The following is a 57,671-nucleotide window of genomic DNA, read 5'->3' as shown; positions in this document are numbered from 1 at the left end:
AGCATTTTTTCCTGCTTTTCGTGCAGTTCGTTTTGAAGGCTTAACATCGTATACCCCCTTTTCAGAAATATGCTATTCTGGCATAGAAGAATTACTATTTTATTACTTATTCTGCAATTTTTTGTTAAATTTTGAAATTAATATCGGTTAACGAAAAAAAATTCTTATCACGTAACCTTTAGTGACACTATATAAGAAAATATGATTTGAAAAAAAGTGGGTTGAGTTGTAAATGGTGGAGCTGTGCGGAATCGAACCGCAGTCCGAAAACGGGCCACCAAAGGCGTCTACATGCTTAGAGACGTTGTTTGAGTCTCGGACGGCTTCACACAACGTGCAAAGCTACACCGCCCCAGCCTCTAAATTCGTCCGCGGACGAGACATCCCGCGAATATATCTATCTGAAGGTTATACTTCTCAAATCTTCGTAGATAGAATCGGAAGGAGAAGCAGTCCTAAGTTAAGTTAAAACTTACGCTACAGCGTAAGCAGGACGATAGTTTGTGTTGTTTGCGTTTAAGCAATGTGGGCCGTGTAACGGAGGTGCCCAGTCCGGCATGCAACCTAAAGCATCCCGCTCCCGTCGAAGCCATGTCAGCCCCAAGAGAAGTGAATACGCCATTATAGCATGCTTAGTCGTTAATCAGGGATTTAATATTGCGGGTAATTTCACAGCATTTGGCGATTTTTTGGGTAGCGTTCAGGGTATCGTCGAGTAGGACGCTGACGATGGCCGATCCGACGATGACGCCATCAGCCCCCTGCACTTTTTCACGGGCCGTTTTTTCGTTCACGCCGAAACCGACATAGACCGGGGTCTGGGTGTGGCGCTTGATGGAAGCAAGCACACCGCTTAGATCCTCGCTCTGGCCGCTTCCCGTTATGCCGGCATACGCGACAAGGTAGATGAATTTACGCGCATCAGCCGTGATCGTTGCGATACGCGCATCGCCGTCGGTAGGGGCGACGAAAGAGATGTTGGCAAGGTTGTGGCGTTCAAACAGCGGTGCGTAGGCCGTTGCTTCCTCATAGGGAAGGTCCGGGATAATCAATCCGTTAACCCCGATCATTTCGGCACGCTGAAGCAATTTTTCCATCCCGTACTGGTAAAAAGGGTTGAAATACCCCATCCAGAGCGTATCGATGCGGGGAGCAATCGTTTCGGAAATCGTCAAAAGATCGGCAAAACGGAATCCCTGAGCAAGGGAGCGGCCGTTTGCTTCCTCGATAACCGGACCGTCGGCAACCGGATCGGAAAAAGGGACTCCCAGTTCCAGGGTATCGACACCGTTTTCCCCCAGTGACAATGCCAAATCAACCGTAAATCCGGTATCGGGATATCCTGCGGTGATGTATGCTACGAGTTGTTTCACTCTGACTCCATATCGGGTAAAATTAAAAGGGAAAAGTGGACATGGGAGAGTTCATTGTCCATTTTCAGATCTTCTTGCCACTGCATGAACATATCCGCCACGCTGATCATCCAATTGACGGTCTCGTCATTGGCTTTTTTATCGCGGGTCCGAAGCTGTTCGAGTGCCTCTTCGACAAATGCCGCAAGGCGTGTCATCGGCTCCATCTGCAAATAGCCCGACGCTGATTTGATGTTGTGGAAAATGCGAAACAATTCGTCGATGCTGCGATGGTAGCGTGTTTCGCTTCCCAGATCGACGATCAACGGTTCCATGATCTCCACCATCATTGCGTAGTGGTCCAGAAACTCGTCGATGATTTCAAAATCGAAATTCGCTTCTAGTTCGCTGCGTATGCCCATGTCGATCTTCTCCTGTGCGGTCAAATTATAACCACGTTTTGTTTAATATCCTCACTTAAGGTTGTCATCGAATGGCGATATACCCCAAATTTTGGGTAAACTATCTACTTTAATCACACACAGTACGAGAGATCAGACAACGATGAAAAAACTTACGATCGGTTCCATACTCAAACGGAAAAACGGCGAACCGCTGGTCATGATCACCGCTTACGACGCCCTTTTTGCACGGTTACTGGCGCCGAGTGCCGATATTTTACTCGTCGGGGACAGCCTGAACATGAGTTTCGGAGGCAATCCCGATACCCTGAGCATTACGATGGAGCAGATGATCTATCATACCGCCGCAGTGTGCAAAGGGGCGCCTCATACGTTCGTCATCACCGACATGCCCTTCGGAAGCTACACCGACAATGCTACGGCCCTCGCAAACGCAATCCGGGTCTATCGCGAAACGCCGGCTGACGCGGTCAAAATCGAAGGGGGAGCCGATAAAGCCGAGCTTGTGCGTCATCTGACCGCCAACGGCATCGCCGTGTGCGGGCATATCGGTCTGCTGCCACAGGCAGTGCGTGCGGAGGGTGGATACAAAGTCAAAGGCAAATCCGAAGACGAAGCCCTTTCCCTGATTGCCGACGCCCGCGCTATCGAAGCGGCGGGAGCCTTTATCCTGGTCATCGAAGGGGTGAAAGCCGACGTCGCCGAGCGCGTAGCGCGAAGCGTATCGGTGCCTGTCATCGGAATCGGTGCGGGCAACGGCGTCGACGGCCAGGTACTGGTCTTTTCGGACATGCTCGGTTTTTACGAGCCGTTCGTCCCGAAATTCGTCAAGCAATACCTCAACGGTGCGGCGGCGGTCAAAGAGGCCGCCGGGCGCTATGCAGCGGAGGTGCGTTCACGCGCTTTCCCCGATGAAAACTACATTTACTGAAGAAAGAGACTCGTGGAACGGATTGTAGAGATCGAAAAATTTGATGCCGAGGAGTCGAGCGAAACCTCGCTCCGGCCGAGCGGATGGAACGATTATATCGGACAGGAACAGATCAAAAAAAACCTGGGAGTTTTTATCGAAGCGAGCAAAAAACGCTCCGAAGCACTTGACCATGTCCTCTTTTTCGGACCTCCGGGGCTTGGAAAAACGACGCTGGCGCTGATTATCGCCAACGAAATGGGGAGCAACATCAAAGTGACCGCCGCGCCGATGATCGAAAAAAGCGGCGATCTTGCCGCTATTTTGACCAATCTCGAAGAGGGGGACATCCTCTTTATCGACGAAATCCATCGCCTTTCTCCGGCGGTCGAGGAGATCCTCTACCCCTCGATGGAAGATTTCCGCCTCGACATCATCATCGGGAGCGGCCCGGCGGCACAGACGGTCAAAATAGATCTGCCGCGGTTCACGCTGATCGGTGCGACCACGCGCGCGGGAATGCTCTCCAATCCGCTGCGCGACCGTTTCGGGATGAATTTCCGGATGCAGTTCTACACCCCCGAGGAGTTGTGTGATATTATCGCGCAAGCTTCTCTCAAACTGGGAAAGGCCATCGACAAAAACGCGGCGATGGAGATCGCCAGACGTTCACGCGGAACCCCGAGGATCGCTTTGAGGCTGTTGAAACGGGTACGCGATTTCGCCGACGTCGCTAACGAAAATACGATTCTCCACGAGCGTTCCCGCTATGCCCTCGACCAGCTGGGTATCAACGCCCACGGATTCGACGAAATGGACATCCGCCTCCTCAAGCTCCTGATGGAGGCCAAAGGACGGGCAATGGGGCTCTCGACGATCGCGGCGGCACTGAGCGAAGACGAAGGGACGATCGAAGACGTTCTCGAACCCTACCTCCTCGCCAACGGATACCTTGAACGGACGGCCAGGGGAAGGGTCGCTACGCCGAAAACCTATGATCTTCTGAAATTCGGTTCTCCTCAGCAGGGGTTGTTTGAATGATCAAAAAAGAGCATTTCACGCTGCTCCTCCTCGCGTTTGTGAGCTACGGCATCTACCGGCTCTACGAGCCGTTTTGGATGAACATCGTCATCGCCATACTGCTCGCCATTTCAACGTATCATATTCAGGCCGGCTTCGTGACACTCCTCCGCAGCCGGTTCTGGGCGTCGATGTTTTCGACGCTTTTGCTCGCCGCGCTTTTTTTTGCGCCGCTAGGGTATTTTTTGTTCCATTTTTCGGTCCTGCTCCAAAATCTAGATCCCGCATCGGTCAATACGTTTCAGTCGACGTTCCGGGGATGGATGGAACATCTGCCCCCTTCGCTGGCCCGATTCGAGGCTAAAATCGAAGCCTCCCTCAACCGGCTCGATACCGCCGCGCTGGCCCAGCACGCGATCGACTACGCTTCCCAGATCGGGAGTTTCGCCATGTCGTTTCTCTCGGGGGCAATTTTTATCCTGATCTTTTATTTCATCGCCCATTATTACGGGAAGGAGATTTTCGAGTTTTTCAAACGTTCGACCCATTTCCCGCAGCAGGAGAGCACGCTGATCCTCTTCGAGATGCGTTCGTCGATGAGCGTCGTGTTTTACTCGATCCTCGTGACGGCGGTCTTCGAAGGGGCTCTCTTCGGTGTTGCTGTCGGGTATATGGGATACAACGGGCTGCTGTTCGGGATTATGTACGGGTTTGCGTCGCTGATCCCGGTCGTGGGCGGAGTGGTCATGTGGCTCCCTTTTGCGCTGTATGAGCTGTCGCTGGGAAATACCCAGAACGCCTTGTTTATCTCTTTGTATACCGTGATCGTCATCTCGGTGATCGCCGATACCTTTATCAAACCGTTTATTATCAAAATCATCAACCAGAAACTGATCAAACCCCAAGAGAAGATTAACGAACTGATCATCTTTTTTGCGATCATCGCCGGACTCGCGACGTTCGGCTTTTGGGGAATGATCATCGGACCCGCGATCACCGTGCTGTTTTTGACCCTGCTTCGGATCACGGAAGCGCAACGTCAGGAAGGGGAGAACCGTTAATCCTGTTAACATTGGATTGACGGAGCGTTGGATCAATTTTCCTATGATGTCGGTGTATGAACAATCAAACAAACGGAGTACAATCATGAAAAAGATTCTTGGCGCGGCACTGATCCTCGGAGCAACCGCATTGATGGCATGTCCTATGGGCATGGGACAGGGAATGATAGGCGGAGGTATGTGTAAAGGGGGCATGATGGAAAAATGCCAGTGCGATACGAAACAGCTTCCAAGAGCTCTTGAAGCGCTTGATCTGAGTGACAAACAAAAAGAACAGATCATCAAATTGCGCGAAGAAGCGCAGGCGTTCCACAATAAACAGCACGAAAAAATGCTCTCCGTCCTCACTCCCGAGCAGCGCGGTAAAATCGAGTACATGCGCAAACTCAAAGGTCAAAAATGCGGCGGTATGCAAGGCATGAACATGCCTCAAGGCAAAATGGGCGGCATGGGCTGCAAAAACTGCGACAACCAGTAAAACGGCATGATTAAAATCCTCCTGATCGAAGACGACATCGAAATCTCGGATCTTCTGACCCAGTATTTGAGCCGTTATCAGATGGAGGTGATCGCCTACGAACATCCCCGCGCCGCGCTGGCGTCTCTGGGGATCGAATCGTACGATCTCGTACTGCTCGATCTCACCCTCCCCGATATTGACGGGCTGGAGGTATGCAAATCGCTCAGGGAACGGAGCGACATCCCCATCATTATCTCATCGGCCCGGAGTGATTTGGGAGACAAAGTCATCGCCCTCGAACTGGGGGCGGACGACTATCTCCCCAAGCCCTACGAGCCCAGAGAGCTTGTCGCGCGGATTCAGAGCCTGCTTCGCCGCGTCGGCGGCAAAACGATACAGGCGAGCAGCGATACGTTCCGCGTTGACGAAAACGGTATCTACAAAGACGGGGAGCTCCTTCCCCTCACCCGCGCCGAATTCGAACTCTTGGCCCTTTTGATCAAGCATCGCCGTCAGATCGTCTCACGCGATTTCATCGCCAACAACGTCGAATCGATCGGATGGGAAAGCTCGGAGCGGAGCATCGATGTCCTTATCAGCCGCATCCGCCAAAAGATCGAGGCCAATCCCAAACATCCCACCCTTATCCGTTCCGTCCGCGGGATGGGCTATCAGTTCACCCTATGATTTCCCGCCGCCATTCGGTTTTTTTCAAACTGCATGCCTTTTTTTTCCTTGCACTGGTCGTTCTGATACTGCTGTTTCTCTCGGCTCTCGGAGAGCAGGAACGCCAGAAATTCCATCTTCTTGCCCACCGTTCGATGGAACTTTCCCGTATCGTCGATGAAACGCAGGGGCGAAGCTGTGCCGATACGAATGCGGAACTCTCCGCAGCCGGATTCAAGGTTATCGCCGGGAAAACACCCCGTTGCGAAGCGCTCAAACTTCCACTTCCCATGCAAGAAAAGCTTCGCATGCGAAACGTACGGGTCACGATTTACAAGGATGACGCCGGAGTTATCTACGAACTCGACCAGGGGCACTGCACGATGTTTTACCGCGATACGGCGGAAGGAAAAACCTACTATTTTGTCTGGTTCTTGTTCGTAGCGTTGCTGGGGGGGCTGGTGAGCATGTACCTGTTGCTGTGGAGCAACCTTAGACCGCTCAAACGCCTCTACGAACAGATCCGCCTTTACGGCGAGGGAAAAGAGACGGTCAATACCACAAGCAAAGGCAAAGACGAGATCGCCCTCATCTCCAACGCCTTTAACGATGCGCTGGAGAAGCAGACGAAACTAAAAAAATCGCGCGAATTGTTCCTGCGCAACATGATGCATGAGCTCAAAACCCCGATCACCAAAGGTAAACTCATCGTTGAGCTTGAAGAACCGAGCCCTAACCGCAATCTGCTGGGGAAACTTTTCGACCGCCTTGAACGTCTGATCAACCAGATGGCGCAAATCGAAAAAATGCATGCGTTCGCACTGCACAAAACAAACGTCTCGCTAGAATCGGTCATCAAAACCGCGGCGGAAAACCTGATGCTCGATCCTGCGAACATCCTTTTGCATGGATGCGACCGTGATCTCTTGGTTGATGAAGCCCTCTTCACAAGCGCGCTGCAGAATCTAATCGACAACGCCTACCGCCATGCGACCGACTACCCGATCGAAATCGTGTGCGACGGTTCACGCATCTGCGTCAAAAATGCGGGAGAGCCGCTGAAGCGTCCCGTAGAAGAAGCCTTACAGGCATTCGTGACCGAAAGGGGAGACGGGGGATTGGGGCTGGGGCTCTACATCGCGCAGTCGGTGTGTGAAATGCACCGGTTCAAACTCTCGTACCGGTACGAGGAGGGAATACACCGTTTCTGCATCCTTTTCGATTCCCATTTTTCAGGTGACCGCGTTTAAGAAGTCAACGGGCGTTATCCTCGACTATCGGAACGGTTATCGTAAAGCAGCTGCCGGATTTGCCGGTTTTTACCCCCAGTGTCCCTTTCATCCTCGATTCGATGATATTTTTGGCCAAATACAATCCGAGTCCCGTTCCGTATGACTCGTGTTTCGTCGTAAAATAAGGGTCGAAAATATGTTCGAGGATATTTTCCTCGATCCCGCCGCCGTTATCGCATATTTCGACCCTGCCGTAACGTTGATCGCAACGGAACGTGACCGTTATTCGTCCTTGTGCGATTTTTCTTTCCCGGATCTGCAATCCTACCGCATCGATGGCGTTGTTCAGGAGAATCATCACCACCTGTTTGAATTCATTCTCGACGCCGTAAAAGCTGGAGAGACATTCCGTCTCCACCGTGCAGGCTATTTTGCTGCTTTCGAGCTGCGCATTCAAGATGTGCAAAACGTCTTCGACACTTTTTTGCGGATGGAAAACGATCGTCTCTCTCTCCGGATGAAGAAATTTTCGGAAATCGTCAATCGTATGGGACATATAGGCGATATTGGAGCTGATGATCCGCATCTTGTCGTGAAAATCCTCGTCGCTCAAAACCCCCATACGGTAATACGTTTCAAGATTCACCGTCGCCAATCCGACGATATTAAGCGGCTGGCGCCACTGATGGGCGATCGATTCGAGCAATTCTCTCATTGCTGCCTGCCGGGATTGATGGAGCAGCAGGCGTTCTTGTTTCTGACGTTTTTCCATCTCTTCTTGCACCCGTTTTTCAAGCTCGACATTGAACGATTCAAGCTGCTTTCTTTGAGCGTTAAGGGTATTTAGACTCTCTTCGAGGTGAAGCTGAATCTCTTTTAAACGAGTAATGTCCCGGCCCGCTCCGACAGTGCCGATGATATTTCCCTCTTTGTCGTAAAAAGGGGCTTTGTAGACTTCCAAATAGAGCATTTTGCCCTTGACGTTGCCGAACTCTTCGAACTTCATCGGTTTATTATTCTCGATGACGACAAGATCGGAATTGAAACATAATTCTCCGAATGTGTGCCATTCGGGGTTTTCAGGATGCGATTCTCTTTCCCTGCGGGCAAAAAAGATATCGTTCTTTCCGATCGGTTCGTCCGTGTCTTTGGCCATGAGAAGGCCGTCGCAAATTGCCTGGTTGGCATAAAGATAATTGCCGTTCACCTCTTTGACCCAAAGCATATCGGGGAGATTCCGGGTCAGCAGATTCAGCAACTCCGAATTGTGCTCTTTGAGATCCGAGATATCAAAAGCCAAAAATGTACTCCCCTAACGCTTGAGAGCCGCAATGTTGCGTCGTACAAAGATCCAGATAAGTGCCGCGACTCCCGCCATCGCAAAGCTCAGTACCATTCCCAGTGTCAGCCATTGCCCTGCCAGGTAACCGATCTGCGGGTCGGGAGCGCGGAAAAATTCGACCAGCCCGCGGCCGACTCCGTAACTGAACCCGTACAAAAGGATTAATTCCCCCTCGAAAGCCTTGCGTTTTCGGTAGAGATAGACGACCGCGAAAACCACGATCCCTTCGACGAACGCTTCGTAGAGCTGGGAAGGGTGGCGGAGAGTATCATAGACGTAAATTCCCCACGGCACGTCGGTCGCACGGCCGATCAGTTCCTGGTTGAGGAAATTGCCGATCCGTCCGAAAACATACCCAAGAGGCACCGCTACGGCCACAACGTCCATAAGCCGTCCGAAAGGGATTCCGCTGCGACGGACGAAAAGATACGAGGCAATCAGGAACCCGATCACCGCGCCGTGGTAGCTCATCCCCCGGATGCCGACATACTGCCCGTCCATAAACGGGTTGAAAATCTGCCACGGGTGCGTCAGGTAATACCATGCATTCGGGTCGTAGAAAAAAACGTACCCCAGTCGCGCCCCGAGGATCACCCCGAAAACCTCCCACGAAAAAAAGTCGTCGAGCTGTTCTTTGGTAATGGCAATGTTGTCTTTGACGATAATCCATTTGGCGACCGCGAACGCCGTAAAGAGTGCCGCGACATACATCAGCCCGTACCAGTGGACGGGGATCGAGAAGATGTTGAATGCTACGGGGTTAAAATGCTCGTATATATGATTCCAGACTTCCATGTTACACCTTGATCCGTTTTGCGCCGACGAGGTAATCGCGACCCACACGCCCGATGTTGTGCAGATGCACGTTGTAGCGCTCGTCCACAACCCCTTCTGCATAGTAAAAATGCTCGATTTTCAAAAAAGCGATGGTCATCAGGCTCTCTTTGAGTTCGGTAACCTGATGCAACGAACACAACAATGCCGCCTGTGCATCCGCGACCATCGGAGGATAGGCTTCCAGTACCGTTTGCATGTCGATGCCGCAGTTTTCGCTTTCGCTGACACCGTAAGGAAGCGGTTCGGAACTCGCTTCAATGGGAGAGGCATGGACATCGTGCGCAAGGGATATCGTCGCCTTTTGGGTATCGAGGATGTTGCGGATTGTATCTTTAAGCCCGCCGTTTTCATGCCGTCCAAAAGAGACCATGACACACGGAGGCACTGTAGAGACGGGGATAAAGTAGCTGTAGGGGGCGAGGTTGGTACCCCCTTCCCCCGCTGTCGAAATCCATGCGATCGGACGGGGGAAGATCGTATTGCTCATCATTTTGTAGACGGTATCGGGTTTGAGTTCTGTCGGATCGATTATCACTGTTTTTCCTTCCGGTGCTGCCCGATGATTTGGGTAAGCACTTCAAGCTTTTCGTTCAGCCGGTACGCTTTGCCAAATCCCATCACGACGCTCCCGCCCGAAGGGGAAAGTCTGAAAAGGTGAAAATCTCCCATCTGCGTCAACGAGGCAACGAGTTCCGGGTCAAAATGAGCTTTGAACCGCTCGATTATTGCAGCGTACATCGGATCGGTGCGGACGGTTTCCGAAGCTTTGGCTTCTATCGTCACCCGCTTGCGGGCAAAGGGTTGGGTGCATTGCGATTCGTCTTCGGCAAACAGCAGCGAAACGTCGGGATTGGCTAGAAGATTGCGTCCGTGCTGGGCCACGGTACTGATGAGGATATAAAAATCGCTCCCCATCCGTACGTACGGTGCCGTACTTGCGTGCGGCAGGCCATCGGGGGTCAATGAAGCGATATTGAGGGTTTGAAACATTTCCAGGAACGCTTCGACCTCGACCGTCGTCATTGTCGAAGCGCTTCGGCGATCAGTTCGATCGGATTTTTGAAAATGACGTCAACGGAGGCTTCGTGAAGCGAATTGTTGATCTGCATACGGCAGGCGCTGCACTCGGCGGTGACAATCTGTGCCCCGCTTTTACCGATCATGGCCGCTTTGGGTTTTCCGGCGGCCTGCGCGTAATGAAACTTCTCGGTCTGCATCGTAACCCCACCGAAACCGCAGCAGGCATTAGGATCGCTCATTTCGGTGATCGTATAATTCTGGCCGACGAGCGCGCGGGGTTCTTTATAAACCCCCTGCATTTTTCGCGCGTGGCAGGGGTCATGGTAAGTGACCACCAGATCGCTGCGCCCCTTGGAGGCCAAAAGCGCTTTGAGCTCGGTTTTCTGTTCCAGCCACTCGGTGGCCATGAAAACCTTGTTTTTGAGTTTGTTGGCTCTCTCCCGCCACTCGGGCTGGTCGTGGAAATAGTGGTCGTAATCGATCTTGATCATCGCGCTGCACGTCGCCTCGGGGATGATGATAGCTTCGACCTCGTCGATGAACGACTCGAAATACTCGATGTTTTTCTTTGCATTGTGGTCGACAGTGGCGAAATCCCCCGTAAAATAGGCCGGTGCGCCGCAGCACAGCTGTTTTTTTGGGATAAAGGCATCGATCCCCAGCGCTTCGAGAATGTCAACAAGCCCTTTGCCGATTTCGGTGTAACTGTAGTTCCCGAGACACCCGATGAAAATAGCGACCCTACGCTTCCCGCCGTGGTCGATCTCTTCGGGATAACTGTTCAGAAACGACGTTTTCCCCATCGACGGAAGCAGACGGTCTTTTTTGATGATGGGGAGTGAAAAACGCGGGGTCATCGACTGCGTCTGTTCTTTGATCTTGAAGCCGCAGGTCTGAAATACGTATCCGAGTTTGAACATCACATCCATCAGTTTCCGGTGACGCAGGAGAAGGAAAAACGCCCGTTTGAACCATGCGATTCCGTAGCGGTCGGCAATATCGGCCCGTACCTGTTCGATCACCATATCGGTCGGCAACGCCTTGGGACAAACGTCGGTGCAGTTGGTACACAGGAAACAGCTTTCGAAAATCTCCTTGGCGTTTCGGTCGAGTTCGAGGTGACCACGTTCGTATGCGCCCAAAAGGTCGATAAACCCGCGCGGAGAAGTGACTTCGTCGGCATTGACGTTGTGGATCGTACAGACGGGGATACATTTCCCGCATTTGATGCACGCGTCCGATGTCGCCGTAAAATTGAAAAGTTCGCCCTGCTGCGTCATGGTTACACCGTTTTGCTGAACGCCTTGTCAGATGCGGCATGACGTTTCATGTACGCATCGAAAGGCATCGAGATATTACGGATTAACAGCGTCCCCGTCGGGGTGCATTCGATCGCATTCGGGGTGATCGTAAGCAGTCCGTCGGCCTCGAACGGCTTCAGCGCGTCGAGGGCATCGGCGAAATACTCCGCGAATTTCACCCCGTACGCCGCTTCAAAACGGGGAATGTCGAGTTTGAAATTGCTCATCAGCTCCATGATGACGTATTGGCGGATACGGTCGTCCGTGTTCAGGGCGACGCCGCGCTCGTGCGGCAGGCGTCCCGCATCGATCGCGGCTTCGTATGCTTCCATTTCCTTGAAATTCTGGGCGTAATAATCAGCCCCCTCCCCGATGCTGGTAAGGCCGATACCGATCAGGTCCGCCCCCCCTTTGGTCGTATACCCCTGGAAATTGCGGTGAAGCTCCCCTTTTTCAATCGCTTTGAAAAGTTCATCCTCGGGTTTGGCGAAATGATCCATCCCGATCATCTTGTAGCCGCGCTCTGCCATATGGTCGATCGTGTAACGCATGATGGCGAGTTTTTCGCTCGGATGCGGCAGCGTCGTCTCGTCAATCTTGCGCATCGTCTTTTTGAGCCACGGCACATGGGCATAGTTGAACACGGCAAAACGGTCCGGATCGAGCGAAACAGCCAGATCGAGGGTCTTTTTAAACGTCTCCAGGCTCTGATACGGCAATCCGTAGATCAGGTCGACGTTGACGCTCACCATCTTGTATTTGCGTGCCAAATCCATCGCCGCTTTGGTAATGTCGTAAGGCTGTACGCGGTGAACCGCCACCTGGACTTTCTCATCGAAGTCCTGGATCCCGAAGCTTACGCGGTTGAACCCCGCATCCGCCATCACTTTCATCTGCGCTTCGTCGATGTGGCGCGGGTCGATTTCGCAGCTGATCTCGGCGTCGGCCGTGAAGTTTTTGAAATGCCCTTTGATGGCTGCGATGATACGCTGAAGCTGATCGGCATCGAAAAAAGTGGGAGTACCCCCGCCGAAATGGAGCTGGATGACCGGACGATTGACATCGATGTGTTCGGCGAGAATCGCCATCTCACGGATCAGATAATCGATGTAGCGCTCTTTTTTGTCCTCTTTGGAGGTAAAAACGACGTTACAGCCGCAAAAATAACAGGCATTCTTGCAAAAAGGAAGGTGAAAATACAAAGAGAGGGGGCGCGAGGAGTCCTGCGCGTGAAGCTTGGAAAGATACGCGTCGTAACCGAATGCGTCGCTGAACTCGAGCGCCGTAGGGTAACTGGTGTACCGGGGGCCCGGCTTGGAATATTTCGTAAATTTGTCAAAATCAAGCATTCATATCGTCCTGTGCGTCCTACGTTGATCGCGATTATGCCCCTTTTGGGTTGAATAACGGATAAAAAAGCGACATTATTCGAAAAGCGGGGGAGAAAACTCCGTTTTTTGAACACGAAATACTTTGAGTTTCACCGGTTCTGTGCTAGAATCATAATATTTTGTAAATCGTTCCAAAGAGGATGTATGAGCCCAATCAAGGTACTGGTCGTCGAAGATGATGAAGTGACTGCGGTCAATTTGAAAATGTCGCTGGAAAAACAGGGGTACGACGTCGTATCCACCGCCGACAACGCGGTGACGGCCCGCAATAAGATCAAAATCTACAACCCCGACATTGCCCTGATCGATATCGGTCTGCAAAAAACGATGGACGGCATCGAGCTCGCACAGTTCATCCGGGACAAACATCCGCTCCCCTTTATCTACCTCACGGCCCATTCGGACAACGATATGCTCAGCAAAGCAAAAAAAACCGAGCCCTACGGTTACATCGTCAAGCCGTTCGATCCGATCAATCTTCACACGACGATCCAGATGGCGATTTACCGCTTCAAGGAAGAGAAAAAACGCAATTCCAATCTCGATGAGCTCAAATCGGACCGTGAACAACTCGAAAAACTGGTCTACGCCAAAAAACTCTCCGACAAGCCGATCGTCGAATTCGGCGACGGCTACCGCCATGATATCGGTTTGGGAGAGACCTATTACCAGGACAAAAAGATCAAACTGACCAAAAAAGAGAACGCGTTTATCCGCCTGCTTGTCGCCCAGCTTGGAAGCGTCGTCGATTTCGAGCAGGCGATCAACTATGTCTGGGATACCAAAGGGGCAACCGATAACAGCGTCCGCACCCTCGTCTGGCGCCTGCGGGCGAAACTCCCCACCGACGTCATCAAAAACGCCTCGGGCGTAGGATACTACCTCGAAGAATAGCCGGCATTTTTCGCCGGAAACCTCCGAGCAAATTCGCCGCACAACACTTCACAGGCTTCGACGAAATCGAATTCCTCTTCCCCCGCCGCCGCCGATTCCTCGATCACCCGTGCCAGACGCGAAAGTTCTTCAAAACGGAAATTGCTGCTGGAACCTTTGATCGAATGGGCCACGAACGCGATCTCCTCGTACGATTTCGCCTCGATCGCTTCGCGAAGTTCATCGAGCGAACGCTCCATTTTCACACGGTAAATTTCGAGCAACTGCTCGATCTGTTCCCGGTCCAGCATCAGCGCACTTTTGAGGTGGTCCATGTCGATGAAGGTTTCGTTCTCTTCCCTTTTGGCAGGAGCTTTGGAAACCGTGGGGCTGCTTGGGAGATAACGCTCGAAGACCTGTTCGATCTCCCGCAAGACGATCGGCTTGCCCAAAAAGGCATCGTACCCGTTTTGGATCGCCCTTTCCCGTGCCCCTTTGATCACATTGGCGGTCAGGGCGACGATCGGGGTGTGCCGGCGCTTTGATCCAGCTTCGTACGCCAACATGGCTGCCGTCGCCTCGTTACCGTCCATCACGGGCATCTGTTCGTCCATCAGTACGATGTCGTACTCTTTTTGTTCGAACTCTTTGAGCGCTTCGGCCCCGTTGGAGACGATTGTGTACCCCAGGCCGTAACGTTCCAGGACGATCCGGATCAGCTCCTGGTTGGCACTGTTGTCTTCGGCAACGAGGACGTTCCCCTCAAATCCGCAGCCACGACACGGGCTCCCGGGCAGGACGCCCTCGCGTGCCGTACCTTCGAGCGCTTCGTTGAAGGCGCTTTGGAGCTTGGTGCAGTAAATGGGGAAAGTCAGGGGGACGATGTTTCCGACCGTGTCGTAACGGTCGTCGAGAAAATCGAGAATGGCGATCGAGGGGATATTGCGTTCGATGATGGCTGTGCGCTTGGGCTCGTCGATCGCGCTTTCGAGAAAAATCAGCAGATCGGCCGATTCGTCCACCGAATCTATCTGCTCGATCTTCAAGCCGAAATGTTCCCAGTAGCGTCGAAGCGACTCGAGTTTGTACCCTTCCGATTCAGGATAACCCAGCAGCGCGATCCTGAGATTTGCCATCCGCGAGGGGTCGAACTTCGATATGAAACACTCCGTGTTGACCGTCACGGGAATTTTGAGGGTAAATACGCTTCCCTCTCCGGGCGAGGATTGGAGTTCGATCCCCCCGCCCATGTGAACGGCCAGCTGACGGCAGATGGACAGTCCCAGTCCGCTTCCGCCCTGAAGCTGCTTACCGCACTCCTGGACCTGGGAAAAGGCATCGAAAATTCTCTCCTGATCGGCCGGTCCGATCCCGATCCCCTGATCGCTAACGGAGAGATAGAGAGTTCCCTCTTCATACCGCGCTTCGACGTGGATCACCCCGGCATGATCGGTAAATTTGATGGCGTTGCTCAAAAAATTCCCCAGTATCTGCTTGATCCTCAGCGCGTCAGCCGTCATCTCATAGGGGATCGAAGGATCGATAAAACTGGTGAGGGTGATACTTTTGGAATTGGCGCTGGGGACGAAGAGTTCCATCGTGTGAGAAATCTCGTCATGAATGTTAAACGGTTGCGGATCGACGGTGAACTCTCCGCTGCGGAGTTTCGAGAAATCGAGGATGTCGTTGATGATGTGCAGCAGCGTTTCACCGCTGTTGGAGATAATGTCGAGGTATTTTTGCGATCTCGGGTTGGTCGTTTCATCCCGCAGCAGTGAAACGAACCCCAAAATGGCGTTGAGCGGCGTACGTATCTCGTGCGACATGTTCGAAAGAAAGTACTCTTTCGCTTTCGACGCGTTGAGGGCTTCCTGCTCTTTTTGGTAGATCGTATCGGTGTAAAGTTTGAGAACCCCGGCAAAATTCTGATCAAACAGGTAGCTGATCGTGCTGAAAACAGCCTGGGCATTTACTCCGAGCCGATAGGTGGCATCGATGACGGAACGTTTGAAATGGGTGCAAAGGACGAAAAGCTCGTCAGCCCGGATCTCTTTATCCTTGAGGTAGTCGATCAGATCGGCGATGACGGGACACTGCCCGATCTCCATCTCTCCCGAAACGACCCCCATGAAATAATCGAACACGTTCGATGCGTAACGGTTGACGAAAAAATCGGTATCAATTTCGTGGCGTTTGAGAATATCCGAACAGATCTCGTGCGAAACCCATTCGACGAGTATCGACTCTTTCTCCGCGATCAAAACATCTCTGGCATCCTGCAATTGCGACAAATCGGGGAGATTCATACCCTATCCTCTAGAAACGATGACGGTATAATACTATAATTTTTTATTATTTATGGCTTGATCCAGAAAAAGACGCCCGCCGCAATCAGCAGAAACTGCACACCCAAAATAGCGGTTGTACCGATGATATTTCCGGTCTGGCAGCTGGTACACTGTTTGTATTTCCGCGATTCGTAAAAAGCATACAGAACGTACCCGATAATCAGCAGCGGCACCGTTGCCAATGCGGCGGCATCGATCCGGAACACCGTTTCGGCGTATTGTTCAGAGAGAACGAACGGCAGGATGAAGCTTGCCGCGATGACAAACATCATCCACTTCGCCCCTTTTTTGAAATAATCGCGTACGAATACCGTCGGACAGCTTCCGCCCCGGGCATCGGCCACCAGGCCGAATTCAAGATGATCGTCGATACGCCGCTTCATTTCACGATCCACCCGATCGACGAAAGTGCTCCCGAAAGCGTAATCGAGATACTGCTGAAATCGACGGGCTTCTTCGCCGACGAGGTCCCGGTGACGCGGATTCCCCTCCGTATCCTCATAAATGACCGTGACGCGGGTGAAACGGTCGACGTCGACGCTGATACCCGGGTAATAGAGGCTGCGTTCGGTGAATACCGCTTTTTCCGATTGTTTGATCAATCGGGCGTTCACATACGGGACATACGAGTCCCCTTCTTTCATAACGATAACGTTGTACTGGATGCCGATCAAAATCGCGGTGAGGGCTTCGAGGTCGTTCGCCTTCATCGTATCGATCATGTCGCTGATCGCTGTACGCAGTTCGCTATCAAAAAAACGGACATTGGCGGAGATCAGGCGGATGCGGGGATCGGGATAACGGATAATCTCTCGGATCATGATATGGGCACTTTTTTCGGAAGTTTGGGTTTCGGCCGAAAGGCCGAAACAGGAGAGTTAGTGGCTTTTGCTGACAACAACCAGCATTTTGAGGTTGATGATGATGAAACGGATAAACTGCCACAGTTTGCAGGTCCGCATAAAGCGGGCCCATTTCCCCGGGATCATCGCGGTATTGAACTTGTCGTTTTTGGCGAAGTTGAATTCTTCTGGTTTTGACATGATTGTGCTCCTCTTTCTTTATTCGGGAATAAACGTCCAGCCCGGTTTGAGCTTCGCTTTGTAGATGAACAGGTAATGGAGAATGTGTTTGATCCAGTGACCTGCAAGACCGATTTCACCGAACGTGTAATCGGTGTCGCGCCCCGTTCCGGGGTATTTGTCATAATCGGGAACGACCGGGTAAACGGTCATCGCCGCCGCCTGGCCGTCCAGCCATCCTTTACCGGCGGACGCGACGCACGCTGCACCCATCTCGGCCATGGAGGCTTCGTGAAGATGGGCATCAGACCCTTTTTTGATCAGATCGCAGATGCTGTGGGCCACCGCTTTCCCGATGATACCGCTGGGCATACCCGTCCGCGGAGGGGTCGGATTGATGACGGTACCGTTAGGCGATTTCGCCGGTTTGGAGATGATATGCGGAGGTGCGAACGCGATCCCTGCGGCAAACATGTTTTTGTACGTCGGGTTCTGGTACGTACGAGGCCAGTCGGAAGCTTTCCACTCTTCATAGGCTTTTGGCGTATAGTCGGCGTCGACTTTCATAAACCCGTTGGGAGCGAATACCGTATCGGTAATATCTTCCCCCGCTTTGTTGTACGCTTTGAGCCCGACACCGGCAAACGGCGGGATCAGCATCGAGAAGTCAAACTCCTCTTCTCCCGTCGATCCGTCGAGAAGCTCGTAGGAAACTTTCCCTTTTTCGACTTTGTTGACATGTGCGCCGGTGATGTAATCGACACCGCGCTCAGCAAACAGCGACTCGGTGAAAATACGGCTGCTGACAACGTATCCGCCCACTTTCATATGCAGACCGCCCATACCGAAGTCACCCATGAACGTTTCGTTCGAGATCCATTTGATATCGGCCATGTCGCGCAATCCCGCTTTGCGGAGTTCGTGTTCGACGTTGAAAATATACTCGAACGCCGCCCCCTGGCACGTACACATACCGTGTCCCGTACCGATGAGAATTTTCTGACGCTGGCCTTTGCGCATTTTTTCCATGACTTTTTCAAGTTCGTGCGCCGCGTGTTCGGCATGGTCTGCGGTACACACCGATACGGTGTATTCCCCGAGGTTGGAACCCTCTCCCAGGCCCGGCGTAGCGCCGAAGTTGAGCTTGGGACCCGTGGCGTTGATCAGGTAGTCGTAAGTGACTTCTTCGCTCACACCCGCTTTGCCCTGACCGGTGTACTCGATTGTTACAAACGGCTTGTCGCTGCCTGCGCTTCCCTCAGGGTTGATGCTGACGGCTTTGGCCTGTTTGTAGGTGATCCCCGCTTTTTCGTAAACAGGAGCGAGATCGAACGTGACGTCCTCTTTGGTCATTTCGCCGACACCGACCCAAATGTTCGAAGGAATCCAGTTCCATTTCGAGTTCGGGGTGACGACCACCACCTCATGTTCTTTACCGAGCCAATCCGCCGCGAATGTCGCCGCGGTGTGTCCGGCGACACCGCCGCCGAGGACCACTAATCTCGCCATTGTTTCTCCTTCTAATAAAATCCATTAACGGTGATTATATTACCATTCCATCACAATGTTATCACAACCTTACAAGATGATTCATATTTTATATTAGAAATTCGACAAAAGATTATAATGTTACCTTTTTTCTCAATTTTTACGGCGCGCCCAAAATCTTCGATACGATCTCGTACACGTTGTCCGAAAGGCCCGGATGATTTTTGATCCGCTCCAGTTCCCCCCCCATCATCGGCTTGTGCTCGGCGCACAGGCGGGCATAGTTTTTGAACGCGCCGGCGAGACCCGACGCCACCTGCGGATTGAGGGGATCAATCTGGAGAATTTTATCGGCGATGAAGCGGTACCCCTCGCCGCTTCGGTCGTAAAATGCGACGGGGTTTCGGGCGAAACTGCCGATAAGCGCACGGACGAGGTTGGGGACTTTGATGTCGAATGCCGGATCCTCCTGCAACGCCTTGACCCTCTCCAGCGTCCCTTTGCGCTGCGACGACGCGCGGACGGCAAAATACTTGTTCATCACCAGGGTCTGATCGCGGTAGCGTCCGTAAAAATCTTCCAGTGCCTCTTCCCCGTACGCAGGGGCATAGTTTTCGAGCAATTCGAGCGCCGCGAGCCGTTCGGTCATTGTCAGCGCATCCGTATAGTGGGCACGGCACAGCTGCGCGTCCTCTTCGTTCTCCAGACTCATCAACACTCCGAGCAACCGGTTTTTAAGCGAACGTCTCCCCATGCTCTGCCCGCTGATCGACGTATCGGCGGGATCGTAGAGATCTGCGATCTGATCGCGAAGGTGTGTGCGGTAACGTTCCGCGAGGATTCGTTTGAGATTCTCCCTGGCCGATCTGATCGATTCGACGTCAATCACGCTTTGGCGCTGCATCAGCGATGCAATGGAGGGGAGTTCAAGCAGTTGCGCTTTGAACATCGGTTCAATCGAACCGTCCAGCAAAATCGCTCCGTAACTCTCCACAAAACGCTCATCGGCCGTTTCGCCTTTCATCATCGCTTCCAAGGTTTCGATGCCGAAACGCTGCGCCGCTTCGTAGCGGACGAAACCGTCGTTGTCTCGGGCCATCAGAAACGGATAATCAAGCCGGTCGCACTCCACGATGACCGGGGCACTGAACTCCCGGTTCAAAGACAATGAGGCCGGAGAGTCTATCCCCTCGAAGATGATCTCGTGTCTCTCCTTCTCGATCCAGAGAACGTCGCCGTGCAGCACCGTGATATCTGCGGTTTTGAGCGGATAGCTTTCGCCGTTTTCTTTGAGCAGGGCGATTCTGAACGGCATCGCATAAGGGAGCTGTTCGAGATTTTTGGTGTTTTTAGGCACTTGTTGAACGACGTTCAGACGCATTTGACGTTTTTGGGGATCATGCTGAGCCGAAACGACAAGCGTAGGAGTCCTTTCCTGGGAATACCACCGCTTGAAACGCTCCAGATCGACCGGGCTTTCGCTCTGCATCGCCCACAAAAATTCCTCCGTCCCCACGGCACGCCCGTCAAACGTTTCAAAATAGCGATCCATTGCGGCGCGGAAACGTTCGGGACCGAGGATCGTATGCATCATCCGGATCACCTCGGCCCCTTTTTCGTAAACGGTCGCGGTGTAAAAGTTGTTGATCTCGATATAACTTTCGGGTTTGATCGGGTGAGCCGTCGGTCCGGCATCCTCCACAAACTGCCGTTCTCGAAGGGCACGGACGTCGTCGATACGCTGGATGTGCCGGGAATTCATGTCGGCGCTGAAACACTGGTCACGAAAAACGGTCAAGCCCTCTTTGAGCGTGAGTTCAAACCAGTTTCGGCAGGTAATGCGGTTGCCCGTCCAGTTGTGAAAATACTCGTGGGCGATCACGCTCTCGATCCCCATGAAATCGCCATCAGTTGCGGTATCCTCATCCGCCAGCACGTAGTGGGAGTTGAAAATATTGAGCCCTTTGTTCTCCATCGCCCCCATGTTGAAACTGTCGACCGCAACGATGTTATAGACCTCCAGATCGTATTCGCGTCCGTAGGTGACCTCGTCCCACTCCATCGATTTTTTCAGGGAACGCATCGCATGATGACATTTTGATTCGTTCCCTTTGTCGCAATAAATCGCCAAATCGACTTTTTTCCCGCTCATTGTGGTGTAGGTATCGTGGATAGAACCCAAATCGCCGGCGACCAACGCAAACAGATAGCAGGGTTTGGGGATCGGGTCTTCCCAAAGGGCGAGATGTTTGCCGTTATCGAGAGTCGCGGTGCCGCGCAAGTTTCCGTTGCTAAGCAATACGGGGCATGTTTCTTTGGAAGCGATAATCTTGGTGGTAAAGCGGGTCATCACATCGGGACGATCGATAAAATAGGTGATCCGGCGGAACCCTTCGGGTTCGTTTTGGGTACACCAGATTCCTCCGGAGCGGTACAGTCCCTCGAGCGCGGTATTTTCATCGGGATAGATGCGGGTGATGACACGGACGGTCGCTTCGTCGGCATCGAGGGGAATATTCAGCCCTTTTTCGTCGGCGCGGTACATCGCCTCCGTATACAACACCTCATCGACCCACAACAGCTCGAGGTCCAGCATCTCTCCATCGAGCCGCAGCTGTGTTGCGGCGCGATCGAGGCGGACGATTTTCATCACGTTGTCGACCCGCGTGGAACCCTCCTCGATGATAAATTCCAAACGGCATTCGGAGACGGTATAGGCCGGGGGAAGGTAATCTTTGTAATAAATCGTTCTGTGTTCCTGCGTCATCGGTTCCGCCTCTTCGTATCTATAAATTTCTCTTTTTGAAATAATACTCAAATTACGGTACACTTCAGCAACACGAACAGTGAGAAACAATGTTAAACAGTACGCTACAACTGGCACGCCAACCGATTTTGAATCTCTCCGAAGAGATCATCGGTTACGAATTTTTTTACCGTAACGCTTACGGCGAATGCGTCATCGACGACCCTCGCCACGCTACGGCATCGGTCCTTGTCAATCTCCTCAACCAGATCGGTTCGGAAGGAGCGTTCGGGGATGTTCTTGCGTTTGTCAACACCGACGGTCCCCTTTTGCTGACCGATATCCTCCGCACCCTTCCCAAAGAAAAATTCGTTTTCGAACTCTCCGCCTCCACCAAGATCAACGCCCGCGTTCATGAAGCTATCCGTTATTATTTCTCCCTCGGGTATCGGTTCGCACTCGATAACGCGTCGTTCCATTCCCATTACCTCGAAACCTTCTCCCCCATTTTCCCGTTCGTCGAATTCGCCAAATTCGACGTCACCCAAACCGACATCGAACAGTTCCGCTTTGCCCCCAACCCGTACGGGAAAATGAAATGGATCGCGCAGAAAGTCGAATTTTACGAGATCGTCGAAGCGTACAAAGCATTCGGTTTTCAGTATTTTCAGGGATTTTATTTCGCCAAAGCCCACCTGATCACCCAAAAACGGATCGATCCGCAATACTCGGAGGTGATGTCGCTGTTTTCGCTGCTCCAAAAAGATGCTTCGCTCGATGAAATCCACCATTTTTTCAAACAGGAGGGGAGCCTCTCGCTTCAGCTGATACAGTTTTTGCGTTCGGTCCATCCCCACTATCTCGAGGGGACGGCGTCGCTGCGCGAAATGCTTGAAAAGCTCGGGAAAATGGATCTGATGCAGTGGCTGATGCTCATCATCTATTCCAAATCGGGGACGAAATCGGTCGACGAACGCAATCCCTACACCGTTTTTGCCCAGAAGCGGATCGATACGATGGTGTCACTGCTCCACAAACTCTCCTCCGACCCGGAAGAAAAAATGATTGAGAGAACCCGCCTTATCGCGATGTTCTCGTTGCTCGAGGGGCTGATGAACGTGCCGATCCAAAGGATCGTCGAAGAACTCAAACCCGATCAGGAGATTGAAGACGCTCTCATCACCCATACGGGGATGCTCGGGCGTATTTACGCGGCGGCGCTGAAACTCGAGAAAGGGGATGTCAACGGAGCGTCGATCCTGCTGCACCCCTACAGCGTATAGCGCTTCAACTCATCGCGTCCATCGCTTCGAGCAACTCTTCCATTTTACGGTCGACGTTGCCCACATATTGTGTCAAATCCATCATTTCGCCCATGTTTTTGTTCAGCACTTCGCTGTTGTCGCTGATCGACTGAATCAGGATGTTGATCGTCGCCGCGCTTTCGGCGAGGCTCTTCTGGGTCCGCTCGGCCAGTTTACGCACTTCGTCGGCGACAACCGCGAATCCGCGTCCGTGCTCTCCCGCACGGGCTGCTTCGATGGCGGCGTTGAGCGCAAGCAGGTTGGTCTGATCGGCGATGTCTCCGATCGTGACGAGAATCTCTTTCGTTTCACGGACATTCCCGGTAAGGGCCTGAAGATTGTCGGCGAGCTCATGCTCTTTCCCCGCGACGTTTTGGATCCGCTCGACGGTGGTGTTGATCATCCCGTTGAGTTCGAGGAATTTCGTCGAACGGAGCTCCTCGATCGTCCGGCGGAGGTGGAGCGTGTTGTTGTTCAGCACCTCTTTGGCTTCGTTGTTTTGGTCTTCCATCCGCTGCAAAGCGCTTCCAAGCTCATTGATTTTGGCGAGCATCTGCCCCATTTTACCCTCTACGCCGATCTCGGCACGGGTATCGAATTTCCCTTCGCCGAGGGCTTCCAGGACACGGATCGCCTTGTCGATGTTTTTTTCGGTCTGGTCGAGCATGTTGTTCATCGTCATCCGAAGCAGGTGGACGTGCGGGGTTTTCGTATCGCTGTCAACCCGGCAGCGGTAATGCCCCTGGCTTACCTTGTCGGCCAGCAACACCATCTCTCCGGCCACCTGCGTGTCGGCCAGCAACATCTCTTCATGCGCTTTTGCCAGGGCACTCAGTTTGGCTTCGATCGATCCGGCAGCGCCATCGATCGGTTTGATCCGGTTACGTTTGTAGTACATGAGGTCCATGAACTGATCGAGGTATCCGTCGATTTTACCGTTCTTCGAAGAGGGTTGCAAAAGCATACCTGCCGCTATCAAAACGGTCAGGACAGAACTCCCCGCCATCATTCCCATGCTCCCGCTCATCATCCCGATCGCGGTTCCGCCGATACCTACTACTGCCAAAAGGGCAATTTTTGCCGTGCTGTTCATTTAAGCCTCCTGCCGCATCGTCTGATACAAACTTTCGGCCTCGGCAATCTCTTCGCGCGAAGGTTTGCGGCGGCACGACATGAAACCGCATTTTCCCTCTTCGCAGGCAATATTGGGAAATACGGTCGCATAGACCCAGTAATACCCCCCGTCTTTGGTGCGGTTTTTAACATACCCAGTCCAGATTTTCCCTTTCTGGACCGTATCCCACAGGTCTTTGAACGCGGCTTTGGGCATATCGGGATGGCGTATGATATTGTGGGGTTGACCGATCAGCTCGTCTAGCGTGTACCCGGCTATTTTGCAGAAATCTTCGTTGGCGAACAGGATCCGCCCTTTTTCATCCGTTTGCGACACCAGAAAATCGGTGTCGCTCAACACGTACTCTTTGCTCATTCCATACCTTTTACGTATTTTTTACACTCTTCAGGTATGGTAATGCAACTGACGCACCAACTGACTAAAACAGCGTCAATTACTCTGCCTTATAATTCAGCTTTCCTTTCAGTTGTGTATATCCGTAACACGTTTTTATCACATCAGGCCGTTAAGCATCAGATAACGGTACATCGGCTGTAGCATGTAAAGGTCGAAAACCCACCAGATCCAGCGCGGCTTGGCAGGGTCTAACGGAAATGAAGGGGCAAGTCCGTCATAATTGAATTCCGCCATGATGATCTCGCCGTAGGAGACTTTGAGCGGACACACAGTATAGCCGTCGAATTTATCGGCGGGCTCTTTCCCTTCCATCACGCCAACCAAGTTTTTAACAACGATTGGGGCCTGATGGCGTGCGGTCCCCCCCGTTTTCCCGATCGGGATACCGCATACGTCCCCGATCCCGAAAACGTTTTTGTAGCGGCGGTGCTGAAGTGTCTCACGGTCCACCTCGAGCCACCCCTGGGCATTCCCCTTCTGCCATCCGAGCATCGAATCGGCGACCGCGTCGACCGCCGCCGTGGGAGGAGAGATGTGGATAAAATCGTATTCGATCGCCACTTCCTCTTCTTTGTCGATCATTTCGTACTCTTCATACTCTTTGTCGTATTCCCCCTGTACCTGGTATTTGTGCAGGAAGGTCGCCACTTTTTTCTCCGGGTCGATGCGGATCAGTTCGTGAGAGAATTTGTTCGTGATGTTACCGTAGCGTTTCTGGACGCTGGCAAGCGATGCTTCGATCTCTTCGATACTGAACAGTTTTTCTCCCGCGCTGGCAAAAATAAACTCAGCATCGAGCTTATCCCTCTTCAGGTAATCATCACACAGATACAGCATTTTCTGGGGAGCTCCGCCGCATTTGATGGGAGTAGAGGGCTGGGTGAAAATGACCCGGGGTTTGGAGGTTTTCGCCGCTTCGCGCACCGCATTGAACCAGTCGCGGGTAATCGTTCCCCCCTCGGCGGTCCCTTTGGCGAGGTCGCTGAGATAGACGCTTGAAATCCCGTGCTGACCGATGAGGCCGGTGTTAAGCCCTTCAATCTTTTCGTAAAGGTACTGCATCCCCGTCGCGACGACGAGATAGTCGTATTCCACCTCTTTGCCACCCTTGGTGAGGAGCTTGTTCGCATCGGGGTCGAAAGTTGCGACTTCATCGCGGATCCACGTCACATCCTCGCCGATGTAGCCGGTGTTGTCAAAAATGATATCCTCGGGTTCGTACTCCCCTGCCGCAACGAATACCTGTCCGGGCTGGTAGACGTGTTTGTCATTCGGAGCGATAACGGTAATATCGGGATTGGCCAGAGCGCGGCGCAGGCGGGAAAGAACCATCAAAGCCCCCGATCCGCCCCCGACGATCACAATACGCCCTTTTGCCGCGGAAGCCGAAGCATGCGCTTCAGTGGAAGCCGATGAAGCCAACACTCCCGCCGCTACAGGCGAAAGCGCCATCAATTTCAATACGTCCCGTCGCGAGAGTTCCTGATTTTCTTTGATTTTTTTCCACAAGTCTTCGTGCTGCATCGGCGTTGTCCTTTGATAGTGTTATGTTTAAACATTATGGAACCAAAGAGATTAAAAGTTCTTAAAAGTGAATGAACTTTCAGTGAAGATGTTCCCCTTTTTATTCCATCTCCAAACTCATCAAAAACATCTCTTCACCGTCGATCACCCGGACCTCCAGACTCTCGCATACGGGACATTTGTAATAGATCTCCTCGAGCGTCGTCTGCGTTCCGCACCCGCTGCATTCGATCACCAGAGGCTGGACGTTCATCACGAACTCGGCCCCGTCACATACCGTCTTTTCCTTGAACGTATTGAACGCGATTTCGAGCAGATGGGGTTCGACACCGCTCATCCTGCCGATCTTGACGACGATCTTCGTCACCGACTCGGCTTCGTTCTCACGGGCAATATCCTCACACTGGGTCAACAGCGCCTGCACTATCGAATATTCATGCATTAACAGATCCTCGGCAACAGCTCACCGCTGGGGGTTTCCAGAAACCGTGAGGTCCCCCACGGGCTTTTGAGGATAACGCGCTGAGGATACTTTTGACTCACTTCGCCTACCTGTGACGCCATCGCACAGACGACAAAACCCTTCAGAATGTCGATGGCCCGCTGCGCATCGCCGCGTTTCACCGCCAGCACAAACGTCCCCTCGTTCGCCAGCGACGTCGCTTCGAATCCGAGCATCTCGCAGATCCCTTGTACCTCATCGCTTACGGGGATATTGGCTTCTTCCACTTCGATGCAGACGTTAGATTGTCTGGCCCACTCATTCAGCACCGCCGCAACCCCTCCGCGCGTTGCGTCGCGCATCGCGGTGATCCGTATCCCCGCATCGATGAGGGCTTTCACCTGCGGGTAGAGGGAGTTGCAGTCGCTTTTGAGCGTAGAGCTCATCTCGATCCCCTCGCGTGCGGCAAAAATCGTCGCTCCGTGGCATCCGATGTCGCGGTTGATAAGGATCACGTCCTCTTCGGTGATGGCGTTCGAGCTGATCCCCTCCTGGACGATCTCACCCAGCCCCGTGGTGTTGATGAAGATCTTGTCCACACTCCCTTTCGGGACGACTTTCGTATCGCCGCTGACGACCACCGCCCCGTTGATTTCGAGTTCGCGCCGCATGCTCTCGACGATCCGCTCCAGACTCGCTACGTCAAAACCTTCCTCGATGATAACCGCGCAGGTGAGGTATCTGGGCGCGGCACCCATCATGGCCAGATCGTTGCAGGTTCCGCAGATCGCAAGCTTGCCGATGTCCGCCCCCGCAAAAAACAGCGGGCTCACCGTGAAACTGTCAGTCGTCATCGCCAGATTCCCGATCACCGCCGCGTCTTCGCTCCGCTCCAGTATCTCGTTTTTAAACGCTTTGTAAAACACCTTTTTGATCAGGTCGTTATTCTCTTCGCCGCCGTTGCCTTGGGCTAACGTAATCGTTTTTGTCATACCGGATTCCCATATTTGTAATACGCCGCGCACGCCCCTTCGGAGCTGACCATACAGCTCCCGACCGGGCTACTCGGTTTGCACGCGGTACCGAAGATGGAGCACTCAGGCGGGGTTGCTTTGCCTTTTAGGATGTCACCGCAGATGCAGAGTTTGTGGTCGTTGATCTCTTCTTTGGGCAGAACCGCATCGTAGATTTTCTCGGCGTTGTAGCAGTCGTACTGGGCTCTCAGCCCCATACCGCTCTGGGGGATGTCGCCCAGTCCGCGCCAGCGGAAGTCCACTTTCTGAAAATATTTATCCACCATCGCCTGCGCTTTGAGGTTCCCCTCACGGGTCACGGCACGTTTGTACTCCACCTCCAGCTCGCAACGCCCTTCAATGAACTGCTTGACGATCATGCTGATCGATTGCATCACGTCCACCGGCTCGAATCCGCTCACCACGACCGGTTTGCCCCAGTCGCGGGGGAACTCTTCGTAAATCTTGCTCCCGCTGATGACGCTGACGTGCGAGGGACCCAAAAACGCATCGATGATGCACGCCTCATCGCCGATGAGCGCGCGCATCGGTTCGGGGACCGCGACGTGGTTGAGATGCAGCAGGATGTTTGGGATATCCTCTTTGATCACCGTCTCCAAAAGCGCGGCAGTCATCGGGGTGGTCGTCTCGAACCCGATGGCGAAAAAGATCACCGTTTTGTCTGGGTTTTCCCGCGCAATCTTCAGACAATCCAGCGGCGAATAGACGAACCGGACATCCGCCCCCTTGCTCCGCGCGTCCTGTAAACTCCCGTTGCTGCCGGGAACCTTGATCATGTCGCCCAGCGTTACCAGGATGACGTTGTCTTGCATGCTCAGGACATAGGCATGGTCAATCCGTTCTTTGGGCATGATGCACACGGGGCATCCCGGACCGTGGACGAAACGGATGTTCTGGGGCAACAGCTGCAGAATGCCGTATTTCATGATCGTGTGGGTATGCCCGCCGCACACCTCCATGATGTTGATCGGAGATTTCAGACGACGCGCATCCTCGGAAATGATCGCGGCATATGCTTTGATCGTGTCGGCGTTACGGAAATCGTCGTAGAGGTTTTTGAGTTCCAGAGCCATCTCAGGCTCCGCCGTTAGGGCAATTGTCACTCTCTGCTATTGCGGCGCGCCTTTCGGATTCGTCCATTTTTTCCAGAATCTCCCGATACACTTTGAGCGATTCGAGGGCGTCTTCTTCGTCGATCTTGTTCATGATAAATCCGATGTGCAGCAACACATAGTCTCCCACGTTTACCGATCCTTCTTCCATCAGATCCAGCCCGGCGCTGCGCTGCACTCCCATCGTATCGACAATGGCGGTATTGGTCTCACTATCAATTTTGACCACTTTCGAGGGGATGGAGAGGCACATAATTAATTTCTCATCTTTCGTTTGAATTCGATCCACTCGATGACTTTCATGATAGAAGCTTCGTCGTTGATATTGACTTCCAAAATGTCGACGGAGGGTTTGATCTTTCGCGCTTGGGCTTTTTCACGCTCAATGTCGTAGTTGAAATAGGGCAACAGATCGGTTTTGGTAATGAGGATGAGATCGGCCGTGCGGAACATGACGGGGTATTTGGCGATCTTGTCTTCCCCCTCTGGGATAGAGACGAGGACGATGTTGAGATGCGACCCTACGTCGTAGCTGGCCGGACACACGAGGTTACCGACGTTTTCGATAAAACAGACATCGAGCGGTGCGAGAGGCAGATCATGCAGACCTTTGTGCACCATAAACGCGTCCAGATGGCACGCGCTCCCGGTCTGGATCTGCACGGCCGGTATCCCCACCGCTTTGAGCCGGTCCGCATCGCGGCTCGTCTCCAGATCCCCCTCGATCACCCCGTATTTGAACGGTGCGAGGGACGCCATTTTTTCCAGCAGCGTCGTTTTCCCGCTGCCGGGTGAGCTCATGAGGTTGATCGCCAAAACGCCGTGCTCGTTGAAATGTTCGCGGTTATGGCGGGCTTCGGTATCGTTTTTGTCTAAAATCTTCGTAATAACCGAAATGGTTTTGGGGTCATTGAGCTGCGGATTGTGGTGAAGTGTCTCGTGCGCCGCCTGATGGGCTTGAGAGTGATGATCGTGGCCGTCATGATGATGATCGCCGTGTGTATGAGTATATTCGTTGCCGAACTCGTCAACATGGGTATGGGGGTGATGATCGGTAATCGAACAGCCGCAGTCTTTGCACATAATCTCTATTCCTCTATCTCAATATTTTTCAGGCCAAAAGCATATTCCCGCCGACGATCACGGAAGCGGCTCCCACCGCGGCGAACGCACGGCGGACGTTTCGGATATTGGTGAGAATATCCTTGTTGATCCACCATATTACCCAACCAAAGGCAACAAAGACAACCATCACCCCTGCGATAAAAGCGAGGATCATCATCGCATTAACACTTTGGCCTTCGATCATCCCCAGCGTCACCAGCATTCCGCGTACGCCGCCGATCCCCATCAGCATCCCGATCCCCAGTGCGGAAGCCCCGCCGCTGGCGGTATCGTGGGCGTGTTCATCCCCGAACCAGATATGGGTATGACGTTTTCCGTCATGTACGTGCGATTTGAGGTGAATTTTGTTACGGGTGACCATGTAGAGCAGATAGACCCCGATCGATACGATGACGCTCGAAGCGATGACGTCGCCGTAAGCGGTGATGTTTTCGGGGATTGAAACCTTTTCGAGCACCTTGGCAAAGGCGAACAGCATCACCCCGTGCCCGATCGCAAACGCACCGACGGTCATAAACGTCCTGCGGGCATTTTTCCCGATCGAGAAATCGGCAATGGCGGTTAGATGGTCGGGACCGAAGGCGTGGAGAATCCCGTACCAGAAAATGACCAGCAACCCTACTTCCATAATCCTGCCGCCTTTATTTATGAATCATTATTCAGGTATTATATTTTTTTAGTATGAAAGTAATCTAAAAAAGGGAAGTTCTTATATGGTTTCAGGACCGAGAGATGCTACAATAGTCGGTATGGAACCGACGGTACAATGCATTTTTTGCGGGGGAAGGCTCTATCATCTGGCCGAGGGGATGGTCAAATGCCCATCGTGCCGCAAAAAATACAGCCCTGCCAAACTGCACACCGACATGGCGGTCATCGACGCGTTTTGCGCGGGTTCAAACGCATCCGCGGCGGCGCGCGCGCTGAACCTTAATTACGTCACCGTCAAAAAACGCTACGACCGGCTCCGAGCCCTCATTACCGAACATCTCGAACTGCTCTACCAAAACCGTTCCGAAGCGATCGGGGAATACGAAGAGTATATCTACCTCGAGGCGGCCAAGCGCCACGACGAGCGCCATATTTTCGATGCCCACAATTTCATTACCTTCGATTACGGCGGATGGGTCTACACCCTGATGATGCCCTCCCTTCACCGCTATAAACAGCAGTTTCTCGACGACAATCTGCACGACGTCTATTATCGGGAGTTCACCAAGTTCCTCCGCATCAACCGGATCGCAAAACTCCAGAAACGAAACAATGCAATCACCCGTTTCTGGGGATTTTTCGAATCATTCATCCTCGAATACCGTGGAGTGGAGTCCGAACACTTCGTCTATTATCTCAAAGAGGCCGAATTCAAATTCAACTACCCCTCTTCCGAACAGCCGCACGTCCTCAAACAGTTATGGCTGGAGGCAAAGCCCTAAAGGTTGTGAACCCCCCACCATGCCTGTCCCAGAGCAATCGAACCGTCATTGGGCGGGGTACGCTGCTGGGCATAAAACCGTTTCCCCTCAAAACGGCGATACAGACGACGCATCAGGGCACGGTTTTGGAATACCCCTCCCCCTACGGCAACAGGGAGTTCGGGATAACGCGACGCGAAGGTTTCGATGATCGACACCACGGTCGCAATAAACCGCCCCGCGATCGTACGACGGGCTTCCTCTGAGGGGAGGAGCGCGATGATTTGTTCCACCATCGGCAAGACATCGACACATCCCCCCTCCTCGATCGAAAACGCAAACGGTTCATCCTCGCGCTCGCAGGCATAGCCCTCCATCACGAGTCCCCCCTGCCCTTCGTAATCGAGGCTCTGGACGAATCCCCCCAGCGAAGCGACCGCATCGAAAAGCCGCCCCATCGAGCTCGATCGCGGAGCGTTGAGATTTTTGCTCCACATATGGTGCAGCTGCCGGATTTCATGGGGCAAAAATGCCTCGGTCGTGGGGATTTGCATCGAGAGCACTTCTTCGAGCGAATAGCGCTCGAACAGCAAAGCCAGGGCGATGCGGCGCGGCTCTTTGACCGCTTTATCCCCGCCCAGAAGGGCGAAAGGTTTGATAAAACCGATTCTCTCATACCCGTGGACGTCGGCAATCAGCACCTCTCCGCCCCACATCGTACCGTTATCCCCATAGCCCGTCCCGTCAAACGAAAAGCCGATCACCCTCTCATCCAGTGCGTGTTCGGCCATGCAGGCGAGTATGTGGGCATAATGGTGCTGTACCGCCGCAACTTTTTTGGTCCGCTCCAAAGCGTATCGGGTCGATGCGTAGCCCGGGTGGGGATCATGCAGGATCGTCTGAGGGTCGCAACCGTAAAACCGTTCCAGCGTATGGATGTTGCGTTCGAAATACTCCTCGGCTTCGAGGCTCCCGAGGTCCCCGATGTGGCCTCCAAGGATAAGACTGCGGCCGATTCCAAGCCCGACCGCACTTTTTTGATGCGCGCCGACGGCCAAAAGAGGTTTGTCCAGCGCACCCCCCAGCGGAAACGTCAGCGGGGCGTATCCCCGCCCCATCCGAAGCATCAGCGTATGACCTTCCGCAACCTGTACGACGGCGTCATCGAGCGCGTTGACGATGCTTCGGTCATGATCGAGGATCGCATCGACAACGTCACCCAGCCGTTGAATCACCTCTTCGGCACGGGTCAGGATAGGTTCGTCGCTGAGATTGGCGCTCGTCGCCACCAGCGGAAAATCGACCTTTTCCAAAAGGATGCGGTGCAGCGGAGTGTAGGGCAAGAACACGCCGATCCGTCCGATTCCCGGCGCCACGGAAGGGGCCAGCGACGATGCGGGATCGGCATCCACCAGCACGATCGGCTTGACGTTTCCCCCGATCAGCGCCGCTTCGTCATCATCGATGCGGGCGTGGGAACGAAGCTGCTCCATAGAAGCGAACATCACCGCCAATGGTTTGGCCCGGCGTCGTTTGCGGCGGCGCAAATCCGAAACCGCCGTTTCGGACGTGGCATCGCACATCAGGTGAAATCCCCCGAGCCCTTTGAGCGCGATCGTTTTCCCTTCTTTAAGCTGTCTTGCGGCACCTTCGATCGGATCTTCGTCGATTTCGCCGCCCGCAGCATCAAGAAGTCTCAGTTTCGGTCCGCATTCGGGGCAACTGATCGGTTCGGCATGGAAACGGCGCGATGCGGGATCGGTGTATTCGGCGCGGCACGCATCGCACATCTCGAAATGTTTCATCGACGTGCGGACACGGTCATAGGGAGGTATCTGCATGATCGTGTAGCGCGGTCCGCAGTCGGTGCAGTTGATGAAAGGATAACCGTAACGCCGGTCGGAAGGGTCGCGCATCTCACGTTCGCATGCGCCGCACAGCGCACTCTCCAGAGGGATCGCCGCGCTCCCCTCCCCTACCCGGCTTTCACGGATTTCAAAAGTCCGGTAGCCGATTTCGGCCGCCTCGGAACTCTCCAGTACATCGATCCGTGCAAGGGGGGGAAGATCGTGCCGCAAAGCCGAAAGAAACGCTTCGAGGGCTCTTCCCTCCGCATCGATCAAAACCCCTTCGGGGGTATTGGTCACGTATCCGCGTATCCCGTGGCGTTTGGCGATACGGTATACAAACGGACGGAAGCCGACCCCCTGCACGATCCCGCGGAGCGTTATGAGCAGACGTTTAGAGATAAATCCCTCCGACGACTCCATTTTCCCTCCCTATCGGAAAACTCCGCGATAATACCGGCGGTGTATTTTTGAGGTTCCGTACCACCCGGCTGTAGAGACTTTGATTGGCGAACCCGCTGCCGCACAACACCACATGTTCCGCTTTGGAACGGTTTTTAAGTTCGGTAAGTATATCACTGAAATAGTCTCCCAGCGACTCGAAAATCGAATAACACAGCAACGGGGTAGGCACATCGGCGAGGCGGTAGCTGATGATGCTGGCCAGAAATGCGACCGAGTCGAAGCGGTTGTCGCGCAGTTTCGTATCGATCTGAAGCCCCCCTTTGCCCACAAATCGAAGGGCTTCTTTCGCAAGAGCGTTCATCGCGGGGTTTTCAAGACCCACAATCATCGCGGCCGCTTCGAACAAAGAGCACGAAGAACTTTCAATCGTCTCGAGCACGCCGTACAACTGGACGTGCTGCGAACGGAGATTGCCGATCAGCCGGTCGGACCCTTCCCGCAACGATCCGATCCGCCCGATCAGTCCCGCAGAGACAAAAGGTTCGGCGGGGATAATCCGGGTGATGTGTTCTCCTTTGGTATACAAAAAAGTGATCGTCTCGTCGAAGTAGGCGCATACGGCGCTGTTTTTACGCAAACCGTTTTCCGCCAGCACCGCCATAAACGAGGCGGTATCCTGATCGAAACGGTGAATGTTCCCGTGCGAAAATCCCAGTTGCTCCCCTTCGAGCGCGTTGACTTTCGACGTCGCCGTCCCCCCCAGATGTTCGGGACGGTCGATCAGCATCTTCTCTCCGACCCTCACGGCCGCCAAAGAATGGGCGAAACTGGCCACATCGAGTGCCGGAACCACGAAAGCCGGAAAACTTCCCCTCTCCCCCTGTGCGACGAAACGGACATCTTTGTTGAGGAAAAGGCGCATCGGAGACTGGGTGTTGATCGCGATATCGTAATCGATCACCGCATCGACCGGGGTGTGTTCGTCGGTGCTCACGGCTGCCGCATCGATCCCCTGTTCGATCAGTTCACGTCCCAGCAGGAGGGTAAACCCGTCGTCACAGTACTGTGCATCGGCCGTATCGCCCATAACTGATTTGAGACGTTCGTCTTTGAGGGCGACGTGCAACACGGGGCGTTCGATCGAGAGGAGTGCGTTGAACTCTTCGTCGATCAGCGAGAAAAGCGTCGAAAGTTTCGAGGCGTTGAATACCATCAGGGCGGTTCCCCCGCCCGCATCGGAAGGGGCGAATACACGTATTCCCGTCGTCGTTTTGATCCGGATTTTTTTTCCTGCCGCGATCAACGCGGCCGCGCGTTCAAAAAGCGTTTTGTACTCGGCCGACGATCGCGCCAGGAAAAGCTCATCCCCTTCACGCATCGAGACGCCGACGCCGCACTCGGGACATCCGATCTGCGGATACCCTTCGCGAAACGGGTCTGCGGAAAACTCGTGCGCACACGCGGGGCAGGGAGGAATCGCCCTGAGGGCCGTGTTCTCACGGACATAGGGGTAAGCGTCGAAAAACGCGTATTGTCCCCCGCAGTGGTTGCACGAGGTGAAGGGATAATAATAGCGGCGCGAAGAGGGGTCAAGCATCTCGCCCGTGCAGCGGGGACATACGCCTAGTCCCAGGGGGAGGCGCTCAAGAAACTCCGGGAGCCTCGTCACCGGAGTCTCGTCGAAACGGTGCGAGCTTCCACGCATGAAGACCGATGCGGGGAGCAGCGAGCCCATCGCGTCGAACGCCTCCTGCAACCTCGGATGGTCCTGATTGATGGCGCAGGTGATCAGCCCGTTTTCATGCTCGATCGAGGCTTCAACCCCGTGCATCCGGAAAATCGACACCAGCGTGTTGGCAATCGTTTTTTGATGGGTATCGCACCCTATTTCGAAAATGAACGCCACGGGGATTCCTTAGGGTTGAAGGGGATGGAACGATGCCATCGTGGGGTTTGCGTAGAGATCGATGATCTGGGCAAGCGGTTTTGGGTTCTCTTTGGGAATGACCTCGACCCCGGCCTTTTTCAGTTCACTCAGCGTCGTTTCGATCATCGTCTCGAAGCGGCCGTGCAATGTAAGGGTGAGATCGATCTCCACGCTTTCGATATCTTCGGGGATGATCCCCACGACGCTGACGTCGGCCATTTTATCCAGCAGCGAACAGATTTCGAGCATCTCGACCACTTCGACCTCGTGGGCGGTCTGGCGGTAGCTTCCCAGTCCCATCAGCGCTTCGGCGGGGAGATGATAGACCGATCCGGGTGCATCGTCGATGGAAACCGTATCGAGGATCAGTACTTTGTCGTAAGACTGATAATACGTCATCAGCTTGAACCCGAGGGTCCCCCCGTCGATAATGTCGATAGCGGGTTCGAAACGGTAATTCTCATCCAGGTACCGTCCCGCATAGACCCCGACCCCTTCGTCTTTAAAGAGGATGTTGCCGATACCGACCACGACGACGCTTTTCATGAATACCCTTTGTGTTTGTCTCGGCTAAAACCGCCGTTGCGGCCTCAACCGAGGTGCCCGAAGGCACCCGCTGTCGAATGGCGAAGGGTATTTTACTCCGCTTCCGAACTTTTTTTGAATTTGGAACCGCCAAAGGCGATGGCGATATCCCCTTCCTGCCAGAAAATAGTCCGCCAGATCTGATAATAGATATGGAACATCACCCACGCGACGATCCACCACATGGTCAAATGGTGCACGTAACGCACCCCCATGTTCCCGCCGAACACCCACAGCGTCCAGTCGGTCGTGAGGTGGAGCATCCACGGCCACCACGCCCCGATACTGCTCTCGCCCGAAGCCAGGCCGTGAACGTACATCTGCAATCCGGTCAGTAGCATCAGGATCAGCATCAGATGCATGATCGTAAAATAGACGACGTTAAAACTGTCGCTATGGCTGGAATCGAAATTTTTACGGCGGTTGAGGGTGAGAAGATTGATCAGCACCTCTTTGAATTCCGTCATATTCTGCGCATTGGGAACCAGCTTTTTGTACGGCTTTTCAAACCGGCTGAAAAAGTAAAGGTACGCCACCGCCACCGACGTGACGTCAAGCAAAATCGCCCCGATGAAATGGATCCAGCGATTCCACGCCATCACGTATTTGTCCACCGCCGGATCGGCGATGAAACTCTGGTAATAAGGATGGGCGATGTAGAGCCCCGTGATCACCGCCGCGACGATGGAAATCACGTTGACCCAGTGGATGATCCGCATGGCGGGGGTCATCCGTTTGATTTTTTCGTATCCGGGTTTCATGTTATCCCCCTAGATGGCGCAAACGCTGTCGACTTTATAGACGCCGAGCTCTCTGCCTTTGGTATCGACAAGGTGAACCGCACACGCGATACACGGGTCGAAACTGTGGATGGTCCGCAAAATTTCCAGCGGCTGTTCGGGATCGGCGACTTTCGTACCGATCAGGCTCGATTCGTACGCTCCCATCCGTCCTTTGTAGTCGCGGGGACCCGCATTCCACGTCGAAGGGACGATCGCCTGGTAATTGGCGACTTTGCCCTCTTCAATCCGGACCCAGTGCCCCAGCGCACCCCGCGGGGCTTCGGCCATACCGTACCCTTTGGCGCTTTTGCTGACGGCATTGAAATCAAATTCCGTCCACGTGCTCAGATCGCCTGCGGCGACGTTTGCGGCCAGCTCGTCGGTCCATTCGACCATGACGTCGGCCATCAGTTCGGTCTCGATCGCGCGTGCTGCGGTCCGCCCGACGGTCGAGAACAGAACCGATATCGGAAGTTTTCCGCGTGTGAGGAAGTTGGTGACATACTTGGTGATCCGCTCGTCCTTGGCGGCGACACCGACGACCATACGGGCCAGCGGCCCTACTTCCATACGGGTATCGTCGTAGATCGGCGACTTGATCCAGCTGTATTTTTTCTCGGTATCCAGGTAGGCGATTCCCCCCTCTTTTTTGCCGAACCCCGTGTAATATGGGATCGTTTGCCCGTCGTAGGGGTGGAGCGGTTTGGCCCCTTCGTACCAGGAGTGGGTGACGTCCTCGGCGATTTTACCCTGATCGAGGGGAATCACTTTGGAGATGTCCCCGCCCACGACAATACCGCTTGGGAAGAGGAGCGCCGATTTGTAAAATTCGGTGTCATCAAGACGGAAATCGCCGTAGCTGAGATAGTTCTTAAGCCCGCCGCCGGTCCCGTCAAGCGCCTCGTCGGCGTACATCGTCCCGGCCATATAGACGTCGGGAAGATACGCGCGTTTGATGAAATCGCGGAATTTGAGAAGCAGGTTTTTGAACAGCGCGATCCGAGCGGGGTTTTGAATATCCTGCACACAGGTCACGCCGCCGACGACGATGCTTTGCGGATGCGGGTTTTTACCCCCGAAAATCGCCTGCATTTTAGCGGCATCACGCTGCAGGTCGAGCGCTTCGAGGTAGTGTGAAACCGCGACAAGGTTCTGCTCGGGGGTCAGTTTGTAATGCTTGTTCCCCCAGTACCCTTTGGCAAACGGCCCGAGGCGGCCTTGTTTGACGAATTTCGTCAATCTCTCCTGTACTGCTTTATAGGCCGATTCGCTGTCTCCCCATGCCGCGACACCCGCCACCGAAGCCCATTTTTGCGCTTCGGAGACCGCTTTGGCCGGATCGGCTTCGAGCGCTTTGGTGATATCGACCCAGTCGAGCGCATGAAGGTGATAGAAATGGACGACGTGGTCGTGGACGTAAAGCGCGCCCTGAATCAGGTTCCGCACCAGACGGGCGTTTTTGGGAATGGTCACGCCGAACGCATGTTCGACCGCCTCGATGGAGCGCTGGTAATGGGTCCCCGTACAGACGCCGCAGATACGCATCGCCAGGAGTCCGCAGTCACGAGGATCGCGCCCTTTGAGGATCTCCTCGATACCCCGGAACATCGTTGACGAACTGTAGGCGTCGACGATCGTATTGTTGTCGTCGATCACCGCTTCGATACGCAGATGCCCCTCGATACGCGTGATCGGATCGATTACGATATGTTTACTCATTGTGCTTCCCCTTCATCTGATTTTTTACCCGCAACCGCACTTGCGGCGGCATGGATACCGATACCTACCGCCGTAGCGGTCAGAACGCCCAGACCGAACTGGTCGACGGTTTTTTCGACGCCTCCGGTCGGCGCTTTGATATTGGCGTCGCTCATCGGACGCTCATAGGCGTATTTATCCCAGAAATCGGGTTCGGAGCATCCGATGCATCCGCGTCCGACCCCGATCGGCCAGTTAACCCCTTCATTGTAGCGGACTATTGAGCAGTTGTTGAACGTCATCGGACCCTTGCAGCCCATTTTATAGAGACAGAAATTATTTTTCGCCCCTTCGTCCCCCCACTCTTCGACGAACTCGCCCGCATCGAAATGGGCACGTCGTTCGCAGTTGTCGTGGATCCGGTATCCGAACGCGAATTTCGGACGCAGCAGCGAATCGAGTTCAGGCACCTGCCCCGTCAGCACGAAATGCAAGATCACCCCGACCATGTTGGCTGGATTGGCCGGACAGGCGGGAATATTGATGATCGGTTTGCCTTTGAGGACATCCATGACCCCGACCGCTTCGGTGGGGTTCGGCGCCGCGGCGGGAATACCGCCGTACGTCGCACAGCTTCCGACCGCGACGACAGCCGCAGCATCGGCGGCAACCCGTAACAGGTGTTCATGAAACGTCTCGCCGCTTGCGCCGATCGTACCGTACTGCCCTTCCATCCCCATCGGAATGGCCCCTTCGACAAAGAGGAGGTATTTGCCTTTGAACGCGTGCATCGCGTCTTCGAGCTGCGCATCCGCCTGATGCCCGGCCGCTGCCATCAGCGTCTCATGGAATTCGAGTGAAATGATATCAAGCAAGATCTCGTCGATTTTCGGCCCGTCGCTTCGCAGGAGCGCTTCGGAGTTCCCGGCGCAGTCTTGGAGTTCGAGCCAGATGACCGGAACGCGGGTCATCAGTTCGGCGGCTTCGGCTACCAGCGGCGTAAACATAGGAGGGAGCATCAGCATCGCCGTCGCCGCGCTCGCCCATTTCATGAATTCGCGGCGATCGTATCCCTCGTCGCTGAGGATCTCGTGAAAATCGATCGCCTGAAGCGGCTGCGACGCTTTGAGCTCGTCAAGCCGCGCACGGCACTGCTTGAAGAGTCTGTCGTAATACGCTTCCCCTTTGTTCGTCTCCACTTTCGCGCTGTTTGCACTAAACAGCATTTTAAACGCTTCTCTACGCTCGGCCATGGTCCCCCTCCTTCTTAGTGAATGATCGTTCAGTATGATAAATCCGAATAACTTAAACCAATATTTAAAACATAAAACTGATTTAAAAAGATAAATTCTTAGTTATTTTTGGGACTAAACGGAAGAAGCGTCAGTGGGTGGTGCAGACGGAGCAGACGTCGAACGTCCGGAAAAGAAAAGAGGCTTTGTCGCGGCTCTGGGCGCCGATCATCGCTTTCTGCGCTACTCCGGGCGAATCGGCGGTGCCGTTGCCGAGGTTCCATTGCGTCGGGGTAATCATGTCGTACGAGAGGATCCTTCCCTTGTCGATACAGACGGTGTGGATCAGGCTCCCCCGCGGCGCTTCGACGATTCCCCGCCCCTCGCCGCTGATCGTCTCGATCGGAGGGGGGACGATAAACGAGGTTTCGGCGAGATCGATCCTTTCGATGAGACCGCGGATATTTTTGAGCAGCCCGACGATCTCGTCCACCCGTGCGGCGATCCGTACCGACGCGTCATCCCCGCGGGCTTCGTACACCGCACCGATCATCGGTCTGCCGGAGACGAGTGCCCTGGCCAGAGGGCCCGTCTCATAAAACGCCCCTTCGTACAGGGCATTTTTGGCATACGTTCTGCCCTCAACCACCGCCGAAGCATCTTCGCTGACGTATGAGGCATCGGCATCGCGGCAGCCGTTTCGGTCGATCGCGCTGCTGCGGCACCCGGGATACTCCCCCAAAACAAGAAACCGGCCGTGGCTGTGCCCGGCGTCCGCAAGTTCCAGCCGCTCCACGTTGTCGAGCAATTTTCCAAAATCCCCCTTCAACGCCCTCAAATCGCTATAAGAGCGAATCGCTTCGAACTCGGCAAGCGGGCATCCCAGTACCTCCGTCTCGACAAACCGTTCAAGTTCGGCGAGGAGTTTGGTTGCCTGCATCATTTCGATATGGGTCGGGTCACAGGTAACGCCGCCGGGAAGGGCATAGGAGCTGTGAGGCCACTGGCCGCTGAAGAGCGCGGCGAGGCGATTCGCCTGCGATGCGGCATTAAGCGCCTTGAGCGGCAGGGGATGCTCTTCGCGCAGCATTTTCGCGCTTTCGCCGAGCATGATGAGATAGAGCCATTTGAGATGGTTTTGCAGCAGTTCGGAAAACTTTGTGATCGTTCGGATACTCCGTGCTTTCGCACTCAGGTACACTTCGGCACCGCTGTTTCGGTAGGCCGCCTCGAGCGCCTCAACCGCCGCGATCAGATGCGAATGGCCGCAAATTCCGCATACCCGCGGAGCAATGACGAGCGCATCGAGAGGATGGCGCCCCTCCAAAATCGCCTCCATCCCCCGAAAATGCAAAAAACGGATCTGCGCATCCCGAACCCGTCCGCTGCGATCCGAACGAAAATCGATGAGCGCCTCTCCCTCGATCCGCTCGATCAGTTCATGAGTGATCATCGATCAGCCTCTCTTCGAGCCGTTTTATGTGAAACGATTTAGCCGCCCCCGCCAGCGCGAGGTAGCTTCGTTTTGGGACCCCGAGCGGCATCTCCGAGGGAATCGACATATAGGTTTTGGTACGGAACAGGTCGGTTTTGGGGAAGGTGGGTTCGGTACACCCGAAACACGGAGTCCCCGCACGGGTCTTCGAGGCGACGCCGTTCCAGAGAATCTTGTTGCAGCTGCCGTGCGTGAAGGGGCCCTGACACCCCTGCTCGTAGTACAGGCACCCCTCTTTGGTGCCGAAGCTCCGGCTGTCGACTTTCCATTCGAAATAGTCGTTGCGCAGGCATCCGTTATGGACCGTATAGGCGTAGAGTTCTTTGGGACGGCCGAGTTCGTCGAGGGCGACCTTTCTTTTGTTCAGCATCATTCCGATGACAAAACTCAGCCATTCGGGATGGGCGGGACAGCCGCCGAGGTTGATCACCTTTTCGCGCATGGCCGCCAGCGGCCCCGTCGCTTCGCTTTTGTCGTAGACGATCCCGCTGATCGATTCGGGGGAAGCTTCTTTGAAAATCCCCCCGAAGCTCGCGCAGCTCCCCAGCGCGACAATGTTTTTGGCACGCGCGGCCAGGGCCGGAAGCAGTTTTTCCATGACCGCCCCCCCTCTTTCGAAATCACCCCTGTAGGCCCCCTCGACGATCAGGAGATCCGATTTGGGAATTTTGACGACAAGTTCACGCAACGACATCTGCGAAGGGAGAATCGGATGGTACAGAAAACGGACTTTGTCCAGCAGGCTCCCCAGCAAAGGGTCATTCAGAAACGAATGGGTATTCCCGTTGCAGGTGATCCCCTGTAGCCAGACGATCTGGAATTTAGCGGGCTTTGAGGGCATTGTAGATGTTTTCGGCGATGGACGCTTCGTAGCTTTCCAGCGCGTTCGGGAGAATCCGCTCGCCGTTGAGGAACACCATCCCCCCCAGGTATCCCATAAAGAGTCCGAACGCGCTGAAAAAATCCTGGTCGCGCAGTTCGCCCGAGCGACCCCCCTCTTCAAAAAAGATCATCAGTTCCGTCACGAACGCCGATACGCAGATCATCCCCTCGCACCCTTCGCGGAATACTTCGCGGTTGGAGAGGTAGACGCGAAGAAAATATTCGATCGTCTCGGGGCGTTCCTGCGCGATTTTGAAATACATGTGGACGATCGCAACGATTTTTTCCCGCGTATCCAACGGACTTTCGTTAATCCGGCGGATCTCTTCGCCCAGCATATTGGCGATGTAGAGGATCAGTTCCTTGGCAAGCGTCTCTTTGGAGGCGAAATAATTGTAGAGGTTCCCGACGCTCATTCCGATTTTTTCGGCAATGGAAGGCATTGTCGTCTGATAGAACCCCTCTTTCGAAAAGAGTTCCAGTGCTTTGGTCATGATCGAGACTTTGCGCTCTTCTTTGCTCGGACGGGCCAATGATGTTCCTTAGGTATCGTGTTGCGCCATTATAGCGAACAACGGTTCAGAATCTTATAGTGCGACAGTTCCCGCCCTTTCGTGTCGATCACGTGCACCGCACATGCGAGGCAGGGATCGAACGAATGGACGGCCCGAAGCACCTCCAGCGGTGCGGCAGGATCGGCGAGCATGATGCCGATCAGCGCTTCTTCGTACGCCCCCCGGACGTTGCGCGCGTCTTTGGGCGAAGCGTTCCACGTCGTGGGAACCACGGCCTGGTAATTGGCGATCCTGGCGTCCTCGATCCGGACGAAATGGGAGAGAACCCCGCGCGGCACTTCAAAGATCCCCGCCCCCCTGGCTTCTTGCGGCAGTTCCTCGAAAACGTACTTTGTCCAGGTCTCTTCATCGTAGTATTTGACGTTCTCGATCAGGTCACTCATCATATCGAACAGATAGTCGCAGCAAATCTGCGCTTCGACCGCGCGCGCCGCGTTGCGGCCGACGGTGGTCGAAAAATCGCCCAATTCCAGGGCCGTTGCCTCCATGAACCGTTCCATATAAGGGCGGATCACGGGGGAGTTTTTCACATACCCCACGATCATCCGCGCGAGGGGTCCCACTTCCATCACCTCGCCGCCGTAACGGGGAGCTTTGACCCACGTGTATTTCCCTTCGCTGCGGAGGGTTCCGTCGTCGTTAAGGTCGGTGTAGAACGGCACGCTCTCCCCCTCGTAAGGGGAAAGGGGAGCATCGTTCTCATACCACGAACGCGACGCTTCTTCCGTGATCTTCGAGGGATCGAACGGTTCGACGCGGCTAAAATCGTGTCCGTAGATCACCCCGTCCTCAAAAAGAACTCCCCCTTTCCCGAAACGGTATCCGCCGCAGCACATAAAATTCCCGCGCGCGCGCCCTTCGCCTCGGGCGATCGATTCGCGATAGGCATCGACGGTCATCTTCAGGTCGGGGACGTAAGCCCTTTCGACAAAATCCCGCACCTCTTTGATAATAAAAAGAAAGTCGTTCAACCGCTGGGGGTTGAGCATATCGGCGACGCTCGTTACACCACCGACCACCAGGTTCTGCGGATGGGGCGTTTTCCCGGCGAAAATCGCGATTGCCTGCGAAATTTCCCGCTGGATCCGCAACGCCTCGAGGTAGTGGTTCATGTGGACGAGATTTTGTTCGGGGCTCAGACGATAGGCGCTGTGCCCCCAATAGCCGTTCGAAAATAGTCCCAGCCGCCCCGCTTTGACGAATCCTTCAAGTTTTTCCCGCACGCTTTCCAGATGCCCCGCCGAATTACGGTAGGGATGCGACGACCATCTGAGCGCTTCGGCGGAGGCTTTCTCGCAATCGGCGCGGAGCGCTGCGGTGATGTCGACGAAATCAAGCGAGTGGAGATGGTAGTAATGGACGATGTGATCTTGAACGAACAGCGAAAGGGTGACGAGATTGCGGACGATTTCGGCGTTCGGCGGAATCGTGATGCCGTAAGCCTCCTCGACCGCACTGATCGACGCGCGGTAATGGACGTTCGTGCACACCCCGCAGATCCGCTGGGCGATCAGCCCCGCATCGCGGGGATCACGCCCTTTGAGAATCGTCTCGATGCCGCGGAACAGCTGCCCCGAAGCCCATGCCTCGCGTACCGTGTTGTTTTCGTCGATCTCCACCTCGATCCGCAAATGCCCCTCGATGCGGGTCACGGGATCGATGACGATCTTTTTGAGGTTATTCATGTTCTTGCTCCGGTAATTTGCGGTGGTTGGCGTAACGGTCGAACGCAATTTTCCCCTGACCGCACGCGAAACAGCCGTGCCCCGCCTGCACCGGCCAGCTGGTCGCGTCGTTGAATTTGACGAGCGAACAGTTGAGATCGGCATAAGGCCCCTTGCACCCCATCTCAAAAAGACACCACCCTTTTTTCGCCCCTTCGTCTCCCCATTCTTTGACGAATTCGCCCAGTTCGTAATGGCCCCTGCGCTCGCAGTTGTCGTGTACGCGGAACCCGTACGCCCAGAGGGGGCGGTTTTTTTCATCCAGTTTCGGGAATTCGTCGAACATGATGTAGTGCAGCAGGGTTCCGACAATGTTGATGGGATTGGTCGGGCATCCGGGTAGGTTAATGACGTCGTTTCTCCCCAGCGCCTCGGCAACCCCGACGGCTCCCGTGGGATTGGGTTCGGCGGCAACAACGCCGCCGTCGTAGGCGCACGACCCCACGGCCATTACCGCTGCGGCACCCGCCGCGACGCGCCGTAGCAGGGCCAGCCCCGTCTCCCCCCTGGGGCCGATCCGCAGAAATTTCCCCTCCATCCCCAGCGGCACCGCCCCCTCGACGACGAGAATATAGCGCCCCGCATCGTTTTGTATCACCGCATCGAGCGCCGATTCGGACTGTTCCCCTGATCCCGCCATCAACAGCTCGTGATAATCGAGCGAGATGTATTTGAGGATCAGATCGTCTATCTTGGGATGGGCCGTCTTGATGAACGCTTCGGAATTGCCCGAACAATCGGCGAGCTCGAGCCAGACGATCGGGATCTTGTTGAGCTGCCGAATCCCCTGCCCCACCGTCTCTTCAAAATGGGGCGGCAGATCCATCGATGCGGTGATCATCGACACCCAGCGGTTGAATTCGCGCCCCATGTCGAACGATTCAAGCGCCTCTTCGAGATTCTCGGTACTGAGCCGGTTCTTGGGGTGAAGACGATTGTATTTTTCGATCCGCTCCCGCACCCTCGAAAGCTCGGCTTCTTTCGCCGCCGCTTCGCGCTCGGCACGCATCCGGGCCGCTTCGACAGGATCGACGGGGGTCGCGGCGATCAGTGCCATAACGTCTTTCTTGCATCGTCCGCACACGCGCCCCGCTTCGCTGTAGGGCTTAAGAGAGGCGAAATCCCCGATGCACTCTTCCTGGATCAACGCGATCAGATCCTGTTCGTAAGCCCCCGTGCAGCTGCATACGAGCTTCCCCCGTTCGCTGATCAGGCGGTTGGCGTAAAAATACGAGGCATCGGCTTTTTCCCCCCGCTCCATCATACCCTTCAGGGCCAGGGCGTCGATGTTGCTGTTGATCCCGATGAACCGCACCAGCCGTTCGCGGTTGAGGATATAGTGATCGATCCGTTCTTCGGCACGCGAAGCGATGACGATATCTTCGTTGCGTGGGTCTGCGGCAATATAATCGGTCGATGTGACGTCACTGAGAAGAAACGACCCCACTTTCAACCCGTCGATAGTGACGAATTCCCTAAATCCTTCCCCTTCACGCCCCAGGATGCTTGCGATCGCCGCATCGGCTTGAAGCGTACACTCCTTGACCCGTCCGGCGATGTAGCCGTTCCCCATTTGCGCCGCTTCTCCTACCGCATACACTGATGGGGCGGAGGTGCGCATACGCTCATCGACGAGAATTCCCCGATCACATTCGAGTGAGTCTTTGACGCACTCGATACTGGGGGCGATCCCTACCCCGAAAACAATAAACGGGTTGTCAATCGTACGTGATTTGAGTGCGACGCGGACAATTTCGCCGTTTTCGACCGTTCGCTCACATATCTCGTCTTCGAAAATAATCTCGACCCGGGGATCGGAGGATTCGTAACTGCGCTTCATCAGGGCAACCGCTTCGGGGGTCATCGCCTTGTCGTACAAATGGGTGCCGCGCGACACGAGATAGATCTTGCGCGGTCCCTCCATGGTACGAAGCGTATCGAGCAATTCCAGCCCGATCGGCCCCACGCCCATGATGATGACGTTTTTCCCGGCGATCCGCCGGGCGATACATTCGGAATCCTCGGCGCTGCGAAACGTCACCGCGTTCGAGATCCCCTGCGTATCGAAAAGAGTCCGGGGCTTCGAACCGGTCGCAATCACCAGTACGTCATACGAGATCATGGACGAAGCGGTGTAGACCCGTTTGGCAACGGTATCGATACGGGTGACTTCGGAGTTCAGCTCGACACGCGTCTTGGAGGGAAGGCTCAGCGCGATCTGCCCGATCGTCGCGCTCTGGTTCACCAGCGCGCAGAGGTGGATGCGGTCGTAGGGAGGATAAGCCTCTTTCGTGACGATCACGACGTCGTGTTCGGGGGCCTGTTCATACAGTGCGTTGGCCATATACGCCGCGACGATCCCGCCGCCCACAATCACGATGCGCATAATGACCCCTTTCATCTGTTCACTAATGAGGGATTATAGCAAAGAGGAATGAGATTAGGCCAATGCGAAGGGAAAAATTATCGATAGAAAGTCAGATTTGATTTAAACAAGGTGTATTTTAGAATGGAGAAGATTCGATGGTGGCGGGGGGGGGACTCGAACCCCCGACCTCCGGCTTATGAGACCAGCGCTCTAACCAGCTGAGCTACCCAGCCACAGGGACTTACAAGGTTCTTCACTCTTCACTGATACACAAACAAGGTACACAAACGGGCTTCCAAAGATTCACTCTAAGGAAGACTCAATGCTCCCTCGTCATGTCACCCTAACTGCCCAAGGTGTCTACAAGTACCGCCGACGTACACCACAGGAACTAAAGGAATACATCGAAGCTACAGAGGTAATCCGATCCCTCGGTAGAGATAGTGCAGAAGCTCTCAAGAAGACAGCAGAACTCAACCAAGCCATCGAACAAGCCCTACTCCTAACCAAGATGACAGCTATACCTGCTACAGTGCTTACTGCTCTATTGGAGAAGTACGGCTTAATGCCTACCAAGGCAGACCGAGAGGAACCCAACGCCATTGCCAAAGGAACCCTCAAGGACACCGCTACTCTTTATCTTCAATCCCTTTCAGTCTCCAAAGATGAAGTAAGAGACCGTCGATACATTCTCCTTGAGGTCTTCCCCGCAGTGTTTGAAGTGCTCCTCAAGAACCCTAACCCGCTCATGGGGGACATCAAATACACTCACCTCATCAAGGCACGAGACCTCCTACAGCAATTCCCCAAGCGGAACATTGAACGATACCGCCGGACACCGCTCAAGGAAATAGCCAAAGGGTTACACTCCAAGACTCTCACGCTGTCACCTGAGGAGCAGATCGGAGTGACTACCCTCAACAAATACCTCAAGTGGTTCAGCGTCCTTCTATCGTTTGCAGTGAAGCAAAACATCATCCCTTCCAATCCGGTCAGCTCAGGTTTGACCGTGAAGAAGTCCACAGTATCAAGAGGAGAGCGTAAGGAGTTCTCAGCAGATGAACTTGAGATTATCGACCAAGCTTTCCAAGGAGAAGACATCTATCCCGTAGTGAAAATTCTACGCTACACAGGGATGAGACCGAGTGAACTCCTCAAGTGTTCGATGTCTGAAATCGAGGGTGTCTTATGCTTTGACCTGAGAAGCCCTACAAAGGCTTTAAAGACACTTTCGAGTCATAGGGTCATCCCAGTACACCCGAGCCTCAAAGATAGCGTAGAGGGCTTCCAAAAGCTTTTAAACAGCTATGCTGAGAAGTACATCTCCAAACGCTTTGCGAAGGTATTACATCGACACTTAGAGGATACCAAAAGCAAGTCTCTCTATTCCCTCCGGCACACCTTCGCTACCAGCCTCATCGCCAAAGGGGTACAACCGGAGATCGTTAGCGAACTCATGGGGCACTCGCACTCAACCATGACGATGAATCGGTATGTCAAAGGGTATCCCATCAGGGTACTAAAGGAGGCGATAGAGACGTTATAAGCGGCTGAGGATCGGCGGTGTATTGCTCCAGTCTCCTTCGCGTTCTTACTATGAGGGGTACTTGGGTAATACCTATAGTTATATACACAACAACACACAAACAATACAAAGGAAATATACACATGATTACTATCGAACATAACAACACTGTACTGGAACTATCAGAGACTCACGCTTACCTTGAGGACAAGCAAGACACCATCCTTCTTGAAGAGCTTACGGAAGAGCAGAGAGCAGAACTTAACCGCTGTTATAACTTCATCCTCTCCGCTATGACGCAAGCCTCACGGGTGCTCAAGGGGTCTCTATGAAGCTATTACTCAATACTGCTGTTTTGGTATGTCTATTGTCAAACGGAAGTATGGCGGAGGTCTTCTCTCCGGTAGAACAGCTAAAGCTTGACATCTGCCCTAAGCAAAAAGACCCTGAGGCTTCCGCAAGGTGCTTTAAACGTAGTGTCTTTGATTTTATCGCCTTGAGTGTCATTGTCGAGAAATCGGCTAAAGACGACGAAGCTAAGGCTTATGCAAACACCAAAATAGGGCTGATTTATGAGGTGGACGTGGGGGACAAAGCAACTGCCCTTACTTATTATAAAAAGGCTTGTAGTCTTGGAGGGCAAAAGGGTTGCCTACTTGCCAAAGCACTTGAGGCTCAATAACTTTAGGGAGCTTAAGCTTTTGCTCCCAACAGCCTTAGATATATCGAGCTGTTAGACGGTCAGTCAACTGCTTGTACAAATCTTCTTCATCTTCCCATAAGATATGAGGGTATTGCCGTGTGTCAAAGCTCAAGTCTTGTACATGGTCAGCTCTACAAGTCCATATTACAGGGATTCCCATGCCCATTGCATACCCCGCTTCATAATAGACAGCCTGACGTTGACCTGTAAAGTCAGCTATAACAACCTTAGATGCTTTCAGCATTGCTATAAGTTCATCATCAATCTTTGTGTCTGTAGGTGTACCTGATGTACTGACCCGTACCGCCTCAAGCTTTCCACCTGAAGCATCAGTTACAGCTCTTTTAGCTGTCACTTCAAAACTTTCTTTCATCTCATCCGTAAAGTGAAAAGCCATAAATATTTTGTTTGAATGACCTCCAATATTCTTCAAAGATTCAATATATTCACGTCCTTGGAAGGTGACAGTTCTTATGTGTGCTCTCCAACGATATGGATTAGTTCCTTCATACATACCAATAGTAGGAATTTCCCCCTCAATAAATCCTTGTCTAAACCCTTCTTCAATGATAGATTTTAATTCCCCATCATTTTTCACCCAAGTTATGCTAATCCAAGAAGGCTTGATATTCAAATCAAGAATCACCGTATCATTAACTTTTTCATACTGAACCAGTATTTCTTTCATAAATCGTTCAAACTTACTACTAATAGTCTTATCTGTAATTGTCTGCAACATTTCAAAATCATCAGACATTAGGACTGGCGGTTTGCCATTGATACTATTTTGTTCTCGAATCCAAGCTGAAGCAGTATGTGGAAGTTTGTTTTTATCGTATTTCAAAGCAGCGTACAAAGAGCTACTAATCTCATATTTTCCACATCTTTTACAATTAAACGTACTAATATCACCATGAGACACCATCTCTTTACAATCTGCAAGACCACAAACAATACAATCAGCCATATTTTTTCCCTTTATCACTTCATTGGAGGTTTGCCGGAGGCTTCAAGCTTCTCATTTAGTTTAGCTCTACGCTCTTCAGACCGCTTCTTCTGAACATAGTAAAAGTCAAATAACCCCTGTAAAACTTCCAAATTCCACTCAGCTTCATTAGGTTCGACATCAAGTATCTCATCTGTCTCAAGGTTTTTGTTTGGGTGTGCCGCAAAGTTACCTATGTTTCGGATAGCGTCGATGTCTTGAGCCAAATAAGGCGGGAGACCTTCAATGGCTATATCAATTAAATCTATTATATTGGTTTTATCTGTCGGAAGAACATTACTCAACAAATTCTGCAAACAACGTCTACTAAGTGCGGCACTTGCACGAGGACTATCATTAAAAACTAAACAGGCTTCATTGTAGTCTCGTGCAATCATTTCCGGCACTTCCTGAGGTGCAGAAGGAAAATTGGATTTTTTTGGATGCACTAAAAATTCAGTTTTTAGAGGCACCATTATTCCCCCATGATTGACATAACATTCACTTAGAAGTTTAATAAGGTCAAGACTTTTACTCATTTTTGAGCGAAAGTACAGGAGGCCGCCCTTCAAAAGAGTACATCATCTCAATCGAAATGGCAAAACACCTCGCCATGATGGAGAAGACAGGTAAAGGCTTTGAGGTACGTCAGTATTTCATCCGATGCGAAGAGGAGCTACAACGTAAGGTTCAGGCAAAACCGATGTCTCAACTTGAGATACTCCAACAACGAACTGACAGTAGAAGTAGTACCGAACGAAGAGCATGAGTGGCTCTTGAGCACCAAAGATGTAGCTGAGGGGTATGGACTTACGCCTGATGCAGTACGAATGGCGAAGAACCGTAATCAGGATGAGTTCGAGGAAGGTAAGCATTACGTAACAGATCGTTACGAAAGTCAAAATGGCAGACCATCAACCATGTGGACAAAGCGCGGTGTAGTCCGTCTCGGGTTCTTCATCAAGACACCTATGGCAAAAGAGTTCCGCGATTGGGCTGAAGACTACATCATCGATGGGGGAGCTAAACCTAAGACACCTGCGATACCTCAAACCTTCTCTGAGGCACTCAAAGAGCTCGTAGCTAAAGAGGAGTTACTACAGCTTCAGGCTCCTAAGGTAGAAGTATATGACACCCAAACCCCCTTCCCACCGAAAGGGCGCACCTAAGGGGGAATAGGCACTGCTCTTTAACCCCCCTCAAATCCCCTTCCCATCGAAAGGGCGCACTTTAGGAGAAAGAGCCACCTCTTTCACCTCCCATTTTTCACACACCAAACACACACAAAGGATTACACATGACAAACCAACAACCGACTCAGATTACAAAGAGAGTCACAATCTACACCGATGGTTCATGTCTGAACAACCCCGGAACGGGAGGCTATTGTGCCCTCCTGAAATACCCCAATGGTAAAACCAAAGTGGTACTGGGTGCTGAGTTAGACACCACTAATAACCGCATGGAGCTTAAAGCCGTCATAGAAGGGCTTAAGGGACTCTCAAAGGGTCACTACAGCGTCACCATTGTATCGGACTCACAGATCACCGTAAGAGGCATTAACGAATGGCTCTCTAACTGGATAGCTCAGGACTTCAAAAAGACGAAGAACTCCGACCTTTGGAGAGAGTTTATCGAGGTCTCTAAGTCCCACAAGGTAACCGCCGAATGGGTAAGAGGACACAACGGTCACCCTGAGAATGAGCTATGCGACCAACTCTCACGAGATAAAGCTATGGAGCTTGAGGGGGTCTATAGATGACCAAGCATTACTTATCTGACACTCCTCTCACCTTTGAGGAACTCTTTGAGGAGGGGGAAAATCCCTACGATAAACGGCGGTTCTTCAAGTTCGCCCTTTGGTCTGAATCAAAGGAGGCAGACGCTCTTGTCGATGACCTCATCAGTGAATACCAAATCGACTACAGCCCGATCCGATACGACAGCAAGCTCCAAACCTACAGGGACACCCTCAGGGTCATCCTATGCAATGCCTTAGCCTATCAGTCGATGGACATCATCGTCAGTCTCAACCGCAGTGAGTATGGCATGGACAAACGCTACAACCCCGCGAGTCTCTCCTACCGCATCACGATTAGTCTCTTAGAGTTCCTTGATGCCAAAGGGTACATTGCTCTCTATCGTGGAGACAAAGGAACCAAGGGCGCAAAACGCCGGAGTCAGTTTGAGGTGTTGCCAAGGCTTACCTATCGGATGAGCACTTACGGCTTCGTTGTCTCCATGCTGTCCATACACACACGGGCTGAGACGATAGAACTCAAGAGAGCAAAGAAGCTCTCAGGGTACAACGATAGGGACATCACCTATAAACGCAGGGGAATTCTCAAGGAGTACAATGAGTTCCTCAACACTAACCGCAAGCACATCACCATACTTGAGCATCCGGTGACCGAGCCTATCCACATGAGGTGTATCTTCACTGATAACTTGGGACGAGGCGGTAGGGTCTATGGTGGTCTTTGGCAAAACACCAAAAAGCTTGACCGCAGAGGCATAACCCTATACGGACAGGAGACGGTAGAGGTGGACATTAGGAACTGCTCACTATCGATGGCACTGCACTTGAGCGGATACGAGATCGAAGGTGACCTCTACGACATCCAAGACTACCCCCGTGAGCTTGTTAAGCAAGCGGTACAGACAATGTTCAATATCAGCGCACGTTCGGACAAAGACGGAATCAACAGGACAGCGGATAGTCTTGCCCAATCGACCGGAGAGAACAAAGCCTACCTAAAACAGATGGTTCAAGTCATCTATGAGCACTATAGCCACTTGTCCGATTGGTTCTTTACCGGACAGGGACTCATGCTACAGTTTTATGACTCTGAGGTGTGCTTCAGGGTGATAGAGGAGTTCATCAGGAGAAGACGTATTATACTGACTATCCATGACAGCTTCATCGTGGCTAAGGAAGACCAAGGGTTACTTGAGGAGACCTTGAGGGATAGCTATCAGTACGTCATAGGTAAGCTACCGATACTGAGGGTGGAGTAGAGGTATTACTATAGGAATTACCCAAGTACCCCTCATAGTAAGAACGCGAGAGACTCAAGCACTTTTAAGTCAGGTGCTTGTCTCTTTGTACCTATTTTTTTAATTGAACCTATTCCACTCGTAAACAAGCTTAATATTATCCGCTTTATAGACTGTGAAAAGATTCCCTTTTATCCCTACTATTGTTGGTTCATTCTTGAAGTCAAATATAAACTCTTTAGATTCTTTATTGGTACCGTTATATTGTTCCCAAGTAAAATGCAGTTGTCCTCCATAGTAACCATCAAAAATAATCCGCTTTAATTCTTTTATTTCTATTGGAGTTTTTACAGTTTCAATTTTTATCGATTTGACTGACTCATTATCCATATTTTTCGACCAAATTGTATTAAGTCCACGATTATAAATCGAATTATCTACAACCCATTCGTGTTGAACTCCATCTGTAGAAATACGAATGCCTACACAATCTCCTTTTCTGACAACACTACCTAAACCCGGAAAAGAAGCACCTGAGTAAGATTCATCAGCACAATAATACTTCCATCTATTGTCTACGCGTGTTAAGCTTAATGTACTTGGTTCAATATACATAGGAAAAGGAACAAACATTGAACCAGGAATTAATTCGTCGACTCGCTTTTCAATCTTGATAACTTCCCCTTCTCGAAATATCCCCTCAACAAATAGTGCATCGCCTGTTTGAGCTTCTAAATGTTTATTGAGCGGGGCATTAAACTTTTTATATGCTATAGGTGCAGGTATTTGTTTCTGTGCACACCCAGTTAAAGCAATTAGTGCTATTACACTAAAAACGACTGTTTTCAAAAGCTCCTCCAAAAAAGAAAAAATTCAAAAGGATGCTACAAAAAAATTGGTAAAAATTTCTGAAAGGGTATGTTCGCCATGCCCTCGCCCGACTCTCCCCCCGTACCCTATCCAAATTGATACACACAACTGGTACACAAAGTGATACACATTTTGGTACACGTCAAGGTACACAACGGGGTTGAAATTAAGTTTTGCAAAAGGTTTGGATAGTTAGGATTTCAATCTTGGAAGTCCGCAATCAAGGGCTTTGTTTGATGTTTTTCAAGTGATTGTTTGAAGAAGTTCGATGGTGGCTGGGGGGGGACTCGAACCCCCGACCTCCGGCTTATGAGACCAGCGCTCTAACCAGCTGAGCTACCCAGCCATCGTAATGGAAGACCGGAATTATAATGATGATTAACTTATTGTTAGCTAAAAGCAAAACGAACCCTGCCGGAGCACGAAGACACTCAGTTTTATATATTATAATGTACTCACCACTATTGAGCCGATAAGACTAAGACTATTGACATTTGAGGTAAACTCCTGTAAAATCTCCGCCGTAAAATTCATCTCATTAAAAGGAAACGCTATGAACTTCCAACCACTTGGAAACCGTGTATTGGTTGAGCGCCTCGAAGAGGCCACCAAAACCGCTTCGGGAATCATCATCCCCGACAACGCCAAAGAGAAACCTTCTCAGGGAACCGTCGTTGCCGTAAGTTCTAAAGTCGAAAACGTTTCTACAGGTGATACCGTCGTTTTCGGAAAATATGCCGGCAATGAACTGACTCTGGAAGGTAAAACGTACCTCGTAATCGATGCAGACGATCTGCTCGGAATCATCAAATAATTATTCAAGGAGTAAACGATGGCAAAAGAGATCCATTTTTCAGATGAAGCACGTAACAAACTTGCCGCAGGTGTCCAAAAACTGACCGATGCGGTCAAAGTGACAATGGGACCGCGCGGACGCAACGTCCTGATTCAGAAAAGCTACGGTTCGCCGACCATCACCAAAGACGGCGTATCGGTCGCCAAAGAGATCGAGCTTAAAGACGCCCTCGAAAACATGGGAGCCCAGCTCGTTAAACAAGTCGCTTCCAACACCGCCGACGAAGCGGGTGACGGTACCACCACTGCGACGGTTCTGGCCAATGCTATCTACCAGGAGGGGCTGCGCAACATCACTGCGGGCGCGAATCCCGTCGAAGTAAAACGGGGGATGGACAAAGCACTCGAAGCGATCCTAGAAAACCTCAAAGCTTCCAGCCGCATCATCAACGATAAAAAAGAGATCGCGCAGGTCGCAACCATCTCGGCCAACTCTGATGAGCGGATCGGTGCGATGATCGCCGAAGCGATGGAAAAAGTAGGCCGTGACGGTGTCATCACCGTCGAAGAAGCCAAAGGGATCAACGATGAGCTCGACGTCGTCGAGGGGATGCAGTTCGACCGCGGTTACCTGAGCCCTTATTTCATCAACAATTCCGAAAAAATGACCGTAGAGCTGGATCATCCGTTTATCCTCCTCTTCGATCAGAAAATCTCGAATCTCAAAGACCTTCTGCCGGTTCTTGAGCAGGTACAGAAAAGCTCGCGTCCTCTGCTCATCATCGCCGAAGACGTCGAGGGTGAAGCGCTGGCGACACTGGTCGTCAACAAACTCCGCGGTATCCTCAACATCACCGCGGTCAAGGCTCCCGGATTCGGTGACCGCCGCAAAGCGATGCTTCAGGACATCGCCGTCCTCACCGGAGGCCAGGTGATCAGCGAAGAGATCGGGCGCACCCTCGAGAGTGCCACGATTGCCGATTTGGGTAACGCCGCACGCGTGGTCATCAGCAAAGACAACACCACGATCGTCGACGGTGCCGGGGACAAAGCAATGGTTGAAGCGCGCATCAAAGAGATCCGCACCCAGATCGAAGCGACCACCAGCGAATACGATAAAGAAAAACTCCAGGAGCGCCTGGCGAAACTGGCCGGCGGCGTAGCGGTCATCAAAGTCGGTGCCGCGACCGAAACCGAAATGAAAGAGAAAAAAGACCGCGTCGACGACGCCCTCTCGGCTACCAAAGCGGCCGTTGAAGAAGGGATCGTCATCGGAGGCGGTGCGGCACTGATCCGTGCGGCGGCAAAAGTGAACCTCGATCTTAGCGGCGACCAGAAAATCGGATGCGAAATCATCCTCCGTGCGATCAAGGCTCCGGTGAAACAAATCGCCGACAACGCCGGATACGATGCAGGCGTCGTCGTCAACACCATCGCGACCGCAACGAGCGAAAACATCGGTTTCAATGCCGCGACCGGCGAATACGTCGACATGTTCGAAGCGGGAATCATCGATCCGCTCAAAGTCGAGCGCGTCGCCCTCACCAACGCGGTATCGGTCTCAAGCCTCCTTCTGACCACCGAAGCGACGATCCACGAGATCAAAGAAGACAAACCTGCTATGCCGGACATGGGCGGCATGGGCGGTATGCCGGGTATGATGTAATAAACCGACAATAAGTCGGTTTATTGCAAGACAACCCCTGACGAATCCCCTGAAACAGGGGTTCAAAAGGGTTGTTACCTCATGTAAAACTTTTTTTTGTTCTTCCCTTTCATAATATTTAAATAGTTTTAAACTGCTAAAAACTGTAAATTACAATCTTTTCCTTTTCTCCCCACACGCTATAATACGTATCATCTCACGCTAAAGAGCACCCATGGAACTTTCCCTGACCGACCTTATCGGCATTTTCGGAGTTGTACTCATCGTCATCGCCTACATCCTGTTGCAGGTCGAAAAAATGGACGCCAGGGATCTGAGCTTTTCGCTGCTCAACGCGATCGGGGCACTGCTCATCATCGTGTCGCTCATGTTTGACTGGAATCTGGCATCGTTTCTGATGGAGTTTATCTGGCTGATGATCAGTCTGTACGGGATCTTGAAGTATTTTAAAGTGCGGAAAAATGCCGCCGAAAACGGCGGCATGGAGGATTAGAGAGTTTCGTTGGCTCTTTTATTTTCCCAGAGCGAATGCAAAAAGGCGATCAGGATCAGCCCGATTCCGATCGTACCCGTCACGAGTTCACTGACGTGCATCGTGATCTTCATCAGCATGATGAGCGCAAGGATACCGATCGCATAGTGGGCCCCGTGTTCGAGGTAACGGAAATGCGAGAGGGTTTTATGCTCGACGAAATAGATGGTCATGCTCCGCACGAACATCGCTCCGACTCCCAACCCGATCATAATGATGAATATATTGCTCGTAAGGGCAAATGCCCCGATGACGCCGTCGAAACTGAAGCTGGCGTCAAGCACTTCGAGATAAACGAATCCCGCGACCCCGCTCTTGACCGTTTCAGAAGAGAGAAAATGGTCCAGCATCCCCAGTAGCGAGTGAAGCAGTACGCCGTACATAAAGGCCTGGACGATCCCGAAATCCTGGGTAATATGCCCCAGCGCGATGCCGACCATGATCGCGGTGATCAGCTCGATGTTGTTGACGCTGGAGGCTTTCTCCATAAATCTCGATCCCTCGACGAACGTCACCCATTTGATGTCCTTTTCCTCAAAGAAAAAGTCCAGGAACACCATCAGCAAAAACGCTCCCCCGAACGCAAAAATCGTCCCTTCGGTCGATTTGAGCACCTTCTCGTATTCATCCGGCTGGTTCATCGCCACCTGAAGGGTTTCGATCATCCCCATCCCCGTCACGAACGACACGATCGCCAGCGGGAATACCAGACGCATTCCGAACACCGCGATGGGGATACCGAAGATGATAAACCGTTTCTGCCAGATCGGATCCATCGTCTCGAGCACTTTGGCGTTCACGACGGAATTGTCAAATGACAGCGAGATCTCCAATACCGTCAACAAAAAGGTGATATACACCGCGGCGAGGCCGCCCAAAAAATACGCCGTAATCAGACCGATGGCCATGATTGCGAACGAACTGTAAAAGTAACGCATCTGCATCCTCATTCTAAGTGATGAGGAAATTATAACTTATAACGGTTGATACTCCACCTCGCTTGTGGGGTGGATTCTTCCTCCACAGCTCTTAGGCAGCTGTTTGATGGGAAGCATTGGAGCCGTGTATCCCACGGTCTCGTATGTTTTTGGCGGCATTGACAT

General features: G+C 52.9%; 57 protein-coding genes, 2 tRNA genes and 1 other RNA gene (1 of these 60 running past the window's edge). 19 read left to right on the top strand and 41 right to left on the bottom strand.

Going from position 1 to position 57,671, the window contains the following annotated elements:
- The 4 genes from E0765_RS05130 to E0765_RS05115 all read right to left on the bottom strand — a co-directional run.
- Window positions 1-47, bottom strand: the beginning of a protein-coding gene (locus E0765_RS05130; protein ID WP_132812148.1) for a hypothetical protein. It extends 196 nt beyond the left edge of the window; only the first 47 of its 243 coding nucleotides appear in the window; the start codon lies at window positions 45-47; its stop codon lies beyond the left edge, outside the window.
- A 186-nt stretch (window positions 48-233) separates the two neighbouring features.
- Window positions 234-602: a transfer-messenger RNA gene (gene ssrA, locus E0765_RS05125) on the bottom strand.
- A 30-nt stretch (window positions 603-632) separates the two neighbouring features.
- Entirely contained in the window at window positions 633-1,373 is a 741-nt protein-coding gene (gene trpA / locus E0765_RS05120; RefSeq protein WP_132812147.1) for a tryptophan synthase subunit alpha, read from the bottom strand.
- Window positions 1,370-1,774, bottom strand: coding sequence for an Hpt domain-containing protein (locus tag E0765_RS05115; protein WP_132812146.1), 405 nt, complete (start codon window positions 1,772-1,774; stop codon window positions 1,370-1,372). Before E0765_RS05115 ends, trpA begins: the two co-directional genes overlap by 4 nt.
- Window positions 1,775-1,916: 142 nt before the next feature.
- Between E0765_RS05115 and panB the strand changes: the two genes are divergently transcribed.
- The 6 genes from panB (at window position 1,917) to E0765_RS05085 (ending at window position 7,141) form a co-directional block, all read left to right on the top strand.
- Window positions 1,917-2,705 (top strand): 3-methyl-2-oxobutanoate hydroxymethyltransferase, encoded by a 789-nt coding sequence (gene panB, locus E0765_RS05110; protein WP_132812145.1) that lies wholly within the window; start codon window positions 1,917-1,919, stop codon window positions 2,703-2,705.
- 12 nt (window positions 2,706-2,717) lie between these two features.
- The gene (ruvB, locus tag E0765_RS05105) at window positions 2,718-3,725 is read left to right on the top strand and encodes a Holliday junction branch migration DNA helicase RuvB (protein WP_132812144.1); all 1,008 of its coding nucleotides are present in this window, start codon (window positions 2,718-2,720) and stop codon (window positions 3,723-3,725) included.
- Entirely contained in the window at window positions 3,722-4,765 is a 1,044-nt protein-coding gene (locus tag E0765_RS05100; RefSeq protein WP_255417857.1) for an AI-2E family transporter, read from the top strand. Before ruvB ends, E0765_RS05100 begins: the two co-directional genes overlap by 4 nt.
- An 85-nt stretch (window positions 4,766-4,850) precedes the next feature.
- Complete coding sequence (locus tag E0765_RS05095; RefSeq protein ID WP_132812143.1) at window positions 4,851-5,243, top strand: hypothetical protein; 393 nt, start codon at window positions 4,851-4,853, stop codon at window positions 5,241-5,243.
- 6 nt (window positions 5,244-5,249) lie between these two features.
- The gene (locus E0765_RS05090) at window positions 5,250-5,912 is read left to right on the top strand and encodes a response regulator transcription factor (RefSeq protein WP_132812142.1); all 663 of its coding nucleotides are present in this window, start codon (window positions 5,250-5,252) and stop codon (window positions 5,910-5,912) included.
- Window positions 5,909-7,141, top strand: a complete 1,233-nt coding sequence (locus E0765_RS05085) for an ArsS family sensor histidine kinase (protein WP_132812141.1) — start codon at window positions 5,909-5,911, stop codon at window positions 7,139-7,141. The genes E0765_RS05090 and E0765_RS05085 overlap by 4 nt, the downstream gene beginning before the upstream one ends.
- Window positions 7,142-7,145: 4 nt before the next feature.
- Here E0765_RS05085 and E0765_RS05080 read toward each other — a convergent pair whose 3' ends face one another.
- Genes E0765_RS05080 through hemN form a run of 6 tightly spaced genes read right to left on the bottom strand, consistent with a single transcriptional unit; the run spans window position 7,146 to window position 12,972 of the window.
- On the bottom strand, window positions 7,146-8,423 hold the full coding sequence (locus E0765_RS05080; RefSeq protein WP_132812140.1) for a PAS domain-containing sensor histidine kinase: 1,278 nt from the start codon (window positions 8,421-8,423) through the stop codon (window positions 7,146-7,148).
- Between the two features lie 12 nt (window positions 8,424-8,435).
- Window positions 8,436-9,260 (bottom strand): prolipoprotein diacylglyceryl transferase, encoded by an 825-nt coding sequence (lgt, locus tag E0765_RS05075; RefSeq protein ID WP_132812139.1) that lies wholly within the window; start codon window positions 9,258-9,260, stop codon window positions 8,436-8,438.
- A 1-nt stretch (window position 9,261) separates the two neighbouring features.
- On the bottom strand, window positions 9,262-9,837 hold the full coding sequence (locus E0765_RS05070) for a flavin reductase family protein (RefSeq protein WP_132812138.1): 576 nt from the start codon (window positions 9,835-9,837) through the stop codon (window positions 9,262-9,264).
- Window positions 9,834-10,325: a HugZ family protein gene (locus E0765_RS05065; RefSeq protein ID WP_132812137.1), complete on the bottom strand. Its 492-nt coding sequence runs from the start codon at window positions 10,323-10,325 to the stop codon at window positions 9,834-9,836. Before E0765_RS05065 ends, E0765_RS05070 begins: the two co-directional genes overlap by 4 nt.
- Entirely contained in the window at window positions 10,322-11,602 is a 1,281-nt protein-coding gene (locus E0765_RS05060) for a (Fe-S)-binding protein (RefSeq protein WP_132812136.1), read from the bottom strand. The genes E0765_RS05065 and E0765_RS05060 overlap by 4 nt, the downstream gene beginning before the upstream one ends.
- A gap of 2 nt (window positions 11,603-11,604) precedes the next feature.
- Window positions 11,605-12,972, bottom strand: coding sequence for an oxygen-independent coproporphyrinogen III oxidase (gene hemN, locus E0765_RS05055; protein WP_132812135.1), 1,368 nt, complete (start codon window positions 12,970-12,972; stop codon window positions 11,605-11,607).
- A 186-nt stretch (window positions 12,973-13,158) separates the two neighbouring features.
- Here hemN and E0765_RS05050 point away from each other — a divergent pair, with 186 nt between their 5' ends.
- On the top strand, window positions 13,159-13,908 hold the full coding sequence (locus tag E0765_RS05050) for a response regulator (protein ID WP_132812134.1): 750 nt from the start codon (window positions 13,159-13,161) through the stop codon (window positions 13,906-13,908).
- Here the strand turns inward: E0765_RS05050 and E0765_RS05045 are convergent.
- The 5 genes from E0765_RS05045 to pepN all read right to left on the bottom strand — a co-directional run bounded on the left by E0765_RS05045 (window position 13,893) and on the right by pepN (window position 21,512).
- Window positions 13,893-16,193 carry an ATP-binding protein gene (locus tag E0765_RS05045; protein ID WP_132812133.1) on the bottom strand — a complete coding sequence of 767 codons (2,301 nt, stop codon included), beginning with the start codon at window positions 16,191-16,193 and terminating at the stop codon, window positions 13,893-13,895. The genes E0765_RS05050 and E0765_RS05045 overlap by 16 nt on opposite strands.
- A 50-nt stretch (window positions 16,194-16,243) precedes the next feature.
- A complete protein-coding gene (locus tag E0765_RS05040) occupies window positions 16,244-17,056 on the bottom strand; it encodes a peptide deformylase (protein WP_132812132.1) in 813 nt (270 codons plus the stop codon).
- Between the two features lie 57 nt (window positions 17,057-17,113).
- The gene (locus E0765_RS12470) at window positions 17,114-17,278 is read right to left on the bottom strand and encodes a hypothetical protein (RefSeq protein ID WP_165921673.1); all 165 of its coding nucleotides are present in this window, start codon (window positions 17,276-17,278) and stop codon (window positions 17,114-17,116) included.
- Between the two features lie 18 nt (window positions 17,279-17,296).
- A complete protein-coding gene (locus E0765_RS05035) occupies window positions 17,297-18,766 on the bottom strand; it encodes an NAD(P)/FAD-dependent oxidoreductase (protein WP_132812131.1) in 1,470 nt (489 codons plus the stop codon).
- Window positions 18,767-18,905: 139 nt separating this feature from the next.
- Complete coding sequence (gene pepN, locus E0765_RS05030) at window positions 18,906-21,512, bottom strand: aminopeptidase N (protein WP_132812130.1); 2,607 nt, start codon at window positions 21,510-21,512, stop codon at window positions 18,906-18,908.
- A gap of 89 nt (window positions 21,513-21,601) precedes the next feature.
- On the opposite strand from pepN, the gene E0765_RS05025 reads away from it, so the two are divergent.
- A complete protein-coding gene (locus E0765_RS05025; protein ID WP_132812129.1) occupies window positions 21,602-22,774 on the top strand; it encodes an EAL and HDOD domain-containing protein in 1,173 nt (390 codons plus the stop codon).
- A gap of 4 nt (window positions 22,775-22,778) precedes the next feature.
- Here the strand turns inward: E0765_RS05025 and E0765_RS12800 are convergent, their stop codons facing one another.
- The 9 genes from E0765_RS12800 to E0765_RS04980 form a co-directional block, all read right to left on the bottom strand.
- The gene (locus tag E0765_RS12800; RefSeq protein ID WP_132812128.1) at window positions 22,779-23,888 is read right to left on the bottom strand and encodes a methyl-accepting chemotaxis protein; all 1,110 of its coding nucleotides are present in this window, start codon (window positions 23,886-23,888) and stop codon (window positions 22,779-22,781) included.
- The gene (locus tag E0765_RS05015) at window positions 23,889-24,284 is read right to left on the bottom strand and encodes a PAS domain-containing protein (protein WP_132812127.1); all 396 of its coding nucleotides are present in this window, start codon (window positions 24,282-24,284) and stop codon (window positions 23,889-23,891) included.
- A 138-nt stretch (window positions 24,285-24,422) separates the two neighbouring features.
- On the bottom strand, window positions 24,423-25,850 hold the full coding sequence (locus E0765_RS05010) for an NAD(P)/FAD-dependent oxidoreductase (protein ID WP_132812126.1): 1,428 nt from the start codon (window positions 25,848-25,850) through the stop codon (window positions 24,423-24,425).
- 100 nt (window positions 25,851-25,950) lie between these two features.
- Window positions 25,951-26,292: a hydrogenase maturation nickel metallochaperone HypA gene (gene hypA, locus E0765_RS05005; protein WP_132812125.1), complete on the bottom strand. Its 342-nt coding sequence runs from the start codon at window positions 26,290-26,292 to the stop codon at window positions 25,951-25,953.
- On the bottom strand, window positions 26,292-27,284 hold the full coding sequence (gene hypE, locus E0765_RS05000; RefSeq protein ID WP_132812124.1) for a hydrogenase expression/formation protein HypE: 993 nt from the start codon (window positions 27,282-27,284) through the stop codon (window positions 26,292-26,294). The genes hypA and hypE overlap by 1 nt, the downstream gene beginning before the upstream one ends.
- Window positions 27,281-28,399 (bottom strand): hydrogenase formation protein HypD, encoded by a 1,119-nt coding sequence (gene hypD / locus E0765_RS04995; protein ID WP_132812123.1) that lies wholly within the window; start codon window positions 28,397-28,399, stop codon window positions 27,281-27,283. Before hypD ends, hypE begins: the two co-directional genes overlap by 4 nt.
- A gap of 1 nt (window position 28,400) precedes the next feature.
- Complete coding sequence (locus E0765_RS04990) at window positions 28,401-28,691, bottom strand: HypC/HybG/HupF family hydrogenase formation chaperone (protein WP_132812122.1); 291 nt, start codon at window positions 28,689-28,691, stop codon at window positions 28,401-28,403.
- A gap of 2 nt (window positions 28,692-28,693) precedes the next feature.
- Window positions 28,694-29,521 (bottom strand): hydrogenase nickel incorporation protein HypB, encoded by an 828-nt coding sequence (hypB, locus tag E0765_RS04985; protein ID WP_132812121.1) that lies wholly within the window; start codon window positions 29,519-29,521, stop codon window positions 28,694-28,696.
- A 28-nt stretch (window positions 29,522-29,549) separates the two neighbouring features.
- Window positions 29,550-30,191: a hypothetical protein gene (locus E0765_RS04980; RefSeq protein WP_188109926.1), complete on the bottom strand. Its 642-nt coding sequence runs from the start codon at window positions 30,189-30,191 to the stop codon at window positions 29,550-29,552.
- 121 nt (window positions 30,192-30,312) lie between these two features.
- Between E0765_RS04980 and E0765_RS04975 the strand changes: the two genes are divergently transcribed.
- Window positions 30,313-30,996: a transposase gene (locus tag E0765_RS04975; protein ID WP_132812119.1), complete on the top strand. Its 684-nt coding sequence runs from the start codon at window positions 30,313-30,315 to the stop codon at window positions 30,994-30,996.
- Here E0765_RS04975 and hypF read toward each other — a convergent pair.
- The 12 genes from hypF to E0765_RS04915 all read right to left on the bottom strand — a co-directional run bounded on the left by hypF (window position 30,993) and on the right by E0765_RS04915 (window position 46,728).
- A complete protein-coding gene (hypF, locus tag E0765_RS04970) occupies window positions 30,993-33,245 on the bottom strand; it encodes a carbamoyltransferase HypF (RefSeq protein WP_132812118.1) in 2,253 nt (750 codons plus the stop codon). The two genes, E0765_RS04975 and hypF, sit on opposite strands and share 4 nt — an antisense overlap.
- On the bottom strand, window positions 33,217-35,133 hold the full coding sequence (locus E0765_RS04965) for a hypothetical protein (protein WP_132812117.1): 1,917 nt from the start codon (window positions 35,131-35,133) through the stop codon (window positions 33,217-33,219). Before E0765_RS04965 ends, hypF begins: the two co-directional genes overlap by 29 nt.
- A gap of 9 nt (window positions 35,134-35,142) precedes the next feature.
- Window positions 35,143-35,700, bottom strand: a complete 558-nt coding sequence (locus tag E0765_RS04960; RefSeq protein WP_132812116.1) for a HyaD/HybD family hydrogenase maturation endopeptidase — start codon at window positions 35,698-35,700, stop codon at window positions 35,143-35,145.
- A 92-nt stretch (window positions 35,701-35,792) separates the two neighbouring features.
- Window positions 35,793-36,500 carry a cytochrome b/b6 domain-containing protein gene (locus E0765_RS04955; protein ID WP_132812115.1) on the bottom strand — a complete coding sequence of 236 codons (708 nt, stop codon included), beginning with the start codon at window positions 36,498-36,500 and terminating at the stop codon, window positions 35,793-35,795.
- 9 nt (window positions 36,501-36,509) lie between these two features.
- The gene (locus E0765_RS04950; protein ID WP_132812114.1) at window positions 36,510-38,240 is read right to left on the bottom strand and encodes a nickel-dependent hydrogenase large subunit; all 1,731 of its coding nucleotides are present in this window, start codon (window positions 38,238-38,240) and stop codon (window positions 36,510-36,512) included.
- Window positions 38,237-39,472 carry a hydrogenase small subunit gene (locus tag E0765_RS04945; RefSeq protein ID WP_132812113.1) on the bottom strand — a complete coding sequence of 412 codons (1,236 nt, stop codon included), beginning with the start codon at window positions 39,470-39,472 and terminating at the stop codon, window positions 38,237-38,239. The genes E0765_RS04950 and E0765_RS04945 overlap by 4 nt, the downstream gene beginning before the upstream one ends.
- Window positions 39,473-39,602: 130 nt before the next feature.
- Window positions 39,603-40,904, bottom strand: coding sequence for a nickel-dependent hydrogenase large subunit (locus E0765_RS04940; RefSeq protein WP_132812112.1), 1,302 nt, complete (start codon window positions 40,902-40,904; stop codon window positions 39,603-39,605).
- A complete protein-coding gene (locus E0765_RS04935; protein ID WP_132812111.1) occupies window positions 40,891-41,787 on the bottom strand; it encodes a hydrogenase in 897 nt (298 codons plus the stop codon). The genes E0765_RS04940 and E0765_RS04935 overlap by 14 nt, the downstream gene beginning before the upstream one ends.
- Window positions 41,768-42,361, bottom strand: a complete 594-nt coding sequence (locus E0765_RS04930; protein ID WP_255417856.1) for a TetR/AcrR family transcriptional regulator — start codon at window positions 42,359-42,361, stop codon at window positions 41,768-41,770. The genes E0765_RS04935 and E0765_RS04930 overlap by 20 nt, the downstream gene beginning before the upstream one ends.
- Window positions 42,362-42,390: 29 nt before the next feature.
- Window positions 42,391-44,088, bottom strand: coding sequence for a nickel-dependent hydrogenase large subunit (locus tag E0765_RS04925; RefSeq protein WP_132812110.1), 1,698 nt, complete (start codon window positions 44,086-44,088; stop codon window positions 42,391-42,393).
- The gene (locus E0765_RS04920; protein WP_132812109.1) at window positions 44,081-46,513 is read right to left on the bottom strand and encodes a hydrogenase small subunit; all 2,433 of its coding nucleotides are present in this window, start codon (window positions 46,511-46,513) and stop codon (window positions 44,081-44,083) included. Before E0765_RS04920 ends, E0765_RS04925 begins: the two co-directional genes overlap by 8 nt.
- 138 nt (window positions 46,514-46,651) lie before the next feature.
- Window positions 46,652-46,728: transfer RNA gene (locus tag E0765_RS04915), tRNA-Met, on the bottom strand.
- An 89-nt stretch (window positions 46,729-46,817) separates the two neighbouring features.
- Between E0765_RS04915 and E0765_RS04910 the strand changes: the two genes are divergently transcribed.
- The 3 genes from E0765_RS04910 (at window position 46,818) to E0765_RS04900 (ending at window position 48,702) form a co-directional block, all read left to right on the top strand.
- On the top strand, window positions 46,818-48,041 hold the full coding sequence (locus tag E0765_RS04910) for a tyrosine-type recombinase/integrase (RefSeq protein WP_132812108.1): 1,224 nt from the start codon (window positions 46,818-46,820) through the stop codon (window positions 48,039-48,041).
- A gap of 122 nt (window positions 48,042-48,163) precedes the next feature.
- Window positions 48,164-48,352, top strand: coding sequence for a hypothetical protein (locus tag E0765_RS04905; protein ID WP_132812107.1), 189 nt, complete (start codon window positions 48,164-48,166; stop codon window positions 48,350-48,352).
- Window positions 48,349-48,702 (top strand): hypothetical protein, encoded by a 354-nt coding sequence (locus E0765_RS04900; protein ID WP_132812106.1) that lies wholly within the window; start codon window positions 48,349-48,351, stop codon window positions 48,700-48,702. The genes E0765_RS04905 and E0765_RS04900 overlap by 4 nt, the downstream gene beginning before the upstream one ends.
- A gap of 34 nt (window positions 48,703-48,736) precedes the next feature.
- Here the strand turns inward: E0765_RS04900 and E0765_RS04895 are convergent, their stop codons facing one another.
- Window positions 48,737-49,690, bottom strand: a complete 954-nt coding sequence (locus E0765_RS04895; RefSeq protein WP_132812105.1) for a hypothetical protein — start codon at window positions 49,688-49,690, stop codon at window positions 48,737-48,739.
- A gap of 14 nt (window positions 49,691-49,704) precedes the next feature.
- Window positions 49,705-50,247: a DUF4145 domain-containing protein gene (locus E0765_RS04890; protein WP_223175676.1), complete on the bottom strand. Its 543-nt coding sequence runs from the start codon at window positions 50,245-50,247 to the stop codon at window positions 49,705-49,707.
- Window positions 50,248-50,249: 2 nt separating this feature from the next.
- Here E0765_RS04890 and E0765_RS12845 point away from each other — a divergent pair, with 2 nt between their 5' ends.
- The 4 genes from E0765_RS12845 (at window position 50,250) to E0765_RS04870 (ending at window position 52,726) form a co-directional block, all read left to right on the top strand.
- Window positions 50,250-50,477 (top strand): antA/AntB antirepressor family protein, encoded by a 228-nt coding sequence (locus E0765_RS12845; RefSeq protein ID WP_132812104.1) that lies wholly within the window; start codon window positions 50,250-50,252, stop codon window positions 50,475-50,477.
- Window positions 50,422-50,877, top strand: coding sequence for a BRO family protein (locus E0765_RS04880; RefSeq protein WP_255417855.1), 456 nt, complete (start codon window positions 50,422-50,424; stop codon window positions 50,875-50,877). Before E0765_RS12845 ends, E0765_RS04880 begins: the two co-directional genes overlap by 56 nt.
- Before the next feature lie 128 nt (window positions 50,878-51,005).
- Window positions 51,006-51,470, top strand: coding sequence for a ribonuclease HI (rnhA, locus tag E0765_RS04875; protein WP_132812102.1), 465 nt, complete (start codon window positions 51,006-51,008; stop codon window positions 51,468-51,470).
- Window positions 51,467-52,726, top strand: a complete 1,260-nt coding sequence (locus tag E0765_RS04870) for a hypothetical protein (protein ID WP_132812101.1) — start codon at window positions 51,467-51,469, stop codon at window positions 52,724-52,726. Before rnhA ends, E0765_RS04870 begins: the two co-directional genes overlap by 4 nt.
- Window positions 52,727-52,825: 99 nt before the next feature.
- Here the strand turns inward: E0765_RS04870 and E0765_RS04865 are convergent, their stop codons facing one another.
- Entirely contained in the window at window positions 52,826-53,554 is a 729-nt protein-coding gene (locus tag E0765_RS04865; protein WP_132812100.1) for a hypothetical protein, read from the bottom strand.
- Between the two features lie 290 nt (window positions 53,555-53,844).
- Window positions 53,845-53,921, bottom strand: a tRNA-Met gene (locus E0765_RS04860).
- A gap of 207 nt (window positions 53,922-54,128) precedes the next feature.
- Between E0765_RS04860 and groES the strand changes: the two genes are divergently transcribed.
- The 3 genes from groES (at window position 54,129) to E0765_RS04845 (ending at window position 56,529) form a co-directional block, all read left to right on the top strand.
- A complete protein-coding gene (groES, locus tag E0765_RS04855) occupies window positions 54,129-54,389 on the top strand; it encodes a co-chaperone GroES (RefSeq protein WP_132812099.1) in 261 nt (86 codons plus the stop codon).
- An 18-nt stretch (window positions 54,390-54,407) separates the two neighbouring features.
- On the top strand, window positions 54,408-56,036 hold the full coding sequence (groL, locus tag E0765_RS04850) for a chaperonin GroEL (protein ID WP_132812098.1): 1,629 nt from the start codon (window positions 54,408-54,410) through the stop codon (window positions 56,034-56,036).
- 214 nt (window positions 56,037-56,250) lie between these two features.
- Complete coding sequence (locus E0765_RS04845; RefSeq protein ID WP_132812097.1) at window positions 56,251-56,529, top strand: hypothetical protein; 279 nt, start codon at window positions 56,251-56,253, stop codon at window positions 56,527-56,529.
- Here E0765_RS04845 and E0765_RS04840 read toward each other — a convergent pair.
- Window positions 56,526-57,506, bottom strand: coding sequence for a DUF475 domain-containing protein (locus E0765_RS04840; protein WP_132812096.1), 981 nt, complete (start codon window positions 57,504-57,506; stop codon window positions 56,526-56,528). The two genes, E0765_RS04845 and E0765_RS04840, sit on opposite strands and share 4 nt — an antisense overlap.
- Window positions 57,507-57,671: the final 165 nt, after the last annotated feature.

The sequence above is a fragment of the Sulfuricurvum sp. IAE1 genome (assembly GCF_004347735.1).
In the GTDB taxonomy this organism is placed as follows: domain Bacteria; phylum Campylobacterota; class Campylobacteria; order Campylobacterales; family Sulfurimonadaceae; genus Sulfuricurvum.
This window is presented reverse-complemented; position numbering and strand designations above follow the sequence as displayed.

Coding starts and splice junctions, on each gene's coding strand:
- E0765_RS05115 (WP_132812146.1), bottom strand. CDS start 1,774: ATGGGCATACGCAGCGAACTAGAAGCGAATTTCGATTTTGAAATCATC.
- panB (WP_132812145.1), top strand. CDS start 1,917: ATGAAAAAACTTACGATCGGTTCCATACTCAAACGGAAAAACGGCGAA.
- E0765_RS05100 (WP_255417857.1), top strand. CDS start 3,722: ATGATCAAAAAAGAGCATTTCACGCTGCTCCTCCTCGCGTTTGTGAGC.
- E0765_RS05095 (WP_132812143.1), top strand. CDS start 4,851: ATGAAAAAGATTCTTGGCGCGGCACTGATCCTCGGAGCAACCGCATTG.
- E0765_RS05090 (WP_132812142.1), top strand. CDS start 5,250: ATGATTAAAATCCTCCTGATCGAAGACGACATCGAAATCTCGGATCTT.
- E0765_RS05085 (WP_132812141.1), top strand. CDS start 5,909: ATGATTTCCCGCCGCCATTCGGTTTTTTTCAAACTGCATGCCTTTTTT.
- lgt (WP_132812139.1), bottom strand. CDS start 9,260: ATGGAAGTCTGGAATCATATATACGAGCATTTTAACCCCGTAGCATTC.
- E0765_RS05065 (WP_132812137.1), bottom strand. CDS start 10,325: ATGACGACGGTCGAGGTCGAAGCGTTCCTGGAAATGTTTCAAACCCTC.
- E0765_RS05060 (WP_132812136.1), bottom strand. CDS start 11,602: ATGACGCAGCAGGGCGAACTTTTCAATTTTACGGCGACATCGGACGCG.
- hemN (WP_132812135.1), bottom strand. CDS start 12,972: ATGCTTGATTTTGACAAATTTACGAAATATTCCAAGCCGGGCCCCCGG.
- E0765_RS05050 (WP_132812134.1), top strand. CDS start 13,159: ATGAGCCCAATCAAGGTACTGGTCGTCGAAGATGATGAAGTGACTGCG.
- E0765_RS05045 (WP_132812133.1), bottom strand. CDS start 16,193: ATGAATCTCCCCGATTTGTCGCAATTGCAGGATGCCAGAGATGTTTTG.
- E0765_RS05040 (WP_132812132.1), bottom strand. CDS start 17,056: ATGATCCGAGAGATTATCCGTTATCCCGATCCCCGCATCCGCCTGATC.
- E0765_RS12470 (WP_165921673.1), bottom strand. CDS start 17,278: ATGTCAAAACCAGAAGAATTCAACTTCGCCAAAAACGACAAGTTCAAT.
- E0765_RS05035 (WP_132812131.1), bottom strand. CDS start 18,766: ATGGCGAGATTAGTGGTCCTCGGCGGCGGTGTCGCCGGACACACCGCG.
- pepN (WP_132812130.1), bottom strand. CDS start 21,512: ATGACGCAGGAACACAGAACGATTTATTACAAAGATTACCTTCCCCCG.
- E0765_RS05025 (WP_132812129.1), top strand. CDS start 21,602: ATGTTAAACAGTACGCTACAACTGGCACGCCAACCGATTTTGAATCTC.
- E0765_RS12800 (WP_132812128.1), bottom strand. CDS start 23,888: ATGAACAGCACGGCAAAAATTGCCCTTTTGGCAGTAGTAGGTATCGGC.
- E0765_RS05015 (WP_132812127.1), bottom strand. CDS start 24,284: ATGAGCAAAGAGTACGTGTTGAGCGACACCGATTTTCTGGTGTCGCAA.
- E0765_RS05010 (WP_132812126.1), bottom strand. CDS start 25,850: ATGCAGCACGAAGACTTGTGGAAAAAAATCAAAGAAAATCAGGAACTC.
- hypA (WP_132812125.1), bottom strand. CDS start 26,292: ATGCATGAATATTCGATAGTGCAGGCGCTGTTGACCCAGTGTGAGGAT.
- hypE (WP_132812124.1), bottom strand. CDS start 27,284: ATGACAAAAACGATTACGTTAGCCCAAGGCAACGGCGGCGAAGAGAAT.
- hypD (WP_132812123.1), bottom strand. CDS start 28,399: ATGGCTCTGGAACTCAAAAACCTCTACGACGATTTCCGTAACGCCGAC.
- E0765_RS04990 (WP_132812122.1), bottom strand. CDS start 28,691: ATGTGCCTCTCCATCCCCTCGAAAGTGGTCAAAATTGATAGTGAGACC.
- hypB (WP_132812121.1), bottom strand. CDS start 29,521: ATGTGCAAAGACTGCGGCTGTTCGATTACCGATCATCACCCCCATACC.
- E0765_RS04980 (WP_188109926.1), bottom strand. CDS start 30,191: ATGGAAGTAGGGTTGCTGGTCATTTTCTGGTACGGGATTCTCCACGCC.
- E0765_RS04975 (WP_132812119.1), top strand. CDS start 30,313: ATGGAACCGACGGTACAATGCATTTTTTGCGGGGGAAGGCTCTATCAT.
- hypF (WP_132812118.1), bottom strand. CDS start 33,245: ATGGAGTCGTCGGAGGGATTTATCTCTAAACGTCTGCTCATAACGCTC.
- E0765_RS04960 (WP_132812116.1), bottom strand. CDS start 35,700: ATGAAAAGCGTCGTCGTGGTCGGTATCGGCAACATCCTCTTTAAAGAC.
- E0765_RS04955 (WP_132812115.1), bottom strand. CDS start 36,500: ATGAAACCCGGATACGAAAAAATCAAACGGATGACCCCCGCCATGCGG.
- E0765_RS04950 (WP_132812114.1), bottom strand. CDS start 38,240: ATGAGTAAACATATCGTAATCGATCCGATCACGCGTATCGAGGGGCAT.
- E0765_RS04945 (WP_132812113.1), bottom strand. CDS start 39,472: ATGGCCGAGCGTAGAGAAGCGTTTAAAATGCTGTTTAGTGCAAACAGC.
- E0765_RS04940 (WP_132812112.1), bottom strand. CDS start 40,904: ATGATCACTCATGAACTGATCGAGCGGATCGAGGGAGAGGCGCTCATC.
- E0765_RS04935 (WP_132812111.1), bottom strand. CDS start 41,787: ATGCCCTCAAAGCCCGCTAAATTCCAGATCGTCTGGCTACAGGGGATC.
- E0765_RS04925 (WP_132812110.1), bottom strand. CDS start 44,088: ATGAATAACCTCAAAAAGATCGTCATCGATCCCGTGACCCGCATCGAG.
- E0765_RS04920 (WP_132812109.1), bottom strand. CDS start 46,513: ATGCGCATCGTGATTGTGGGCGGCGGGATCGTCGCGGCGTATATGGCC.
- E0765_RS04910 (WP_132812108.1), top strand. CDS start 46,818: ATGCTCCCTCGTCATGTCACCCTAACTGCCCAAGGTGTCTACAAGTAC.
- E0765_RS04905 (WP_132812107.1), top strand. CDS start 48,164: ATGATTACTATCGAACATAACAACACTGTACTGGAACTATCAGAGACT.
- E0765_RS04900 (WP_132812106.1), top strand. CDS start 48,349: ATGAAGCTATTACTCAATACTGCTGTTTTGGTATGTCTATTGTCAAAC.
- E0765_RS04895 (WP_132812105.1), bottom strand. CDS start 49,690: ATGGCTGATTGTATTGTTTGTGGTCTTGCAGATTGTAAAGAGATGGTG.
- E0765_RS04890 (WP_223175676.1), bottom strand. CDS start 50,247: ATGAGTAAAAGTCTTGACCTTATTAAACTTCTAAGTGAATGTTATGTC.
- rnhA (WP_132812102.1), top strand. CDS start 51,006: ATGACAAACCAACAACCGACTCAGATTACAAAGAGAGTCACAATCTAC.
- E0765_RS04870 (WP_132812101.1), top strand. CDS start 51,467: ATGACCAAGCATTACTTATCTGACACTCCTCTCACCTTTGAGGAACTC.
- groES (WP_132812099.1), top strand. CDS start 54,129: ATGAACTTCCAACCACTTGGAAACCGTGTATTGGTTGAGCGCCTCGAA.
- groL (WP_132812098.1), top strand. CDS start 54,408: ATGGCAAAAGAGATCCATTTTTCAGATGAAGCACGTAACAAACTTGCC.
- E0765_RS04845 (WP_132812097.1), top strand. CDS start 56,251: ATGGAACTTTCCCTGACCGACCTTATCGGCATTTTCGGAGTTGTACTC.
- E0765_RS04840 (WP_132812096.1), bottom strand. CDS start 57,506: ATGCGTTACTTTTACAGTTCGTTCGCAATCATGGCCATCGGTCTGATT.